At 63.9% G+C, this 54,752-nt stretch carries 58 protein-coding genes and 1 tRNA gene (1 of these 59 running past the window's edge); 30 read left to right on the top strand and 29 right to left on the bottom strand.

Annotated elements, in window-relative coordinates; all coding sequences use genetic code 11:
• Positions 1 to 150, top strand: partial view of a succinate--CoA ligase subunit alpha gene (gene sucD / locus ACTIGC_RS12105; RefSeq protein ID WP_439634657.1) — the final stretch only. It extends 759 nt beyond the left edge of the window; only the last 150 of its 909 coding nucleotides appear in the window; the start codon falls outside the window, past its left edge; it ends in the stop codon at positions 148 to 150.
• 12 nt (positions 151 to 162) lie between these two features.
• Here sucD and ACTIGC_RS12100 read toward each other — a convergent pair whose 3' ends face one another.
• A complete protein-coding gene (locus ACTIGC_RS12100; protein WP_439634656.1) occupies positions 163 to 1,389 on the bottom strand; it encodes a hypothetical protein in 1,227 nt (408 codons plus the stop codon).
• 327 nt (positions 1,390 to 1,716) lie between these two features.
• Between ACTIGC_RS12100 and ACTIGC_RS12095 the strand changes: the two genes are divergently transcribed.
• Both ACTIGC_RS12095 and odhB read left to right on the top strand, forming a co-directional pair.
• The gene (locus tag ACTIGC_RS12095) at positions 1,717 to 4,701 is read left to right on the top strand and encodes a 2-oxoglutarate dehydrogenase E1 component (RefSeq protein ID WP_439634655.1); all 2,985 of its coding nucleotides are present in this window, start codon (positions 1,717 to 1,719) and stop codon (positions 4,699 to 4,701) included.
• Positions 4,702 to 4,733: 32 nt separating this feature from the next.
• Positions 4,734 to 6,251 carry a 2-oxoglutarate dehydrogenase complex dihydrolipoyllysine-residue succinyltransferase gene (gene odhB / locus ACTIGC_RS12090; RefSeq protein ID WP_439634654.1) on the top strand — a complete coding sequence of 506 codons (1,518 nt, stop codon included), beginning with the start codon at positions 4,734 to 4,736 and terminating at the stop codon, positions 6,249 to 6,251.
• Here odhB and ACTIGC_RS12085 read toward each other — a convergent pair.
• Entirely contained in the window at positions 6,248 to 6,748 is a 501-nt protein-coding gene (locus ACTIGC_RS12085; protein ID WP_439634653.1) for a hypothetical protein, read from the bottom strand. The two genes, odhB and ACTIGC_RS12085, sit on opposite strands and share 4 nt — an antisense overlap.
• Before the next feature lie 215 nt (positions 6,749 to 6,963).
• Between ACTIGC_RS12085 and lpdA the strand changes: the two genes are divergently transcribed.
• The 3 genes from lpdA to ACTIGC_RS12070 are packed head-to-tail and all read left to right on the top strand — an operon-like array spanning position 6,964 to position 9,684.
• On the top strand, positions 6,964 to 8,367 hold the full coding sequence (lpdA, locus tag ACTIGC_RS12080; RefSeq protein ID WP_439634652.1) for a dihydrolipoyl dehydrogenase: 1,404 nt from the start codon (positions 6,964 to 6,966) through the stop codon (positions 8,365 to 8,367).
• A gap of 37 nt (positions 8,368 to 8,404) precedes the next feature.
• Complete coding sequence (locus ACTIGC_RS12075) at positions 8,405 to 8,974, top strand: GNAT family N-acetyltransferase (RefSeq protein ID WP_439634651.1); 570 nt, start codon at positions 8,405 to 8,407, stop codon at positions 8,972 to 8,974.
• The gene (locus tag ACTIGC_RS12070; RefSeq protein ID WP_439634650.1) at positions 8,971 to 9,684 is read left to right on the top strand and encodes an NAD-dependent deacylase; all 714 of its coding nucleotides are present in this window, start codon (positions 8,971 to 8,973) and stop codon (positions 9,682 to 9,684) included. Before ACTIGC_RS12075 ends, ACTIGC_RS12070 begins: the two co-directional genes overlap by 4 nt.
• Positions 9,685 to 9,925: 241 nt before the next feature.
• Here ACTIGC_RS12070 and ACTIGC_RS12065 read toward each other — a convergent pair whose 3' ends face one another.
• The gene (locus tag ACTIGC_RS12065; protein WP_439634649.1) at positions 9,926 to 10,333 is read right to left on the bottom strand and encodes a metallopeptidase family protein; all 408 of its coding nucleotides are present in this window, start codon (positions 10,331 to 10,333) and stop codon (positions 9,926 to 9,928) included.
• 88 nt (positions 10,334 to 10,421) lie between these two features.
• Here ACTIGC_RS12065 and mmcB point away from each other — a divergent pair, with 88 nt between their 5' ends.
• Positions 10,422 to 10,883 (top strand): DNA repair putative endonuclease MmcB, encoded by a 462-nt coding sequence (gene mmcB, locus ACTIGC_RS12060; RefSeq protein WP_439634648.1) that lies wholly within the window; start codon positions 10,422 to 10,424, stop codon positions 10,881 to 10,883.
• Here the strand turns inward: mmcB and ACTIGC_RS12055 are convergent.
• Both ACTIGC_RS12055 and ACTIGC_RS12050 read right to left on the bottom strand, forming a co-directional pair.
• Positions 10,880 to 11,428 (bottom strand): ActR/PrrA/RegA family redox response regulator transcription factor, encoded by a 549-nt coding sequence (locus ACTIGC_RS12055; RefSeq protein ID WP_439634647.1) that lies wholly within the window; start codon positions 11,426 to 11,428, stop codon positions 10,880 to 10,882. The two genes, mmcB and ACTIGC_RS12055, sit on opposite strands and share 4 nt — an antisense overlap.
• 103 nt (positions 11,429 to 11,531) lie before the next feature.
• Complete coding sequence (locus ACTIGC_RS12050; RefSeq protein ID WP_439634646.1) at positions 11,532 to 12,845, bottom strand: ActS/PrrB/RegB family redox-sensitive histidine kinase; 1,314 nt, start codon at positions 12,843 to 12,845, stop codon at positions 11,532 to 11,534.
• Between the two features lie 103 nt (positions 12,846 to 12,948).
• Between ACTIGC_RS12050 and ACTIGC_RS12045 the strand changes: the two genes are divergently transcribed.
• Both ACTIGC_RS12045 and ACTIGC_RS12040 read left to right on the top strand, forming a co-directional pair.
• Positions 12,949 to 13,593 (top strand): SCO family protein, encoded by a 645-nt coding sequence (locus tag ACTIGC_RS12045; protein WP_439634645.1) that lies wholly within the window; start codon positions 12,949 to 12,951, stop codon positions 13,591 to 13,593.
• Between the two features lie 58 nt (positions 13,594 to 13,651).
• Positions 13,652 to 14,929, top strand: coding sequence for a polyhydroxyalkanoate depolymerase (locus ACTIGC_RS12040; protein WP_439634644.1), 1,278 nt, complete (start codon positions 13,652 to 13,654; stop codon positions 14,927 to 14,929).
• A 7-nt stretch (positions 14,930 to 14,936) separates the two neighbouring features.
• Here ACTIGC_RS12040 and ACTIGC_RS12035 read toward each other — a convergent pair whose 3' ends face one another.
• Complete coding sequence (locus tag ACTIGC_RS12035) at positions 14,937 to 15,440, bottom strand: invasion associated locus B family protein (RefSeq protein ID WP_439634643.1); 504 nt, start codon at positions 15,438 to 15,440, stop codon at positions 14,937 to 14,939.
• Positions 15,441 to 15,586: 146 nt separating this feature from the next.
• Here ACTIGC_RS12035 and ACTIGC_RS12030 point away from each other — a divergent pair, with 146 nt between their 5' ends.
• The 3 genes from ACTIGC_RS12030 (at position 15,587) to ACTIGC_RS12020 (ending at position 18,475) form a co-directional block, all read left to right on the top strand.
• Positions 15,587 to 16,168, top strand: a complete 582-nt coding sequence (locus ACTIGC_RS12030) for a sigma-70 family RNA polymerase sigma factor (protein ID WP_439634642.1) — start codon at positions 15,587 to 15,589, stop codon at positions 16,166 to 16,168.
• A 97-nt stretch (positions 16,169 to 16,265) separates the two neighbouring features.
• Positions 16,266 to 16,970, top strand: a complete 705-nt coding sequence (locus tag ACTIGC_RS12025) for a ChrR family anti-sigma-E factor (RefSeq protein ID WP_439634641.1) — start codon at positions 16,266 to 16,268, stop codon at positions 16,968 to 16,970.
• A 236-nt stretch (positions 16,971 to 17,206) separates the two neighbouring features.
• A complete protein-coding gene (locus tag ACTIGC_RS12020) occupies positions 17,207 to 18,475 on the top strand; it encodes an FAD-dependent monooxygenase (RefSeq protein ID WP_439634640.1) in 1,269 nt (422 codons plus the stop codon).
• 107 nt (positions 18,476 to 18,582) lie between these two features.
• On the opposite strand, the gene ACTIGC_RS12015 is transcribed toward ACTIGC_RS12020, so the two are convergent.
• The 7 genes from ACTIGC_RS12015 to ACTIGC_RS11985 all read right to left on the bottom strand — a co-directional run bounded on the left by ACTIGC_RS12015 (position 18,583) and on the right by ACTIGC_RS11985 (position 24,149).
• Entirely contained in the window at positions 18,583 to 18,840 is a 258-nt protein-coding gene (locus ACTIGC_RS12015; protein WP_439634639.1) for a DUF1150 family protein, read from the bottom strand.
• Positions 18,841 to 18,987: 147 nt separating this feature from the next.
• Positions 18,988 to 20,820, bottom strand: coding sequence for an LVIVD repeat-containing protein (locus ACTIGC_RS12010; RefSeq protein WP_439634638.1), 1,833 nt, complete (start codon positions 20,818 to 20,820; stop codon positions 18,988 to 18,990).
• A 38-nt stretch (positions 20,821 to 20,858) separates the two neighbouring features.
• Positions 20,859 to 21,581: a DUF305 domain-containing protein gene (locus tag ACTIGC_RS12005; RefSeq protein ID WP_439634637.1), complete on the bottom strand. Its 723-nt coding sequence runs from the start codon at positions 21,579 to 21,581 to the stop codon at positions 20,859 to 20,861.
• Between the two features lie 109 nt (positions 21,582 to 21,690).
• Positions 21,691 to 22,188 (bottom strand): hypothetical protein, encoded by a 498-nt coding sequence (locus ACTIGC_RS12000; protein WP_439634636.1) that lies wholly within the window; start codon positions 22,186 to 22,188, stop codon positions 21,691 to 21,693.
• 121 nt (positions 22,189 to 22,309) lie between these two features.
• Positions 22,310 to 23,317 (bottom strand): SDR family oxidoreductase, encoded by a 1,008-nt coding sequence (locus ACTIGC_RS11995; RefSeq protein ID WP_439634635.1) that lies wholly within the window; start codon positions 23,315 to 23,317, stop codon positions 22,310 to 22,312.
• Between the two features lie 127 nt (positions 23,318 to 23,444).
• A tRNA-Ala gene (locus tag ACTIGC_RS11990) sits at positions 23,445 to 23,520 on the bottom strand.
• 119 nt (positions 23,521 to 23,639) lie between these two features.
• Positions 23,640 to 24,149 (bottom strand): TIGR02300 family protein, encoded by a 510-nt coding sequence (locus ACTIGC_RS11985; RefSeq protein ID WP_439634634.1) that lies wholly within the window; start codon positions 24,147 to 24,149, stop codon positions 23,640 to 23,642.
• A gap of 100 nt (positions 24,150 to 24,249) precedes the next feature.
• Between ACTIGC_RS11985 and aroA the strand changes: the two genes are divergently transcribed.
• From aroA to ACTIGC_RS11945, 8 genes are all read left to right on the top strand, one after another.
• Entirely contained in the window at positions 24,250 to 25,617 is a 1,368-nt protein-coding gene (aroA, locus tag ACTIGC_RS11980) for a 3-phosphoshikimate 1-carboxyvinyltransferase (RefSeq protein ID WP_439634633.1), read from the top strand.
• An 86-nt stretch (positions 25,618 to 25,703) separates the two neighbouring features.
• A complete protein-coding gene (trpB, locus tag ACTIGC_RS11975) occupies positions 25,704 to 26,915 on the top strand; it encodes a tryptophan synthase subunit beta (protein WP_439634632.1) in 1,212 nt (403 codons plus the stop codon).
• Positions 26,916 to 26,955: 40 nt separating this feature from the next.
• The gene (locus tag ACTIGC_RS11970) at positions 26,956 to 27,243 is read left to right on the top strand and encodes a BrnT family toxin (RefSeq protein WP_439634631.1); all 288 of its coding nucleotides are present in this window, start codon (positions 26,956 to 26,958) and stop codon (positions 27,241 to 27,243) included.
• Positions 27,215 to 27,520, top strand: coding sequence for a BrnA antitoxin family protein (locus tag ACTIGC_RS11965; RefSeq protein WP_439634630.1), 306 nt, complete (start codon positions 27,215 to 27,217; stop codon positions 27,518 to 27,520). The genes ACTIGC_RS11970 and ACTIGC_RS11965 overlap by 29 nt, the downstream gene beginning before the upstream one ends.
• Positions 27,521 to 27,619: 99 nt before the next feature.
• Positions 27,620 to 28,411 (top strand): tryptophan synthase subunit alpha, encoded by a 792-nt coding sequence (gene trpA, locus ACTIGC_RS11960; protein ID WP_439634629.1) that lies wholly within the window; start codon positions 27,620 to 27,622, stop codon positions 28,409 to 28,411.
• Positions 28,412 to 28,441: 30 nt separating this feature from the next.
• Positions 28,442 to 29,320 carry an acetyl-CoA carboxylase, carboxyltransferase subunit beta gene (gene accD / locus ACTIGC_RS11955; RefSeq protein WP_439634628.1) on the top strand — a complete coding sequence of 293 codons (879 nt, stop codon included), beginning with the start codon at positions 28,442 to 28,444 and terminating at the stop codon, positions 29,318 to 29,320.
• 4 nt (positions 29,321 to 29,324) lie between these two features.
• Positions 29,325 to 30,632, top strand: a complete 1,308-nt coding sequence (locus ACTIGC_RS11950; RefSeq protein ID WP_439634627.1) for a bifunctional folylpolyglutamate synthase/dihydrofolate synthase — start codon at positions 29,325 to 29,327, stop codon at positions 30,630 to 30,632.
• 88 nt (positions 30,633 to 30,720) lie between these two features.
• A complete protein-coding gene (locus tag ACTIGC_RS11945) occupies positions 30,721 to 31,023 on the top strand; it encodes a DUF2061 domain-containing protein (protein WP_439634626.1) in 303 nt (100 codons plus the stop codon).
• Here ACTIGC_RS11945 and ACTIGC_RS11940 read toward each other — a convergent pair.
• Complete coding sequence (locus ACTIGC_RS11940) at positions 30,996 to 31,487, bottom strand: thermonuclease family protein (protein ID WP_439634625.1); 492 nt, start codon at positions 31,485 to 31,487, stop codon at positions 30,996 to 30,998. The two genes, ACTIGC_RS11945 and ACTIGC_RS11940, sit on opposite strands and share 28 nt — an antisense overlap.
• Before the next feature lie 588 nt (positions 31,488 to 32,075).
• Positions 32,076 to 32,270, bottom strand: coding sequence for a DUF1674 domain-containing protein (locus ACTIGC_RS11935; protein ID WP_439634624.1), 195 nt, complete (start codon positions 32,268 to 32,270; stop codon positions 32,076 to 32,078).
• Between the two features lie 78 nt (positions 32,271 to 32,348).
• Between ACTIGC_RS11935 and htpX the strand changes: the two genes are divergently transcribed.
• A complete protein-coding gene (gene htpX, locus ACTIGC_RS11930) occupies positions 32,349 to 33,302 on the top strand; it encodes a zinc metalloprotease HtpX (RefSeq protein ID WP_439634623.1) in 954 nt (317 codons plus the stop codon).
• Positions 33,303 to 33,468: 166 nt separating this feature from the next.
• On the opposite strand, the gene ACTIGC_RS11925 is transcribed toward htpX, so the two are convergent.
• Positions 33,469 to 34,068 carry a hypothetical protein gene (locus ACTIGC_RS11925; RefSeq protein WP_439634622.1) on the bottom strand — a complete coding sequence of 200 codons (600 nt, stop codon included), beginning with the start codon at positions 34,066 to 34,068 and terminating at the stop codon, positions 33,469 to 33,471.
• A gap of 209 nt (positions 34,069 to 34,277) precedes the next feature.
• Between ACTIGC_RS11925 and ACTIGC_RS11920 the strand changes: the two genes are divergently transcribed.
• On the top strand, positions 34,278 to 34,664 hold the full coding sequence (locus ACTIGC_RS11920; RefSeq protein ID WP_439634621.1) for a hypothetical protein: 387 nt from the start codon (positions 34,278 to 34,280) through the stop codon (positions 34,662 to 34,664).
• Positions 34,661 to 36,121 (top strand): methyl-accepting chemotaxis protein, encoded by a 1,461-nt coding sequence (locus ACTIGC_RS11915; protein ID WP_439634620.1) that lies wholly within the window; start codon positions 34,661 to 34,663, stop codon positions 36,119 to 36,121. Before ACTIGC_RS11920 ends, ACTIGC_RS11915 begins: the two co-directional genes overlap by 4 nt.
• Here ACTIGC_RS11915 and ACTIGC_RS11910 read toward each other — a convergent pair.
• From ACTIGC_RS11910 to ACTIGC_RS11890, 5 genes are all read right to left on the bottom strand, one after another.
• The gene (locus ACTIGC_RS11910) at positions 36,118 to 36,609 is read right to left on the bottom strand and encodes a hypothetical protein (RefSeq protein WP_439634619.1); all 492 of its coding nucleotides are present in this window, start codon (positions 36,607 to 36,609) and stop codon (positions 36,118 to 36,120) included. The genes ACTIGC_RS11915 and ACTIGC_RS11910 overlap by 4 nt on opposite strands.
• Before the next feature lie 89 nt (positions 36,610 to 36,698).
• Positions 36,699 to 37,880, bottom strand: coding sequence for an SO2930 family diheme c-type cytochrome (locus ACTIGC_RS11905; RefSeq protein WP_439634618.1), 1,182 nt, complete (start codon positions 37,878 to 37,880; stop codon positions 36,699 to 36,701).
• A 9-nt stretch (positions 37,881 to 37,889) separates the two neighbouring features.
• Positions 37,890 to 39,131 carry a parallel beta-helix domain-containing protein gene (locus ACTIGC_RS11900; RefSeq protein ID WP_439634617.1) on the bottom strand — a complete coding sequence of 414 codons (1,242 nt, stop codon included), beginning with the start codon at positions 39,129 to 39,131 and terminating at the stop codon, positions 37,890 to 37,892.
• Positions 39,132 to 39,247: 116 nt separating this feature from the next.
• Complete coding sequence (locus tag ACTIGC_RS11895; protein WP_439634616.1) at positions 39,248 to 39,484, bottom strand: hypothetical protein; 237 nt, start codon at positions 39,482 to 39,484, stop codon at positions 39,248 to 39,250.
• Between the two features lie 35 nt (positions 39,485 to 39,519).
• The gene (locus ACTIGC_RS11890) at positions 39,520 to 39,738 is read right to left on the bottom strand and encodes a hypothetical protein (RefSeq protein WP_127569055.1); all 219 of its coding nucleotides are present in this window, start codon (positions 39,736 to 39,738) and stop codon (positions 39,520 to 39,522) included.
• Between the two features lie 147 nt (positions 39,739 to 39,885).
• On the opposite strand from ACTIGC_RS11890, the gene ACTIGC_RS11885 reads away from it, so the two are divergent.
• From ACTIGC_RS11885 to ACTIGC_RS11865, 5 genes are all read left to right on the top strand, one after another.
• Positions 39,886 to 41,889 (top strand): transglycosylase domain-containing protein, encoded by a 2,004-nt coding sequence (locus ACTIGC_RS11885; RefSeq protein WP_439634615.1) that lies wholly within the window; start codon positions 39,886 to 39,888, stop codon positions 41,887 to 41,889.
• A 105-nt stretch (positions 41,890 to 41,994) separates the two neighbouring features.
• Positions 41,995 to 43,506 (top strand): hypothetical protein, encoded by a 1,512-nt coding sequence (locus tag ACTIGC_RS11880; RefSeq protein WP_439634614.1) that lies wholly within the window; start codon positions 41,995 to 41,997, stop codon positions 43,504 to 43,506.
• Between the two features lie 9 nt (positions 43,507 to 43,515).
• Positions 43,516 to 44,319: a PfkB family carbohydrate kinase gene (locus ACTIGC_RS11875; RefSeq protein ID WP_439634613.1), complete on the top strand. Its 804-nt coding sequence runs from the start codon at positions 43,516 to 43,518 to the stop codon at positions 44,317 to 44,319.
• A complete protein-coding gene (locus ACTIGC_RS11870; protein WP_439634612.1) occupies positions 44,316 to 45,023 on the top strand; it encodes a DUF429 domain-containing protein in 708 nt (235 codons plus the stop codon). The genes ACTIGC_RS11875 and ACTIGC_RS11870 overlap by 4 nt, the downstream gene beginning before the upstream one ends.
• Positions 45,024 to 45,065: 42 nt before the next feature.
• Complete coding sequence (locus ACTIGC_RS11865; RefSeq protein WP_439634611.1) at positions 45,066 to 46,223, top strand: serine hydrolase domain-containing protein; 1,158 nt, start codon at positions 45,066 to 45,068, stop codon at positions 46,221 to 46,223.
• A gap of 94 nt (positions 46,224 to 46,317) precedes the next feature.
• On the opposite strand, the gene ACTIGC_RS11860 is transcribed toward ACTIGC_RS11865, so the two are convergent.
• Positions 46,318 to 46,857: an NUDIX domain-containing protein gene (locus tag ACTIGC_RS11860; RefSeq protein ID WP_439634610.1), complete on the bottom strand. Its 540-nt coding sequence runs from the start codon at positions 46,855 to 46,857 to the stop codon at positions 46,318 to 46,320.
• Positions 46,858 to 46,987: 130 nt separating this feature from the next.
• On the opposite strand from ACTIGC_RS11860, the gene ACTIGC_RS11855 reads away from it, so the two are divergent.
• Positions 46,988 to 47,512: a MarR family winged helix-turn-helix transcriptional regulator gene (locus tag ACTIGC_RS11855; protein WP_439634609.1), complete on the top strand. Its 525-nt coding sequence runs from the start codon at positions 46,988 to 46,990 to the stop codon at positions 47,510 to 47,512.
• 21 nt (positions 47,513 to 47,533) lie between these two features.
• On the opposite strand, the gene ACTIGC_RS11850 is transcribed toward ACTIGC_RS11855, so the two are convergent.
• The 7 genes from ACTIGC_RS11850 to ACTIGC_RS11820 form a co-directional block, all read right to left on the bottom strand.
• On the bottom strand, positions 47,534 to 48,076 hold the full coding sequence (locus tag ACTIGC_RS11850; RefSeq protein ID WP_439634608.1) for a DsbE family thiol:disulfide interchange protein: 543 nt from the start codon (positions 48,074 to 48,076) through the stop codon (positions 47,534 to 47,536).
• Entirely contained in the window at positions 48,073 to 48,228 is a 156-nt protein-coding gene (gene ccmD / locus ACTIGC_RS11845; RefSeq protein WP_439634607.1) for a heme exporter protein CcmD, read from the bottom strand. Before ccmD ends, ACTIGC_RS11850 begins: the two co-directional genes overlap by 4 nt.
• On the bottom strand, positions 48,228 to 48,959 hold the full coding sequence (locus ACTIGC_RS11840; RefSeq protein ID WP_439634606.1) for a heme ABC transporter permease: 732 nt from the start codon (positions 48,957 to 48,959) through the stop codon (positions 48,228 to 48,230). Before ACTIGC_RS11840 ends, ccmD begins: the two co-directional genes overlap by 1 nt.
• 342 nt (positions 48,960 to 49,301) lie before the next feature.
• Entirely contained in the window at positions 49,302 to 49,970 is a 669-nt protein-coding gene (locus ACTIGC_RS11835) for a heme exporter protein CcmB (RefSeq protein ID WP_439634605.1), read from the bottom strand.
• Positions 49,967 to 50,554, bottom strand: coding sequence for a heme ABC exporter ATP-binding protein CcmA (gene ccmA, locus ACTIGC_RS11830; RefSeq protein ID WP_439634604.1), 588 nt, complete (start codon positions 50,552 to 50,554; stop codon positions 49,967 to 49,969). The genes ACTIGC_RS11835 and ccmA overlap by 4 nt, the downstream gene beginning before the upstream one ends.
• 54 nt (positions 50,555 to 50,608) lie before the next feature.
• On the bottom strand, positions 50,609 to 50,989 hold the full coding sequence (locus ACTIGC_RS11825) for a hypothetical protein (protein ID WP_439634603.1): 381 nt from the start codon (positions 50,987 to 50,989) through the stop codon (positions 50,609 to 50,611).
• Between the two features lie 3 nt (positions 50,990 to 50,992).
• Positions 50,993 to 51,481 (bottom strand): hypothetical protein, encoded by a 489-nt coding sequence (locus tag ACTIGC_RS11820; protein ID WP_439634602.1) that lies wholly within the window; start codon positions 51,479 to 51,481, stop codon positions 50,993 to 50,995.
• A 312-nt stretch (positions 51,482 to 51,793) separates the two neighbouring features.
• Between ACTIGC_RS11820 and acnA the strand changes: the two genes are divergently transcribed.
• Positions 51,794 to 54,472: an aconitate hydratase AcnA gene (acnA, locus tag ACTIGC_RS11815; protein ID WP_439634601.1), complete on the top strand. Its 2,679-nt coding sequence runs from the start codon at positions 51,794 to 51,796 to the stop codon at positions 54,470 to 54,472.
• The last annotated feature ends 280 nt before the right edge of the window (positions 54,473 to 54,752 follow it).

The following is a 54,752-nucleotide window of genomic DNA, read 5'->3' as shown; positions in this document are numbered from 1 at the left end:
GGCCGGACCATGGGCCATGCCGGCGCAATTGTCGCTGGCGGCAAGGGCGATGCGGAGAGCAAGATCGAGGCGATGAAATCGGCCGGGATCGTCGTCTCCGACAGCCCGGCGCGCCTCGGCAAGACGCTGGTCGAAGCGCTTAAAGGTTAGACCGTTATCATTTCAGAACGGGAAGCCGGCACATGGCTCGGCTTCCCGTTCGGCTGCGCGCGGCAGTTTGAGCGCCATACGGTAGGGCGCGGTCAGGATGGGCGTTTCCGGTGCCACCGCGAGGCCACCGAGATAGGCCGGCTTCATCGCATGCGCGATGGCCAGTTGCTGCGGCGTGTCACACTTCTCCATGGCCAGCATACGCCCCGCGCGGCACAGCCGCTCATTCACCCGCTCCAGAACCGCGCGCCGCCGCTCGAACTGGGCAGGCAGCGGGGCAGACATGGCCATGATATCAACCACTGCGTCATCGAACCGATCCAGCCTCACCCCGGCTTGGTCGGCCTGAACCATGACGCGCCGGGTCAGCACGCGGGCAAAGCGCGTAACCTCGGTGATGAGACCGGCAGGCGCGTCCATCGGCATATTCGCTATGCGCAGCATCAGCCGGGCGCGGATGGCCTCGCCGAGTACCTCGAAAGACTTCATGTAAGGCAGGCGGAACTTGACGGTCGCGAGGGTGTCGAAATGGACCGGCACAGCAACAATGCCGGGCACAGGACAGGCTGCCAGCGCGCAGGCCGTCTTCTCCAGGACAGCCCGGTCGAATGCGAGGCGCAGCGCCCCGCCACCCTCTGCCGGACAAAGAAGGTGATCGCGGACAACCGGCCCGGTAGCGTCCATGCGCCCCACGGCCCGGACCCTGTGGAGGGCAACAAAGCCGGTAGCACTTGCCCAGAACGGTTCAAAGCTGAGCGAGAACGGGGAAAACGTCAAAGGACCGGGCACTGGCTGATCAGCCACGGCTCCGTCTTCGCACGGCCCCTTGCCAGATGTTTCGTCGCCAGACTCCGGCGCTTCCTTGCCAAACAGGTCTGCCACGGCAAGGTTCACCGTTTGGGCCTCCAGCCCAAGCTCCTTCAGGTAATCGGTGCCCAGAAAGAAGGCTTTCAGCTCAAGTTCGAGCCGGGCGGTAAAAGACTCTGCTGTTTCGACGCGGTCAGGCCCCGGCAGGATCACAAAGCCGTTTTTGGCCCGCAAAAGCGCATCGCCAGGTCCGATACGGCTTGAGATAAACTGTTCGCACGTATCGAAAATGCGCGAGCGCACCTTGGGCCAGCGCTCCTGATAACGGGTCTTGAACAGGTCAAGATTGATCAGCTGGAGCTGGGTGGTCTCCAGATGGCTCGCCCCTTTGAGCGAGTCCCGGTATTGGGCGAGCATTGAAAGAATACTCATGACGGTTCACTGGTGGGCCGCTAACTGCCTTCCACTTTAACGCCCGGCCCACGCAATCCGCCGGGACAAATCAATGACACGATGAATTACTGGTTAAAGTTCGCTTTGCCTAAGACCGGGCGGGGAGTAGCTGTCCGCTGACCGCAGTGAATTTGCGTTATCCGGCTTCTCTGCACCCAATTAGCACGCCCGTTCGTGCGGGTTACCGTTCGGGGAGCCGTTTTACACCCATTTGGGCTTCTCTTTTGCGCCAGAGAAGCATAAGTGTCGATTATTCAACCCGGCGCCAATTCTGGCGCTCACGATAACCTGCCCTGAAGGGCCAAGATGACCGACCCTCGCTCCTCCTCGAACCAGACCTTCCTCGACACCTCCTTCCTGTTCGGCACCAACGCCATCTATCTAGAAGACATGGCGGCGCGCTACGCGAACGATCCGGCTTCCGTGCCGGCCTCGTGGCGCAAGTTCTTCGATGCCGTCGGCGACGAAGCCGCCAACGCGAAACGCGCCGCAAAAGGGCCGGGTTGGAAACGCGAAGGCTGGCCGCGCAAGGCCAATGGCGAGATGGTCCAGGCGCTCGGCGATATCGAGAGCGTGGTGCCCAGCCTGCCCGAGAAAGTGGCAGCGCGCATGGGCGAGGCGGCCTCGCCAGCTGATGTGCATTCCGCCGTCAAGGACAGCATTTCCGCGATCATGCTGATCCGCGCCTATCGCATGCGCGGTCATCTGGCAGCTGATCTCGACCCGCTAAAGCTCGGCGACCGCGAGCCGCAGCCCGAGCTGGACCCGGAAAGCTACGGATTTGGCGCGGACGATCTCGACCGCGAGATATTCATCAACGGCTATCTGGGCCTTGAAACCGCAACCGTGCGGCAGATCCTCGACATCCTCAAGCGCACCTATTGCGGCACGCTTGGCATCGAGTTCATGCACATCTCCAACCCGGAAGAGAAAGCCTGGCTGCAGGAGCGCATTGAAGGGCCGGACAAGGAGATTGCGTTCTCGAAAAACGGCAAGAAGGCGATCCTGCGCAAGCTGGTGGAGACCGAGGCCTTCGAGCGCTTCCTGCACAAGCGCTATCCCGGCACCAAGCGTTTCGGCATTGATGGCGGCGAAGCGATGGTCCCGGCGCTTGAACAGATCATCAAGCGCGGCGGCGCCATGGGGGTAAGCGACATCATTGTCGGCATGCCGCACCGCGGACGCCTGAACGTGCTGGCCGCCGTGATGGGCAAGCCCTACCACGTGATCTTCCACGAATTCCAGGGCGGCTCCACGATCGGTGAGGACGAGTTTTCCTCCGGCGACGTGAAATACCATCTGGGTTCATCGTCCACGCGCGAGTTCGATGGCAACACGGTCAATCTGTCGCTGACGGCCAACCCCTCCCACCTGGAAGCCGTCGATCCGGTCGTGCTGGGCAAGGCGCGCGCCAAGATGACCAAATACCAGGTGCAGACCGGAGAGCCCTCCGCTCACAAGGTGCTGCCGCTTCTTCTGCATGGCGATGCGGCCTTTGCCGGCCAGGGCATCGTGGCTGAATGTTTCGGGCTGTCGGGCCTGCGCGGCCACCGCACGGGCGGCGCGGTCCATTTCATCGTCAACAATCAGATCGGCTTCACCACCGATCCGCGCGACAGCCGCTCCTCACCCTATCCGTCCGACGTGGCGCTGATGGTGCAGGCGCCGATCTTCCACGCCAATGGCGATGATCCTGAAGCGGTCGTATTTGCCGCCAAGGTGGCAACCGAATACCGCCAGACATTCGGCAAGGATGTCGTCATCGACATGTTCTGCTACCGGCGCTTCGGCCACAACGAGGGCGACGATCCCTCCTTTACCCAGCCGGTCATGTACAAGGCGATCAGTGGCCACCCGACAACGCGCGAGCTCTATACCAGCCGCCTGGTTGAAGAAGGTGTCGTCACGCCCGACGAGGTGGATGGCTGGGTCAACGAGCTGGAAGCCTTCCTCGACGACGAGTTCGAGCTCGGCAAATCCTACAAGACCAACAAGGCAGACTGGCTGGACGGTGTCTGGTCGGGTCTCGGTCTGCCGGACGAGGATGACCGGCGCGGCCAGACCGCCGTGGACATCGACGCCCTGAAAGCGGTCGGGGAGGCGATGACGCGCATTCCCGAAAACTATAACATCCACAAAACCCTCAACCGCGTCATCAATGGCCGGCGCGAGGCGATTGACAAGGGCGAAAGCCTGGACTGGGCGACGGCCGAGCATCTGGCCTTCGGCACGCTTCTGACCGAAGGCTTCCCCGTGCGGCTTTCAGGCCAGGATTGCGGGCGCGGCACCTTCTCCCAGCGTCACTCCCATCTGATCGATCAGGAAACCCAGGAGCGCCACACCTTCCTCAATCATTTGAGCGAGGACCAGGCGCGCTATGAAGTGATCGATTCCATGCTGTCGGAAGAGGCCGTGCTCGGCTTTGAGTATGGCTACTCGCTCTCCGCGCCGAACACGCTCGTCATGTGGGAAGCCCAGTTTGGCGACTTCACCAATGGCGCACAGGTCATCATCGACCAGTTCATTTCGTCCTCGGAGCGCAAATGGCTGCGCATGTCCGGCCTCGTCATGCTGCTCCCCCATGGCTATGAGGGGCAGGGTCCGGAGCACTCCTCCGCCCGCCTCGAACGCTTCCTGCAGCAATGCGCCGAAGACAATATGCAGGTCGCCAACTGCTCCACCCCGGCGAACTATTTCCATATCCTGCGCCGGCAGATCCACCGCGGCTTCAGAAAGCCGCTGGTCATCATGACCCCCAAATCGCTGCTGCGGCACAAGCGCTGCGTGTCCGATCTCTCCGAGTTTGGCCCCGGCTCCTCCTTCCACCGCGTGCTGTGGGATGATGGTGATACCAGCGTACGCACCGATCGCGGCGAGTTCGCGCAGCTACGCGCCGAGCCTGTCGCCGCCGACAAGGATATTCGCCGCGTCGTGCTGTGCTCGGGCAAGGTCTATTACGATCTGCTTGAAGCGCGCGAGAACAAGGGGTTGAACGATGTCTACCTCTTGCGCGTCGAGCAGTTCTACCCCTTCCCGGCCAAGTCCATCATCGACGAGCTGAAACGCTTCCCCGATGCCGACATTGTCTGGTGCCAGGAAGAGCCCAAGAACATGGGCGCCTGGACCTTTGTGGAACCCTATCTGGAGTTCTGCCTTGAAAAGGTAGGCGGCAAGTCGAAACGCCCGCGCTATGTCGGCCGCTCTGCCTCTGCCTCCACCGCTACCGGACTGCTATCGCGCCACCAGGCCCAGCAGCAGGCCCTGGTGGATGAAGCCCTCGCCAAAGACTGACCCCTCTCACACCCGATCTGGATGACCGTATCATGAGCGCAATTACCGTCCCCACACTTGGCGAATCCGTATCCGAAGCAACGGTTGGAAGCTGGCTGGTCTCGGAAGGGCAGTCCGTGAAGAAGGACGATGTCCTGGTCGAGCTGGAAACCGACAAGGTGTCGGTAGAGGTTCGCGCGGAAGAAGACGGCGTCATCACCGCCATCAAGGCCAAGGAGGGCGAGACGGTGGGGATCGGCGCCACGCTCGCCGAGTTCGAGGCGGGCGCGTCTGGCGGGAAATCTGCCGAGCCAAAAAAGGCTGACAAGAAGGACGAAGCACCGAAGTCCGAAGCCCCCAAGGCAGAAAGCAAGGGCGGATCGCTGACCGACGCGAAGGTGCCGGTCATGGGCGAGAGCGTTGCTGAAGGCACCGTTGGCAACTGGCTGGTGAAAGTCGGCGATAGCGTCAGCATCGACCAGCCGCTCATGGAAATCGAGACCGACAAGGTGGCTGTCGAAGTGCCCTCGCCGGTGGCCGGCGTGCTGGAAGAGGCCCTCGTCAAGGAAGGCGATAGCGTGGAGCCAGGCCAGGTCGTGGCAAAAATCCGCGAAGGCGCCTCTGGCGGCGCCGCGAAGTCTGAAAGCAAGTCCGAAGCCCCGAAAGCCGAGAGCAAATCCTCAGACGATGTGAAGGCAATGCCGTCTGCCCAGCGCGTGGCGTCCGAGAACAAGGTTGATCTGTCCAAAGTCGAAGGCACAGGCCGCGATGGCCGCGTGACCAAGGGCGATGCGCTCAAAGCCGTGGAACAGGGCGCACGCGCGCCTGAGCCTGCCGCCGTGTCGCAAGCCTCGGCTCCGCGCGAAACCGGCGAGCGCGAAGAGCGCGTGAAAATGACCCGCCTGCGCCAGACCATCGCGCGCCGCCTGAAGGAAGCGCAGAACTCTGCCGCCATGCTGACCACGTATAACGAGGCGGACATGAGCGCGATCATGGCGCTGCGCAAGGAAATCCAGGACGATTTCGTGGCCAAACACGGCATCAAGCTCGGCTTTATGAGCTTCTTCGTGAAGGCGTGTGTGGCCGCCCTGCAGGACATCCCGGCGGTCAATGCCGAGATCGACGGCACCGACATCATCTACAAGAATTACTACGATATCGGCGTGGCGGTTGGCACCGATCGCGGTCTTGTCGTGCCGGTGGTGCGCGATTGCGACCAGAAATCCCTCGCCGGCATCGAGAAGGGCATCATGGACCTTGGCAAGCGCGCCCGCGACGGCCAGCTCGGCCTTGAGGACATGCAAGGCGCGACCTTCACCATCTCCAATGGCGGCGTCTATGGCTCGCTGATGAGCTCGCCCATCCTCAATGCGCCCCAGTCCGGCATTCTGGGCATGCACAAGATCCAGGACCGCCCCGTGGCCGTGAACGGCCAGGTCGTGATCCGCCCGATGATGTATCTGGCGCTCTCCTATGACCACCGCATCGTGGACGGCAAGGAAGCCGTCACCTTCCTGGTGCGCGTCAAGGAAAGCCTTGAGAAGCCGGAACGCCTGCTGCTGGATATCTAGCGAAGCGGGGGCACCAGCCCCAGCGCCCGCCATACGAACGCTATGGACAGCCCTGTCACCATCAGGGCTGTCACCATGGCGTCTCCGCTGAAGCGCAGGATGAGGGCCGCAAGGCCGATACCCGCAGCCGTACTGATGACGCCCCTTATGGCATGGCCTTGCGAGCGTGTGGCATTGGCGATGAAGAGGGCGGTGACGACCGCAAGGCCGATCAGCGCACCTGCCGGCAGGTCAGCGCCATTGGCCCCCAGCACCACCATGAGATCGAGGCCGTATAGGCCCGCCAGCCCGGCGCCCAGTGCCACCAGTGTCCAGCGGATAGCGGCCATCGCCCACAGGGCGGCGCGGTGGCGCGGACGGTTGTGATCGGAGACAAAAAGCCGCCCCGACAGCCGGGCATTGGCCGTGCCGCGCTTGCGGTCTTCAGGGTGGTGAAGCACCTCGAACAGGGCCGCAGCCAGAAGGCCGGACACCAGCGATACCAGAAACGTTTCCAAGACTGCTGTCCCTTTGCCCGTTACGAGCCCCCGTTGCGGATCAAAAGCCAGACCGGCGCGCGGATCAAGCCCTGATGCTGGAGCGCAAGGCATGCGAGGCGGCATGACAGGCATGCAGGCAGTTGCGATTGACGCGCCGCGCTGCTTGGCTAGGTTGCGGTTAAACGCGCCCGGACCCCCTCTCCCTTCCTGTTTGCCGGGCCGGAGGACATCTCATGGCTGACACGTATGACGTTGTAATCATTGGTGGCGGGCCGGGCGGCTATAACTGCGCGATCCGCGCCGGGCAGCTCGGCCTGAAGACCGCCATTATCGAGATGCGCAAGACGCTGGGCGGCACCTGCCTGAATGTCGGCTGCATTCCGTCCAAGGCGCTGCTGCACGCCTCCGAGCTTTACGAGATGGCCAATACCGAGTTTGCCGGCATGGGTATCGGCACCGGCAAGGTCACGCTCAATCTGGACAAGATGATGGGCCAGAAGGCCGATGCGGTGGAGGGCCTCACCAAGGGCGTCGCCGGCCTGATGAAGAAGAACAAGGTCGAGCATTTCCACGGCAAGGGCCGCATCGCCGGTAAGGGCAAGGTGGTTGCCGCGTTGGAAGACGGCTCTGAGAAGACGCTGGAGACGAAAAACATCGTCATCGCCACCGGCTCCGAAGTAACCCCGCTGCCGGGCGTGGAAATCGATGAAAAGCAGATCGTCTCGTCCACCGGCGCGCTGGAGCTGGAAAGTGTTCCGGGCAAGCTGGTGCTCATTGGCGCGGGCGTGATTGGGCTGGAGCTAGGCTCGGTCTGGCGGCGTCTCGGCTCGGAAGTGACCGTGGTGGAATATCTCGACCGGGTGCTGCCGACCATGGATGGCGAGATTTCCAAGCAGGCCAAGCGCCTGTTTGAAAAGCAGGGCATGATCTTCAAGCTGTCGCGCAAGGTCACCAGCGTGGAGAAAGACGGCAAGGCCCTGAAAGTGAAGACCGAAGCGGCCAAGGGCGGCGAGGAAGAGGTGCTGGACGCCGATGTCGTGCTGGTCTGCATCGGCCGGCGTCCCTACACGGACGGTCTGGGACTGGAAACCGTCGGCATCGAGGCCGACAAGCGCGGCTTCATCCCCAATGATCACTTCAAAACCACGGCAGATGGCGTCTGGGTGATCGGCGACACCACCCACGGCCCGATGCTGGCCCACAAGGCTGAGGATGACGGCACGGCCTGCGCCGAGCTGATCGCGGGCAAGGCGGGCCACGTCAACTATCTGGCCACGCCCAGCGTCGTCTATACGCGCCCGGAAATCGCCAGCGTCGGCTATACCGAAGAGCAGCTCAAGGAGATGGGCCGCGAATACAAGGTGGGTAAATTCCCCTTCATGGCAAATAGCCGCGCGCGCACCAATCACGATACGGACGGTTTTGTGAAAATCCTGGCCGACGCCAAGACCGATGAAATCCTCGGCGGCCACATCATGGGTCCGCATGCAGGCGAGATGATCGGCGAGATCGCACTGGCAATGGAGTTCCGCGCAGCCTCAGAAGACATTGCCCGCACCAGCCACGCCCACCCCACATTGTCGGAAGCCATCCGGCAGGCAGCCATGGGGGTGGAAGGCTGGACCATGCAGATGTAGTCTGACCGGCATCCGCAATTTCCCGGCAGGCGGCAGCATGACAGCGCATGAAACGGTTTCAGCAGGCCCGATGTGGGCGACCTCCCGGCTGCGCCTCGTGGCGCTGGACGCGGGCCTGGCACGCTTGCAGCTGGATGATCGCCGCGAATTCTTCCGGGCACTGAATGTTTCGCCGGAGGCCACCTGGCCGCCCGAGCTGAACAATACCGAGAGCATGACGCAGATACGCGACCGTCTGACCGAAAACCCCGGCCAGACCGGCTGGCATGGCTGGGTTTTCATCATGCGCTGGGCGGATGATGCGCCAGGGCGGCTGGTTGGCAATGGCGGGTTTTACGGCCCTCCGGACAGCGAGGGTCTCGTCGAGATCGGCTATTCCATGCTGCCAAGCTTTCGCGAGCAGGGTCTGGCAACAGAGGCCGTTGAAGGACTCTCGGGCTGGGCGTTCAGCCAGCCAGGCGTCACCCGCATACGCGCCCATACCCGAGTGTCCGCTACCGCCTCGCGCCGCGTTCTGGAGAAGAGCGGATTTATACTGGCCGGTGAAGTGAACGCCCCTGAAGCGGGCCAGCTCGCCGTTTACACCCTCCAGCGCCCGGCCGGATGAGCGCGCGCCAGATCCGCAACATTGTCATCCTGACCGGGGCGGGCATCAGCGCCGAATCCGGTCTCGGCACGTTTCGCGACAAGGGCGGCATCTGGGAAAAGTTTGACTGGCAGAAGCTGGCAACGCCGGAAGCCTTCGCCGCTGACCCTGAGAGCGTCCACGCCTTCTATAATGCACGCCGGGAAAACCTCCTCGCCGCCCAGCCAAACGATGCCCACCGGGCTCTGGCCGCGCTGGAGCTGCTCTGGCAGGCAGAGGAGCGCGGGCAATTCCTGCTGGTCACCCAGAATATTGATGATCTGCATGCGCGCGGCGGCTCGAACGAAGTCCTGCACATGCATGGCGAGCTGCTGAAAAGCCGCTGCAACATTTGCGGCCATCTGTTCGAGCATGAGCACGCCATTACGCCCGACACGCCCTGCCCGTCCTGTGGAGGGTCCGGCGGTCTGCGCCCGCATGTCGTCTGGTTCGGGGAAATGCCGCTGGGGCTCGATACGATCTATGAGGCGCTTGGGGCGTGTGATCTTTTTGTGGCCATCGGCACGTCCGGCACGGTCTATCCGGCGGCCGGTTTCGTGACCGAAGCCAAGGCCGCCGGCGCCTGGACGGTGGAACTGTCGCTGGAGCCGGGCGAGGTGAGCACGCTCTTTGACGAGCGCCATTACGGGCCAGCGACGAAAATCGTGCCCGAATGGGCGGGGCGGGTTTGATCGCCCAAAGCCGTCATTCCAGAAAGCCCGTCGAGGGTTGATCAGAACCAAAGCGGTGAAGTCGCGGGAAAACAATCTGGGTCTCCCGTCGGGGCGGGAGACCCCGGTGGAAAGGCCATCAATCAATCTTGCAGGACTAATCGAAAAGCCAACGTCTCCGGGTCCCCCCGCCCCGACGGGGGACCCAGAAAAGGGTTGCCAGCCAGTCTCTACACCCCGCCTCGAAGGACGAGGGAAAAGCCTACTCCACACTGTCCTCAATGGCATGCATGTCATCGTCCGACAGGCCGAAATGATGGCCGATCTCATGGACGAGCACATGGGTAATGAGATCGTCCAGAGCGACATCCCCGCGCTCGCACCATTCCAGCAGAATGGGCAGGCGGTAGAGGAAGACATGGTCCGGCATGCCCGGATCCATGACCGATTTCTCCGTCAGATCGACACCGTGATAGAGCCCGGTCAGCTCGTACGGGTTTTCCATCTCCAGCGCTATGAGCGTTTCCTCGTCGGCAAAATCGGCAATCTGGATCACCACATTGCCGCAGAGCTGGCGAAACGGCTCCGGCAGGGACGCAAAGGCCGCCTCGGCCATGTCGAGGAAGTCGGCTTCGGATGGGGCGAGCTGGTCTTTGAAAATCGATGTCATGCCTTTTCCTAGCCCGGCAGAGCGCGCCAGCCTAGATGCAGGATGAGCCGGGCTTGCAAACGGAACAAAGTTTGAACATTATTGCCCCATGAAGCCTGAACCCCTCTCCATCGCCTCCCTTACCAATCCGGCCATTGACGATGCGCAGGGCCTGATGCGCGGCGCGGCACGCGTACTGGCAAGCTTTGGCCTGGCCGCGATACCGGAATTTTCCCTGCCCTGCGGGCGCCGGGCAGACCTGATGGCACTGGGACCGAAGGGCGAGCTGGTCATTGTCGAGGTGAAATCCGGCGCGGCAGACTTTCGCGCCGATGGCAAATGGCCCGAATATTTCGACTGGTGCGACCGCTATTTCTTTGCCGTGTCGGAACGCTTCCCGCGTGCCCTGCTGCCCGAACATACCGGCCTTATCATCGCGGACGGGTTTGGCGGCGCGATTGTGCGTGAAAGCCCGGTCAATCCGCTGGCCCCCGCCCGGCGCAAATCCATCACCTTGCGCTTTGCCCGCACGGCGGCCGAGCGCGCCTTGCGGCTGGACCGCCTGCCCTAGCGCGGAGCGCGCTTGGCGAGGATGCGCTGCAGCGTGCGCCGGTGCATGTTCAGCCGGCGGGCCGTTTCCGACACGTTGTGATCACACAGCTCGAACACGCGCTGGATATGCTCCCAGCGCACCCGGTCCGCGCTCATCGGGTTCTCCGGCGGCTCCGGCTTGGTGCCAGGTGCTGCCAGCAGGGCTTTGACCACATCATCGGCGTCGGCGGGCTTGGAAAGATAGTCGATCGCGCCCGATTTCACCGCCGCCACAGCCGTGGCGATATTGCCATAGCCCGTCAGCATGACGGCGCGGCAGTCCGGGCGGTGCCTGTGCAGGGCGCGCACCACGTCCAGCCCGTCGCCATCCTCCAGCCGCAGATCGACCACCGCAAAAGCAGGCGGGTTGTCGCGCGCCACCTCCAGCGCCTCGGCCACGCTGCCTACCGCCGTCACCTCGAATCCGCGCTGGCTCATCGCCCGGTCGAGCCGGTTACGGAAAGGCGCATCATCATCCAGGATGAGAAGCGTGCGGTCGGCAGGCAGGTCGAGCATTTCTGTCATGGTGAGGCCCGGTTCCTTTCAGGTTCAGGCGGGTCAGCAACAATCTGTCCCCTGATCTAGGACAGGCAGGCGGCCAGGGAAAGACCTGTGCCGCTTTGGCCGGTCAGGCCGGCAGCTCCAGCCCCTTGCGCGGAAGGGTCATGACCACTTGTGCGCCGCTGCGCCCGGCCCGGTTTTCAAACCGGACAACACCGCCCAGCCGCTCGATCAGCGTGGTGGCAATGAACACGCCCAGCCCCAGCCCGCCGGGCCCCGGCTCGTGGCGGCGCGTGGTGATATACGGCTCGCCCAGCTTGGAGAGAATGTCAGCGGGAAAGCCCGGCCCGTCATCGCTCACCGTGATGGTAAAGCGGTCCGCGCTCGCGCTTGCGGTCAGGTACACCTCGGCGCGGGCGAAATCGACAGCGTTCTCGACAAAATTGCCCAGCGCATAGATGAGCTCAGGCCTGCGGCGCACAAGCGGCGCACCATCTTCGCCCTCCATATCAATCAGAATCGCCGCGCCGAGCCCCTTCAGTGGCGCTGAAGCCTCCTCCAGCACATCGCCCAGCGCCATGCGGTCATGCATCTGGTCGGTATCGCTGGGGGTCTGGGACAGGCGCCTGAGAATATCGCGGCAGCGCTCTGCCTGCGACACCAGAAGAGCGGCGTCCTCCTGCAACTCCGGGTCTTTCAGCGCGCGGGCCATCTCTTTGGCCGTCAACTGGATGGTGGCGAGCGGCGTGCCCAGCTCGTGGGCCGCTGCCGCCGACAGGGCGCCAAGGGCCGACAGGCGCTGTTCGCGTGCCAGCACGCTCTGTGTCGCCGCCAGCGCCGCACCCATGCGCCTTGCCTCGCTTCCGACCCGCCAGGCATAAACCGCCGTGAAGGCGATGGTGATGACCAGCGCCAGCCACAGGCCCGCCTGATAAAGGGGCGGCAGGTTTATCTCCCCGGCCCAGTCACTCCACGGCAGGGCCATGTGCCAGACACTCATCGCCAGCGACCCGGCAATGGTCAGCGCGGCCAGCGTCATCCACCAGCGCACCGGCAGGGCCGCCACGCCAATCAGCACGGGCGCGGCCACGACAAAGGCGAACGGGTTGGATGTGCCCCCCGTCAGCGCCACCAGCACAATCACCTGCATCACGTCAAAGGCGAGCTGGGCAAAGCTCTCGCGCTCGGTGGCAAAGCGCTGGACCGGCTGGGTCCACGCGATCACAAGGTTGAGAGCGGCGCTGGCTCCGATTGCGGCCAGGCACAAGGCCAGCGGCAGGTCGAAGCCGAGGATGAAGTGTACGCCGAAAACGGTGATGGTCTGGCCGGTAACCGCCAGCCATCTCAATACGATAAGGGTGCGCAGCCGGACCCGCCCGAAGAGCGGAGTCAGGGAGGGATCGGCGCTGCTTTCGTCGGCATCAGTGTGGAAAAGGGCCAAGTCTGGTCTCCAAGCTTGTGCTGCGACGCAGCGTAGCGCCTCGACAGGACGGTAATTTGCGCCCTATCTATTCGGTCAGAAGCATACCGAGGAGCGGGCATCCGTGAACTGGTCAAACCGTCCTGCCTGGCTTTTTCCCGTCATCGCCAGCGCCGTCTGTGTAGTTATTGCTGTTGCCGCGCTTGTCTATGCCAGCGGACAGCGCCCGAACGCCGCCCCCGGCGTGCGTGAAAGCGGACAGGCCCTGATTGGCGGCGATTTCGAACTGGTGGCCCATACCGGCGAAACGGTGACGAACGCCGATTTCGAAGGCCGGCCCATGCTGATCTATTTCGGCTTCACCTATTGCCCCGATGTGTGCCCGATGTCGCTGCAGCTGATGGCGCAGGCGCTCGAAGAGCTGGACGAAGCGCAGCGCGCCCAGTTCCAGCCTCTCCTCATCAGCCTCGATCCTGAGCGCGACACACCCGAGGCACTGGCACAATATGTCGAGACGCCGGTCTTTCCCGAAGGCCTGATCGGCCTGACGGGCTCGGCAGAGCAGATCCAGACAGCCGCACGCGCCTACCGCGTCTACTATGCCCGCTCCGAAGCGGATGCCTCCATGGCCGAGTATCTGATCGACCATTCCTCGCTTATCTATCTGATGGACCGGCAGGGCCGTTTTGTGGAGGTTTTCCCCCACGCCACGCCGCCCGAACGCATTGCGCAATCCCTGCAACGATTTTTACAGGAAGAAGGCGCATGATCGCCGTCCTGAAATCCTGCGGGCATTAAGGCCCGATAGGCCGGAGGCCTGATTTTCAATGCTTTACACCTTCATGGAAATGACCCGTGCCGCCATGCTGCCCTGGCGCACTGCGGCCAATGTGGCCCGCTCCTCGCTGCGCTCGCCGCTAAACCCGATGGGCGACACGCTGGCCGGGCGCACCGCTGCTGCTGCCGCGGACGTGTTTGAAAGCCTGACGCGCTATTACGGCAAGCCGGAATGGGGCATCGAGCAAACCGAAGTCAACGGCGCGCCGGTTGGCATCGAAGTGGAAACCGTCTGGCGCAAGCCGTTCTGCAATCTGGTGCATTTCGCCCGCGACCGGGCCGCGCGCGCCGCCGCGCGCAAGGTCAAAGAGTCCGCGCTCAACGATCCCAAGCTTCTGCTGGTCGCGCCCATGTCCGGCCATTACGCCACGCTGCTGCGCGGCACGGTAGAGGCCTTCCTGCCCACCCATGAAGTGTACATCACCGACTGGGCCGATGCGCGCATGGTGCCAGTGATGGAAGGCCGGTTCGGGCTGGGCGATTACGCCGAATACGTCCGCGAGATGATTACAGTCATCGGCCCCGGTGCTCACGTGGCGGCCGTCTGCCAGCCTGGCCCGCCGGTGCTGGCGGCCCTGTCACTGATGGCGCAGGACAAGGATCCGGCGCGTCCCGCCACGATGACCTTCATGGGTTCGCCCATTGATGCGCGCAAAAGCCCCACCGTGCCCAACAAGCTGGCTGAAGAACGCCCGTTTGAATGGTTCCGTGACAATCTGATCCACACCGTGCCCACCGTGTATCCGGGCGCGCTGCGCCGGGTCTATCCGGGCTTCCTGCAGCTCACCGGCTTCATCAACATGAACTATGAGCGCCATGTCGATGCCCATTACGACTATTTCGCCAATCTGGTGAAAGGCGATGGCGACAGCACCGACAAGCACCGCCAGTTCTATGACGAATATCTGTCGGTCATGGACCTGACCGAGGAATTCTACCTCGAAACCATCACCGACGTGTTCCAGGCCCACGCTTTGCCGCAAGGCAATTTCGAGGTGAAGGGCCGGCGGGTCGACCCGTCAGCCATAACCGATATCGCGCTTCTCACCGTCGAGGGCGAGAATGACGATATTTCCGGTATCGGCCAGACGCAGGCCGCCCACACGCTCTGTTCGGGCCTGCCCAAAACCCTGCGCGAGGACTATATCCAGCCCGATGTCGGCCATTATGGCGTGTTCAACGGGCGGCGCTTCCGCGAGGAGATCGTCCCGCGCATGAACGCGTTCATGGAGCGCCATAGCCGCGCGGCAAAGGGCAAGGCCGCCTGAGGCCCCTCTAGCGGCACAGCTCGCTGGCCTGGCGCAGGGCAGCCGTCACGCCTGACAGCGAGAAGGTGTAGGCCGTGTTGGTGCCGCGCGCGGACACTGCCTCGATCCGCATGGTGGCGCCGCGCCGCATGGCATCGACCAGCCGGGCCTCTTCGCGTGGCTCTTCGACAAAGCCTTCACGCTCATCGACATACATGCTCACACGGTCAGAGCCGACAGTGGCGCGCGGCGGATTGTCGGCACGCAGCTCATAGCCGGCCAGAAAGCTTGGCTGCTCGCGCGCGGCCCCGTTCGCCCAGCTGGACACGAAGAAATACACATCGCCATGATCGACCGTGCCAGGCCGCGAATCGGTGGGGCGGGTGACCGCATAGCAGATGCGTTCTGCCCCGCTTCCGCGGGTGAAGACGCGCCAGTCATTGTGCTGGCCCTGAAAATCAGGTGCCTGGGCAAAGGACGGCGCACAAAGGGCAAGGGCGCAAAAGGCGGCGGAGGCAAGGGCGAGGCGCATGGCGCGGGTTCCTGTAATGGCGGCTGGCTGCAGGCCGGTTATGTTTCTGCTCTCGTAACGGCGATTTCAAGGCGCGTAGCTCTTTAAACCGCGTTAAGGTGCATGTCTGTTTGGTGCAATCCGGGGCGCGAGAGCGATTATCCTCCTTGGCGGACTTCAAGATCAGGACTGACGTCCCGCAAGGGCGCGAGACGCTTGACGCGCTTGTGGAGGAAACCGCCCGGCAGAACCGCGCGGCGTTCGCAACCCTGTTCAATTTCTTCGCGCCACGCGTGAAATCCTATCTTTTGCGGCTGAATGCCGACGATGCGCTCGCCGAGGAAATTGCCCAGGAGGTCATGCTGACCGTCTGGCGCAAGGCTCATCAGTTTGACCGGACGCAGGCTTCGGCCTCCACCTGGATATTCCGCATAGCGCGCAACAAGCGCATCGACATAGCCCGCCGCGCGTCAAAACCGGCGCTCGACCCGGACGAGCCCTCTCTGCTGCCGGAGCCTGAAATCGCCCCTGATGAGGCCACCCATGCCAGCGCGCGCGATCTGCGCGTGCAGGCGGCGCTGAAAGGTTTGCCGGCCGAGCAGCTATCGCTTTTGCAGCTCGCCTTTTTTGACGGTCTTTCCCATAGCGAGATTGCCGAGCGGCTGGCCCTGCCGCTGGGAACCGTGAAGTCCCGGCTGCGCCTCGCATTCGACAAGTTGCGAAAACATCTCGACGCCGACGATCTCTAGCCAGGACGAACTGCAATAACCATCGGCCAACCCTTGAAGTGTTATAGGCACGATCAATATCCCCGAACTCGCATCCAGATGAGACCAGACTGACGCCATGACCCACCAGAGCCTCGGTGACGAAATTTTCTCCGCCTACGCTTCAGGCGCCCTGTCTGGCCCGATGCGCCTGCTGCTTGATACGCAAGCCGCGCTGGACCCGCAGGTCTTTGAGCTGTGCAGCGATGCCGAGCGGATTGGAGGCGTGCTTCTGACCGCGATGGCGCCTGCTCCGCTGCGCCCCGGCGCCATGGACGATCTCTTCGCCATCCTAGACACCGAAGCGGCCGCTGCCGGTGAGGCCGGTCCGTCGCAAATGGTCAATCACGATTCCGCCCGCAAGGCGGCGAAACTTGCCAGCCAGTCGCTTGATGAGCTTCTGGCCCTGCCTGAGCCGGTGCGCGATCTGGCGCTGGAAGCGGCTGGCAACTGGCAGTTTGCGGGCCCCGGCGTGCGCATCATGGAGCTGATGCGCGAGGACGGTGCCAAGGCCGAGCTGATCCGGCTGGAGCCAGGCCATGGCGTGCCGCGCCACACCCATGACTGCAAGGAATTTACCCTGGTGCTGTGTGGCGCCTTCCATGACGGGCTTGCCCGCTATGGCAAGGGCGATCTGAGCGTTGCCGACCCGGACATCGAGCACAAGCCGGTAGCAGAAGCAGGCGAGGTCTGCATTGCGCTGGCCGTCACTGATGGCCCGCTGGCTTTCACCGGCCCTCTGGGCTGGGTGCAGCGCGCGCTCGGCGGGATGACAGGATCTTAGTTCCGCAACGCATCCGCGTTGCGATGTTCCGCGAAAAGTCGCGGGCGCGCGTTCGCGCTCTTCGGACCGCGAAGCGGTCCGCAAGGCCGACCGGCCGCCGGGCACTGCCTGTCCCCGGCTCGATCGGGGATTGCCCGAAGCGACGCACGGATGTGCGGAGCATCAAGAAAAGTAATACCCACCCTGCGGCATTTGCCCCGCTTCCTTTAGCCGCCTGATCGGCTAGTCTCACCGCCATGACAGGCAAAATGCTTTTTGACGGCGATGTGGTGGTGTCCGGCGGCGGACTGGCCGGGCTGACCCTCGCGCTCGCCCTGCACCGCGCGGGCGTGAAAGTGGCGGTAATCGACGCCCTTCCCCTGGATGCTCAAGCCGATATCGCCTTTGACGGGCGCGCTTCTGCGCTCGCCTACACCTCATGGCGCATGCTGGAACAGATTGGCGTGGCCAAGCATCTCAAAGGCCAGGCCCAGCGCATCGAGGATATTCTGGTCGTGGACGGGCGTCCGCTCGACGGGCTGAAAGCCGGCGGCCCCGGCGTCGACAGCCTGCATTTCGACCGGCGCGAGATCCATCCGCGCGAAGACGGCGAACCGCTGGGATACATGGTGGAGAACCGCCATACCCGCATCGCGGCGGCCAAATGCGCCCATGAGACCGGCCTGCCGGTCTTTGCGCCGCGCCGCGCCCTCTCCATGCAGGCACATTCCGGCCACGCCGTGCTGGAGCTTGATGGCGGCGATACGGTGCGGGCAAGCCTGATCGTGGCCTGTGATGGCAAGATGTCACGTCTCCGCGAGGGGGCCGGTATCCGCTCGCTCGGACGCCGGTACGGCCAGTCGGCCATCGTGCTGACCGTAGAGCATGAACTGCCCCATGAGGGCGTGGCGTATGAATATTTCATGCCGGGCGGGCCGTTCGCCATCCTGCCCCTGACCGGCAACCGTTCCAGCCTTGTCTGGACCGAGAAGGACGCGCCCGCGCGCGCCATTGCCGCGCTTGACCCGCAAGGCTTTCAGGAAGCGCTCGAAGCGCGCTTCGGTGATTTTCTGGGCGAAGTGAAGCCGGTGAGCCAGGTCCACATCTATCCGCTGGGCCTGATGCTGGCCGAACGCTTCACAGCAGAGCGTCTGGCGCTGGCGGGCGATGCGGCGCGCACCATCCACCCCATTGCCGGGCAGGGCTTCAATCTGGGCATTCGCGACGCGGCCGCCCTGTGCGAAGTGATCGTCGATGCCCTGCGCGCCGGGCTCGATCCGGGATCGCAGGCTGCGCTGACCCGCTATGAGCGCTGGCGCAAGACGGATTCAGCCGCCCTTGCGCTCGGCACTGATGCTTTCAACCTGCTCTTTTCCAACGACAATACGGCGCTGCGTCATGCGCGCGGGCTGGGCCTGTCCCTGACCAATGCCATTCCCGTGGCGCGCCGCTTCTTCATGCGCACGGCCGGCGGGGAGACCGGCGATCTGCCGCGCCTGCTCAAGGGTGAAGCGCTCTCGCTCTGACCGCCCCTTAAAACGCAGAACGCCCCCCGGCGGGGGACCGGGAGGCGTTCCAGTGAAGCGTGCCGTCCGGGGGGAGGGACTGACTGACACGCTTTCCGTTGCGCGTGCTAATGCACGCTTACGGGAGCCGCACCATGCCAGCGCGCAGCGGCAAAAGCCGCATCGCGATCGGCAAACAGGCCGACACGGCGCCCGTCTTCATCATGTATAGCGTATAACTGCTGATCGGGTTCCAGCGTCACGCCATCAATTTCAATCGCATTGCCCGGCAGGACCTGCTCGAACACGTCTGCGGCCGCGATTTCGCGTACATAGACGGTGGCAGGCACACCCGACTCGCCTTGTTCAAACTCTTCAGGAGCCATGTTTGGGCCTCCTCTTCAATGCCCTCGGATATAGAGGTGGGGACCACATCCCGCCTCTTCAAGAGGCTGCTTGCAGGAAGCCTCCGGCGACGAAAAAGCCCCGCCAGCCAGGGCTGACGGGGCGTCTTCAATAGTCGTGCAGACGCGCTAGCCCGCGACGCGGCCCAGAAGCTCACTTAGCGCCGTCAGGCGTGCGCCATCACGGCCCTCGGTCTCAGCGGCGGCAGATGCCAGATCACGCGACAGCCGGCGCAGATTGCCCCGGTTCACGCGGCCATCAGCCCAGCGGGAGACCTCCGTGCCCGCACGCTCCAGAAGGCGTGCCTCAACGGCCTCGCCGCGCGCGAGCTGATCCAGATACGCCTGCGCCACCACCGCGCTGTCTTCCCACACGATACGGGTCTGGGTCTGCGGATTGACCTCAGCCTCGATCACCGCTTCGGCGGCGGCGAGTTCCGCTTCGGAGAGATGCTCGCCCGCCTCAAGGCGCAGCACATCAAGCCCGCGCGCGATCTCGCTGGCGTAGATGCGGCCATTATACCAGTAGGACGACCAGTAACCGGCCACGACCAGATTGTCCGGGTCCACCGGCCCGCGGTCGAAATAGGCGATCTCGAAAGGATTGCGCGGATCGGTGAAATCCATCACCGAAATACCGCCCTGATACCAGGACTGCACCATGATATCGCGGCCCGGCACCGGCACCAGAGAGCCATTGTGCGCCACGCAGTTCTCGCTGGAGCCTTGCGTGGAAGGCAGCTTGTAGAAGGTCTGCCCGCGCAGCACATTGCCTTCGATCGTGGCAATCAGATTGGCACCCCAGTTGGCCGGGTCTTCTGCGCGGCAACGCGCCGCCGTGCCGCCGCCCCACTCATCGGTGAAGACGACCACATCACCTTCATTGTTGAAGGTAGCCGAGTGCCAGTAGGCCATGTCCGGGTCAAAGAGCTCGGAAATGCGCGACGGATTGGCGGGGTCGGTGATGTCCAGCAATATGCCGTTACCGCTGCACGCGCCGCCGGCAATGCCAAGCTCCGGGTAGACCGTGATGTCGTGGCAGTGATTGGTCTGGGAGGTGCGCTGGCTGGCAATGCCGAGCTGGCCGCCCTGCCAGAGGCCTGCGATCTCGCCGGTTTCGCGGTCGGCAAAGATGCGCGGACTGTCGATCAGCTCTGCCGTTTCCGGCGCATCAAGCGGCACGCGGATAATGTCGATCGAGTAGAGCGAGGTCTCCGGGTTTTCGCCAGGCTGCCCGTCAGAGCAGAATTCCAGCTCGTCGCCGGAGCGCACAGGCTGCGTGCCGGAATTATAGACGTAGAGGATATTCTCATCGTTCGGATCGGGCAGCAGGGTGTGCGTGTGCGAACCCCGGCAGGTCTGCACGGCAGCGATCTGGCGCGGCGCGGTGATGTCGGAAATGTCAAAAATGCGGATGCCGCGGAAACGGTCCGGATTGACTTCGCCTTCAGCGGCCTCAGAGCCGCAATCAAGCCGGGCCCGGTTATGCTCCACCGACAGGAAAAGCAGATCGCCATAGACCGACACATCGCCCTGTCCGCCCGGACACACGACCGCCGTCACCAGCTCAGGCGCGTCCCCGGCCACGTTGTAGATCAGGAAGCCGTGATAATTGCCCATGATGACGTGATCGCCCTGGAAGGCAAAATCGGTATTGGCCAGAGCCAGCGGCGTGAAGGCGGGCAGGGTGGCCTCCTCACCGCGTTCTTCGGCCTCGCGCGCAGCGCGCATGGCTTCCATGAACTGGGCCGGCGCAAACAGCGCGCGCTCGTCAAAGAAGGCGTCGATGGGCGGAACACTATGCTCCAGCACCATGTTCCAGCTGGCGCTTTCCGCATCGAAAAGCCCGCCTGCCAGATGGGAGCGCTCATCCTCGCCCACCGTGTTCACCTGGGCCTGCGCCGTACCGATAGCGAGCGACAGGACGCCAAGCGCGACAGTGCATCTCAGCAAATGTTTCATCGTGAAGTTTCCCCGGTTTGCGCAAGCTTTCCTTGCGTCTAGTGATGGTGATGATGGTGGTGGCTGTGCGGCTCTGCCTCGCGCTCTTCAGCGGGCGGCAAATCGCGCAGCAGGTTCTGCATGCGCAGGATCTCGGCCATCTGGTCGGCCACGATATGACCGGTGAAGTCCGACATGATGATGTCCTCCGCGGCGCCTGGATGTTCCAGCAGCTCGTCGACCATGATGAGCGCGCCCTCATGGTGATGGATCATGCCCTCCAGGAAGAGCCGGTCGAACTCAGCCCCTTCAGCGGCGGCCAGCGCGCGCATCTGGTTGACTGACAGCATGCCGGTCATCAGCGGGACATCATCGGGATCATCAGAGGCATGATGGGCGTGATGGTGATCATGCCCGCCAGCCCCGTGATGTTCGTGCAGATCATCGGCCTCCAGCGCCTCGCCGCGCCGCATCAGCCAGTCGCGCATCAGGGCAATCTCATCATCCTGAGAGCGCGCAATGCGCCCGCCAATGGCGATGATGGACGCATTGCTGGTGCGCCCTTCAATGAGCGCGACCATGTCCACCGCCTGCTGGTGATGGACGATCATGTGCTGCATGAAGCGCGTATCGGCGGCCGTATGACGCGTCTGGCTCAGCGCGCGCGAGCGTTCTGCCGTGATCTCACGCGTCGGCTCGCCCGGTGCGCCGGGCTGCAATATGGGTGGACCATCCGCCGCAACGGCCATCGCCAGTGCCAGTAAAGTGCTGACAGCTATCAATTATATTCCCCGGGTTCTTGTGACCATTGGTCTGAACCCTAGCCGCAGACAGGCCCGGGGCAAGTCGCAAACGCGTGATCAGGTGCGTTCCCGTCCCGCAAGAAAGCGCCTAGCGCAACTCTGGCGCCGCGCGGCACACGACCCGGCCCCGCCCGTCACGTACAACCAGCGCGGCCTGGACAGGGGCGGCGCCGGGGCGGGTTACGGGTCCGTAGAGGCCCGCCGCGCTGTGGTCCGCGACCGGACGATATTGCCCGTCAAGCGTGATGCGGGTCAGCTCCTGCACACTTGATCCGCCCTGCAGAGGGCCGGACTGGTCAGACTGGAGCCCGTCACTGCGCACGCTCAAGGACCAGTGCCCCGAAATGCCGGGCGCGGCGCGGGCGATCAGCTGCCGCGTGCCACGGCCCTGCACCAGCACCAGCGAGCACGCCTCGCCGGGCCGGATGTCCGGTGCGCGCGGCGGTGGCGGATTGAACGAGGGCTGCTGGGCCATTGCCGCGCCCGGCAGCACAACTGCAAAGGCCAGAATGGCCGCACTGATGGCGGCCCTCGCGGCGCAGCGGCCCGGGCGCCGTACAGACGCGTCGTACTCAGGGCGTGACATGGCAAACCTCCCGTTCAGGGCCGGACCTTGGCCGGCTGCTGGACAGGACATTGCCACGTGCCAGCTGAACGCAGGCAGAGCGCAGCGTTTAGCGCAGGTTCAGGTTTTCGCCGTCAGCCGCTCAGCGCTCCAGCACATCCCTCACCCACGGCCCGTAGGGCGAACCGCCCAGCATGGCCAGCTGGGTCTCGCGGCTGGTCTCATTGATGCCAAGCTGGGGCCGGGCAACGGGATGCACGGCCACGCGCAAGGGCCGCGTTCCGCCGGGGCTGGCAATCAGCTGCGCAATGGCATCGGGTATATCCATCGGATCGGTGCTGCCGCCCCCGCCGCCTGCGCCCATGCCCGCGATCAGTTCAGGATAAGCTGCCAGCCGCTCTGCCGGCGTACGCTCCAGCAGGGCGCCGGTCAGGACGCTGGCACTGTTCCAGATCTGCGTGGGGTAGCCGCCCGGCTGGATGATGGTCACATCAATGCCCTGCGGCACCAGCTCATAGGCCATCGCCTCGCTCATGGCTTCCAGTGCAAACTTGACCGGAGAGTAATGCCCCAGGCCCGGCACGATCACCCGGCCGAGCTGGGAGGAAATCTGCACGATCAGACCACTGCCCGCAGCGCGCATGGCCGGCAGGACGGCCCGCGCCATGCGGTGAGGGCCAAACGTATTGGTCTCGAAAATGAGGCGCGTGGCCTCCATGTCCTGCAGCTCTATCGGACCGGCGAGCGCGATCCCGGCATTGTTTACCAGCACATCGAGCGTGCCGCCGGTCGCTTCGAGCACTTCGGCCACGCCGCGCGCCACACTGTCATCAGAGGTGACATCAATCTCCACCACTTCGATGGCGAGATTCTCAGCCTCTGCCAGAGCGGTCAGCTCATCAGCTTCGGCGCGCGGCAGATTGCGCATCGTGGCAAACACCCGCGCGCCGAGCCGCGCATAATGCTCCGCGCCAGCCCGCCCGAAGCCTGAGGATGAACCCGTTATCAGGATGGTCTTGCCCTCAAGGGATGGTTCAGAGCGCAGCGCCTTGCCGAGTGCCGCTGAACTGGCGCCGGCCGCGCTCAGCGCTGCTGCTGCCACTGCCGTACCGCCCAGCAAACCCCGGCGGCTGATACCCTGTCTGGCCATGCTCCGCTCCCTTCATTGATCGCTCTGGCAGCGAGGATAGGCAAAACGGGGGTGAAGACAAACAGATCGGGAAAAGCCGGAAAACAAAAACCCCGCCAGCGTGCCGCGGGCGGGGTCTTCGGTGTGATGGTGGAGCCAGGCGGAATCGAACCGCCGACCTCTTGAATGCCATTCAAGCGCTCTCCCAACTGAGCTATGGCCCCGGTATCTCGTCACGTGGCGGGTTGGGGCCCGCCGGATTTGGAGCGCGGAAACTAGTCAGCTTGCGCGCCCCGATCAAGTGGCAAACGCAATCGCCACCCCGGTGTCCTGCAGCACCCGCCTATGGGGTATCGTCATCATCGTCTTCGACGCCGATATCTGCGTCGAAATCGTCTTCATCATCATCAAGCAGGATGCCGTCATCCTCGTCTTCGTCGTCCAGATCGGCCTCTTCATCGGAGAACCCGTCCAGATCGTCGTCGACCGGGGCTTTCTTGCCCTTCACCGGAACGACATCGTCGTCCTCGTCCTCGTCATCACCCAGATCAATGGGCTCTTCGTCGAGTTCGGGCGCGTCATCGTCCGCATCGTCGTCATCATCATCGTCGCTGTCGGCTGCATCATCTGCCGCGTCCAGCTCTTCATCGTCCTCCAGCCCTTCTTCTTCCTTGTCGTCCTCAACCTTGGGCTTGGGCGACTTGCGGGCCGGTTTCATCACGACCTCTGCAAAGTAGGAGACCGGGTATTCCTTGCCGGTGAAAGGCGAAACAATCGGGTCTTTGCCAAGGTCATAGAATTTCTTGCCGGTTTCCGGGCAGATTCGCTTGACGCCAAGATCGGGTTTGGGCACGGGACTTGATCCTTCAGCGCTGGATTGGTCTTTGAGGCGGCGCGCCTGTTGCCACGTCTGCGCCGCGCTGTCAAAACCCGATTTTCAGCCCGTTACAAGCATGAAAGTCAAACCCATGGTTTCCAACGGTAAAGCAGCCGTCCGCCCGGCTGCATCAGGTGCGCGCACCGCACGCAAAGCCGTCCGGATCGAGGGGATCCGGGCCGCCTCGCCGGACAAGTCCATCTCGCACCGGGCGATCATGCTGGCGGGCATGGCGCAAGGCACCAGCCAGATCGAGGGACTTCTGGAAAGCGCAGACGTATTGGCGACCGCCGGTGCGGTGCGCGCGCTGGGGGCCAGTGTCGAGCGCACCGGGGATGGACATTGGCAGGTAACAGGCGCGCCGCAATGGCGCTCCCCTGAAGGCGATCTCGACCTTGGCAATTCGGGCACAGGCGTGCGCCTGCTGATGGGCGCGGCGGCACGCTTTGACCTGACCGCCCGCTTTACCGGCGATGTCTCGCTGTCCTCCCGGCCGATGGAACGCGTGCTGGCCCCCTTGCGCCTGATGGGCGTGACCACCAGCGCAGCGGACGGCGGCCGCCTGCCGGTCACGCTCAACGGCTCTGTCCGGCTGAACGCGATCACCTACACCCCGCCTGTCGCATCTGCGCAGGTGAAAAGCGCCATCCTGCTGGCAGGTCTCGGGGCGGAGGGCGAAACAGTCGTCATCGAGCCGGAGGCCACGCGCGCCCATACCGAGACACTGGCGCCCCTGTTTGGTGCAGACATGTCCATGGAGCGTGACGGTGCGGGCCTGATCGCGCGCGTGCGCGGCGGCAAGGCGCTGCATAGCGCCAATGTGCATGTACCGGGCGATCCCTCCTCTGCCGCCTTCCCGCTAGCCGCAGGGCTGGTGGCCGGCACCGGCCCCGTCAGCGTGACGGGCGTGATGACCAATCCGGCCCGCTTCGGGCTCTACGAGGTGCTGAAAACAATGGGCGCGGACATGACCATAACCCCCGCCGGCACCCGCGCGGGCGAGGCACTCGCCGACATCAGTGTGCGGCCGGGCGCTCTGAAGGGCGTCGAGGTGCCGCCAGAAATCGCGCCCTCCATGATCGATGAATACCCGATCCTCGCTGTCATCGCGGCCTTTGCACAAGGCGTGACACACATGACGGGCCTCGCCGAGCTGCGCGCCAAGGAGAGCGACCGGCTGGCCGCCTCTGCCGCGCTTCTGGCCGCCAATGGCGTGAAGGTCGAGCTGGGCGAGGACAGCCTGACGGTTCATGGGCTTGGCCCTGGCGGCGTGCCGGGCGGCGGTCTGGTCAAGACCCTGCACGATCACCGCCTCGCCATGGCGGGGCTGGTGCTGGGCCTTGGCGCAAAAGAGCCTGTGACGGTCGATGATGTGGCGATGATCGCGACCTCCTATCCGGGCTTTTTTGATGACATGGCCGCGCTTGGCGCCGACATCGCCTGAAACAGGGCCGCGCACCTGCGTGCTTCCCTCAACCGCCCTCACGCTCTAGATCAGACCTCCTACCTTCCCAGCCCGTGATTGATCTGATGACCCAGCCCAACGCCTTTTCCCAGTATCCCGATGCCAACGGCCTCTTTGGCGAGTATGGCGGGCGCTTTGTCGCCGAGACGCTGATGCCGAACGTGCTGGCGCTGGAAAAGGCCTACGCGAAATGGAAGGACGATCCGGCCTTCGTGAAGGAGCTGGAGGATTTCGCGCGCGATTTCGTCGGCCGCCCCAGCCCGCTCTATTTCGCCGAGCGCCTGACCGAAGAATTTGGCGGGGCGCAAGTGTGGTTCAAGCGCGATGAGCTCAATCATACCGGCGCGCACAAGATCAATAATTGCCTCGGCCAGGTGCTGCTCGCCCGCCTGATGGGCAAGACGCGCATCATTGCGGAGACCGGCGCAGGCCAGCATGGCGTGGCGACCGCCACCGTGGCCGCCCGCTTCGGCTTGCCGTGCGAGGTCTATATGGGTGCAACCGATGTGGAGCGGCAAAAGCCCAACGTGTTCCGCATGAAGCTCCTCGGCGCAAAGGTCCACGCCGTCACATCAGGGCGCGGCACGCTGAAAGACGCGATGAACGAGGCGCTGCGCGACTGGGTGACCAATCCGGACGACACTTTCTACGTCATCGGCACGGTGGCAGGCCCGCACCCCTATCCGATGATGGTGCGCGATTTCCAGAGCGTGATCGGGCGCGAGGCGCGCGCGCAGATGCTGGAGCGCATTGGCCGCCTGCCCGATGCGGCTGTTGCCTGTATTGGCGGCGGCTCAAACGCGATGGGGCTGTTTTACCCCTTCCTCGAAGATGAAGCTGTGCGCCTGATCGGTGTCGAGGCCGCCGGCAAGGGCGTCGATACGCCTGACCACGCCGCCAGCCTCAATGGCGGCAAGCCGGGCATACTCCACGGTAACCGCACCTATCTGTTACAGGACGAGGACGGCCAGATCGTGGAGGGACACTCCATCTCGGCCGGTCTCGACTATCCCGGCATCGGGCCGGAGCACGCCTTCCTGCATGATGTGGGGCGCGCCGAATACCGTCATGCCACCGATGCCGAGGCGCTGGACATGTTCCAGCTCTGCTCCAAGCTTGAAGGCATCATCCCGGCGCTGGAACCCGCCCACGCGCTCGCCCGCGTACGCGATCTCGCAAACGAGCTGGGCAAGGACGGCGTGATCCTGATGAATATGTGCGGCCGCGGCGACAAGGACGTGTTCTCCGTCGCGGGGGCGCTGGGGGTGGAGCTTTGATGATGATCCTTGAATGTAACGACATTTGTAGTTACATTTGATGGAGTTCGAATGGGACGAGGCGAAGAACCGCGCCAACCAGGAAAAGCACGGCATCAGCTTTGAACGTGCGGTGCGGGTGTTTGAAGGTCGCCACATCGAAATCGACGGCAAGCCCGGCCCGGATGGTGAATGGCGCAACGTCACGGTAGGGTGGCTGGACGATCTGCTGCTGATCACCGTCGTGCATACAGATCGACGGGGCGTGACACGCCTGATCTCAGCCCGGCCAGCAGGGCGCAAGGAGCGGAGAGCTTTCCATGGGACGTACGGTCCGCGTAAAACTTGAGGATCTGCCGCCTCTTACGGAAGCGGAACGCGAGGAACTGCGCCGTCTGGCCGATCTTCCCGATGAAGAGATTGACTTCTCCGACATCCCTGAGCTGACGGAAGAGGATTTCGCGCGCGGCGTCTGGCATACCGGCCATGGCAAGCAGCAGGTGACGGTGCGGCTGGACAAAGATGTGCTCGCCTATTTCAAAAAAGGCGGGCGCGGCTATCAGACCCGCATCAACGCGGCTTTGCGCGCCTTCATGGAAGCCCAGCGCAAAACCCCGGCGGAATAGGCCGCACCGCCCCCTTGCCGATCAGGCATAAAGCGTTATTCAGACCCCGGAGCGCGCGAAGGCGCGTCGGGGGTTTCATCTGGGAAACTTAAAGCAGCCATGACACGCCTTTCTGCCACGTTTGCGCGCCTGAAATCAGACGGGCAGGCCGGATTCGTCGCCTATGTGATGGCCGGTGATCCCGATGCCGCCACCACGCTGAAGGTGATGCATGGCCTCGCCGAAGCCGGAGCCGATGTGATCGAGCTGGGCGCGCCCTTCACCGATCCCATGGCCGATGGTCCGCCCATCCAGCGCGCGGCACTGCGGGCGCTGGATAGTGGCATGACATTGCGCGGCGTGCTTCAGCTCATCGCGGAGTTCCGAAAAGCCAATGCGGCGACGCCTGTCGTGATCATGGGTTATGCGAACCCCTTCCACGCCTTTGGCTATCAGGCGTTTGTCGATGCGGCGAGCGCTGCCGGAGCCGACGGCGTGATCTGCGTGGATCTGCCGCCTGAAGAAGACGCTCCGCTGCGCGAGCCGATGGAGCGCGCTGGCCTCTCCCTTATCCGCCTCGCTACCCCCACCACCGACGATGACCGCCTGCCGCAAGTGGTGAAAAATACCTCCGGCTTTGTCTATTACGTCTCCACCACCGGGGTCACAGGCGCCGGTATCGGCCAGACGGCGGTGGTTTCAGGGGCGGTGGACCGGGTGCGCAAGGCGTCCGGACTGCCGGTCGCGGTGGGCTTTGGCGTGAAGACGGCGACACGCGCTGCAGAGATTGCGAAAGTCGCCGATGCGGTGGTCGTCGGCTCGGCGATTGTGGACGCGCTGGCGGATGGCGGTGTGGCAGGCGCGGTCAAACTGGCCAAAGAACTGGCCTCCGCCACCCATAATGCGCGATAATCGCACCAACAGGCAGCCTGGGACAATCAAATGAACTGGCTTTCCAAGCTTACCCCGCCGGGTGTGACGCGCATGTTCGACAAGCGCGACACGCCGGAAAATCTCTGGATGAAATGCCCGGTCTCGGGCGAGATGGTGTTCCACAAGGACCTTGAAGCGGCCCTGCACGTCACGCCGGCTGGCCATCATGTGCGCATCGGGCCGGATGTGCGCCTGCGCTACACGTTCGACGCCACATGGGAGGAGATCGCCCTTCCTGAAGTTCCCAAGGACCCGCTGAAATTCCGCGACGACAAGCCCTATGCCTCGCGCCTGGCCGCCGCCCGCAAGAAGACGGGCCGCGAGGACGCGATGGTAATCTCGGTGGGCCGTATTCAGGGCATCGAGACGACCGTGCTGGTGCAGGACTTCTCCTTCATGGGCGGATCGCTGGGCATGGCCGCTGGCGAATCCTTCCTCAAAGCTGCCGAGACCGCAGTGGAGCGCCGCACGCCTCTGGTCGTGTTCACGGCTGCGGGCGGCGCACGCATGCAGGAGGGCTGCCTCTCCCTGATGCAGATGCCGCGCACCACGATTGGCGTTGAAATGCTGCGTGAAGCCAAGCTGCCTTACGTGGTGGTACTGACCGACCCCACGACAGGCGGCGTCACGGCCTCCTACGCCATGCTGGGCGATGTGCATCTGGCCGAGCCCGGCGCATTGATCGGCTTTGCCGGTCAGCGCGTGATCGAGCAGACGATCCGTGAGAAACTGCCCGAAGGCTTCCAGCGCGCCGAATACCTGCTGGAAAAAGGCATGGTGGACCGCGTCGTCCACCGCCGCGATCTGCCGCGCGTGCTGGGCAATGTGCTGCGCACGCTGATGAAGCGGCCCGCAGCCACCGCCAACGTGCCTGCGCCCGCCGCCTGATCCGATGAGCATAGCTGACGCGCTGGCCCGGCTTGCCAATCTGCATCCGGCCAGCATGGATCTGTCGCTGGAGCGGCTAGCGCGCCTGCTGGACACTCTGGGTAATCCGCAAGACCGCCTCCCCTCCACCATCCATATCGCCGGGACCAACGGCAAGGGCTCCAGCGCGGCCCTCCTGAAAGCCATCTGCGAAGCGGCTGGCGAACGCGTGCATGTCTACACCTCGCCGCATCTGGTGCGCTTCAATGAGCGTATTGTGCTGGCAGGCGCAGAGGTGGAAGACGCGCCTCTGCTGGCGGCGCTGGAACGCGTAGAGGGGGCCAATGGCGGTGCGCCGCTCACCTTCTTTGAGGCCACGACAGCCGCCGCCTTCCTCCTGTTCAGCGAGACGCAAGCCGACCGTCTGATCCTGGAAGTGGGCCTTGGCGGGCGGCTGGACGCGACCAATGTCATCGACAAGCCCGCCATCACCCTCATCACCCCGGTCAGCTTCGACCATCAGGCGTATCTAGGCGAAAGCCTTGAAAAGATCGCGGGCGAAAAGGCCGGTATCCTGAAACGCGGCGTGCCATGCGTGGTGGGGCCACAAGTCCCTGAGGCATTGATGGCCATCGAGCGCGCCGCCATGCGGCTGGGCGCCCCGCTGACACTGCACGAGCGCGATTACCGCGCCTATGTGGAGCATGACCGGCTGGTCTATGAGGAAGAGAACCTCGTCTGGGATTTACCGCTGCCCGGCCTTTTCGGGTCGCACCAGATCGCCAATGCAGCAGGCGCCATCGCGGTCGCCCGCAAGCTGGGCCTCAGTGAGGAAGCGGTACGCGAAGGCCTGCCAAAGGCGAGCTGGCGCGCGCGCATGCAGCGCCTCACCAGCGGACCGCTCGCCGATATAGCCAGAGCCGGTGAGGCTGAGTTGTGGCTGGATGGCGGGCATAACCCCGCTGGAGGCGAGGTGCTGGCCCAGGCCATGGGCGAGCTGGAAGCGCGCGAAGAGCGCCCGCTTGTACTGATCTGCGGCTTCTCCGCCGGGCGGGATGCATCAGCCTTCCTCAAACCCTTTGCAGGGCTCGCAGGCCTTGTCATCACCGTGTCGGGTTTTGCCGCGCGTGAAGGCGCGATGAGCGCGCAGGACGCCGCCGAAGCCGCCCGCAAGGCGGGCCACATGGTCCAGACCAGTGCGGGCCTGATCGAAGCGCTGACCGATGCCTGCCATCTGGTGGAGCGCCCGCGCGTGGTCATTTGCGGTTCGCTTTATCTTGCTGGCCACGCCTTGAGTCTGGGCGGGGACGCCCCCCTCGTCACACCGGGATGACAGAATTTCCGGCGTCAATAGAAACAATCCATTGTGCCCCGCGTTGTTAAAGCCATATCCTCATAGTGATCCTGCAAGGAACCGGGCCATGGCCGAATTTTTCAGAATGCTCCTGCACCGGCATGACCGGCTGGAGGATGGGCGCCCTTCCGCGCCCGGCTTCCTTGCCCTGTTCCGCCCCTCGCGTAACACGGCCAAGGCCGTAACCTACGCGATCATGCACCTTGTCGTGGCGATGTCTGTTGCGTTCCTTCTGACCTGGAACTGGCGCGCCGCGCTTGCTATCGGCCTGATTGAACCGGCTGTGCAGACGGTGGCCTATTACTTCCATGAGAAGGCGTGGGCGAAAGCAGAGAAGAAGCGTCAGGAACGGCTCGCCGAAGCCTCCTGAGCGCTCTCAAGCGAGGACTCCAGAGAGGGGCACCAGCCGCCGCGCGCGTTATAGGGCGTGGCAAGGCCCGCCTCCAGCAGCACAGCCCCAAGATCGCGCCCGTCAGCCAGCTCCATCGCGGCAATCACACGCCCTGCAAAACTGCCCAGCTGCACATTGCGGATGGCAACACGCCCACCCGATTGACCTTCGGGCGTCAGCAGATTTTCGACAAACGCCTTGGCCCTGTGTCCCGCCTCGCGCTCTGCCTCACATTGTACCCGGCGGATTTCCGGCGCATCCACATCGGCCAGCCGCACGCGCGTCTCCACGCTATGGCCCGGCCAGATAAAGGCACGCACCTCGATCGTATCGCCGTCGATCACGCGCAGTATCTCGGCCTCCAGCGGACCGGGAATGACTTGCTGGACCGCCGCCATGGGCGCGGCAAGAATGCTTAACAAAGTGATAATAATCCGCATCATGTCACAATAGCGGAATATATTCCTGACGCCAAGCGTAAGCCGCTATTCGAGCTGCTTCAGCCCCTTCAAGTCGTCATTCCCGCGCAGGCGGGAATCCAGCATTGCTGTCTAGGCTTTAGCCCCGCAGCTCTGGATGCCCGCCTGCGCGGGCATGACGACGACGAAGGCAAGTGGACAACAGGAGAGAACGGCCCGGTTTACGCCAGGAAAACCCGAAAGAACTCCGCTACTTATCCCACCCCTTCGACAGCGCGCTTATACTGCGTGTCCCGGTTCGAGGGATGGCTGAGGTTCGCGACGCGGCTGAAAAACGATCCGGGAGCAGGCTGAAACGGCCTGCCGCTCCAGGTGTCCGGCGCGAGGAACTGACGAGATCTTCGCAAAAGCCGGTTCACTGTGCCGCATGGCGCTTAATGGGGTTACGGCAATGGCATTCATGCCCTGCAAGCAGCGGATGGCCCTTGAAACCGGGCATGAGACTTCCGCCTTGAGAGTAAAACCCTTCCGCCCGGCATCCGGGCTATCCGCTGCGCCATCCCGCCCCTTGCCGGAAACTCCGGTGAGGCGAAAGCCGCGCGCCCAAACCATCTAAAAATCGTGGGCGATGCCGCCTTTTTCCCAGTCGCCATAGCGGGTGGGTTCAGGCCCTTTGCGCCCGCCCAGCTCTTCAGGCAAAGCCTCTTGCGCGTCAGCCGCCTTGCGGCGCGCCTCGGCCTCGGCCAGGGCGCGCTGTGCAGCAGCGCTCAAGGGACGTCTGGCATCTTGTGAAGTGTCATCGCTCATACCAGATATCTAGGCGCAGCAGGCGGCAAGTGCCAGCCTGCAACCATCCATCCCGCAGTTGAAGACAAGGGAACTCCCATGACGGCCAATACGCTGCGCACTTTCATCCTGCTCGCCGCCCTGACCGGGCTGTTCGGCGCGGTCGGCTATCTGATTGGCGGGCCGGGCGGGGCGGCAATAGCGCTGGTGATTGCAGGCGCGCTGAACGTGATGGCCTGGTGGAATTCCGACAAGATGGTGCTGCGCATGCATGGCGCGCGCGAGATTACGCCCGACGAACGCGACCCCGGCCTTCGCCGCTATGCGCAGGACACTATCGCACTGGCCGACAGGGCAGGCATGCCACGCCCGCGCGTCTATGTGATCGATACCCCTCAGCCCAACGCCTTTGCCACCGGGCGCGACCCGAACAATGCCGCCGTTGCCGCCACGACGGGGCTTCTCTCCCGTCTGACGCGCGAAGAAGTGGCCGGCGTGATGGCCCATGAGCTCGCCCATGTGAAGAACCGCGACACGCTGACCATGACAGTCACCGCGACGCTCGCCGGGGCGATCGGCTTTCTGGCGAACTTTGCGCTCTTCTTTGGGGGCGGACGTGACCGGGGCGGGCTGATCGGCGCGATTGCACTGGCGATCTTTGCGCCGATGGCGGCCGGACTTGTTCAGATGGCCATATCGCGCTCGCGCGAGTATGAGGCCGACCGGGTCGGCGCCGAGATCGCCGGCAACCCGATGTCTCTCGCCGCAGCACTGGAAAAAATCGAGCGCGGCGCTCGCACCACGCTGAACCCGTCTGCCGAGCGCAATCCGGCGACCGCGCACATGTTCATCATCAATCCGCTGAACGGCCAGGGCGCAGATAATCTGTTCTCCACCCATCCCTCAACGGCCAACCGTATCGCGCGCCTGCGCCAGATGGCCGGCGCCGGGCGTTATCCGGGTGGGCCATGGGGCGAGGAAGGACCATGGTCGCGCGGGCCGTCGCAAGCTCAGGGCGCAAACCCGGGCCGGTTTGGTGGCCCCTGGGGCTAGCGGCAAACGAAAAGAGCCGCTCGGATGAGCGGCTCTTCGGGCAGAAATAGCGGCGGGACTCGCTGCCCCTGCCCTGGTGTGCCGGACCCCCCGCCAGTCCGCCTCCGGGGATTGGGCGGGGAGGAGGCGGGTGGCGGAGGGCCAGGCCGGTGTCAGGAACTAGGCCCTATTTCCAGGGTTCGTTCTCGTCACCGTCTTCGTCGGCGTCGGATTCAAGCTCCTCGGCCTGTGCTTCATTGAGCTCTTCGGTGATCTCGTCTTCGTCCGCATCGCGGTCGTAGTCGACATCATCGCGGTCAAAGGCAGCGTCCGGGACGGTGTACCCGTCGGCAGCGCTCTCATCGCGCTCTTCGTCGCGGTACTCGTCTTTCTCGTCGTCATCGCGGAAAGACTTCTGGTACGGGTCAGCGGGAACCTCTTCCAGATCAACCGGATCGTCTTGGGCCAGCGGATCATCCTGCAGCGGATCGTCCTGAAGCGGGTCATCCTGCAGCGCGTCATCCGTCATCGGGTCAGCGAACGGGTCCGGCTGGGTATCGCCTTGGGTGGCAACGCGCCACGCGGCATACTCGTCTTCATCCAGACCGCCATCGAGATCCACGTCATAGAGCGTAAACTCGGCTTCGGTCGTTGCCGGATCAATGGCCTGAATTTCTTCAAGGCTCACGCGGCCATCACCATCGGTATCGGCGTCCTCAAACGGAACCGCGAGAGCCATGCCGGCCAGCGCGAGAGCCGAAACGCCAGAAATCAGAAACGTCTTCATGTCTGTCATTCCTCTGTTGCGCCGGTCCATCGAAGCGGGGGAAGCGGGGGCAGACCGGCCAGACATGGGATCAATGCGATGGGCATCTGAATCGTTCCCGGGCCTGATGCACAAAAAATGCAGAATGAAGCTTCAGCACCGCTGCATGGCTAACAGTTTATTAGCCGGAACAGGCGATTACGGTAGCCGTGAACTTGCGCGGAACGCGAATGGGCGGCCGCCGCGAACCGGGATATCAACACGTGATGAAGCTTGGCGGGAACAGAGCGGGATGGCAGATGGCGGTCATGCTGGCGCTGGTATGCGTCGTGCCGCCTGCTCTCACGCTGGCCCCGCCGAGAAGCGGTACCATGCTCGCCATATTTGCGCCCGGCACGCCGCCGGCCGAAATACTGATGGCGGCGTCGTCGGCAGGCGCGCTGGCTGCCGAGCCCCTGGGCGCAGGGTCCCTTCTGAGAGCTGAAATGCCCGGCCACGCAGGCGGGCAGAGCGGCGCGGCAGCGCTTCGCGCACACGGAGCCATTCTGGTTATAGCCCCGATATCAGGCTGGGCATGTCCGCCCGGCGTATTAACGTCCATGGAGAGCGGTCAGTGACCCGTATCAATGCCGTCAGAGAGCAGTCCCAGCGCGTATTGCTGATCCTTCTGGGGTCATTCGTCGGCGTCTATGGACTAAGTGCAGCCCTTGTTGCGCCTGACAAGCTGATTCCCGGCGTCATCTTTCTGGCACTGGTGGCGGCCGCCGGCTTTGCCGCATGGCGCAGCGCGCCGCAGGCTGCCTCCACACGCATCACCCTTGCTGCGGGGCTGATCGGGTTTCCCGCAGCGCTCACCTGGATGGCGTCAGGGACCGCCATGCAGCTCGACATGCACATGGCCTTCTTCGCCGTGCTGGCCATCGCCACATTGCTGTGCGACTGGCGTGCCGTGCTGGCGGCTGCCGCAGTAACGGCCTTTCATCATCTGGTGCTCAATTTCGCCCTGCCGCTGGCGGTATTCCCCGACGGTGCGAATTTTGGCCGCGTCATTCTACATGCGACTGTGGTGATTGTGCAGACCGGCGCCCTTGTCTGGCTATGCCAGCGTATCACCAGCGCGCTCGACAATGCCGGGATGGCAATCGCCGAAGCCGAAGCGGCCAACCTTCAGGCGCGCCAGCTCGCGGAAGCGGACCGGGACCGCTCGGAAGCGATAGAGGCCAGCCGCGCCGCCGTGAACCGGGTAGCGAACGGGTTCGAACAGCGCGTCGCAGATGTGCTTGGCGAGTTACGCACCGTATCCGGCGAGATGGAGGCGCTCGCGGGCACATTGCGCGCAGATGCAGGCTCGACCCGGCAGGGCGCGCGCGATGCGGCAGGAAAGTCAGTAGAGACTTCAGGCCATTTCCAGGCCGTTGCTGCAGCGGCGCAGGAGCTGGCCGCCTCGATCAGCGAGGTATCCCGCATCATGGAAAACTCCGACACCGTATCCGCCCGGGCGAGCGAGGAAGCGGCCAAGGCCGGCACCTCCATGCGCGATCTGGACAAGGCCGGACGCGAGGTTGAGACGATTGCCGGTCTGGTGGCAGACATCGCAGAACAAACCAATCTTCTGGCCCTCAACGCCACGATCGAGGCCGCGCGCGCCGGTGAGGCAGGCAAGGGGTTTGCCGTGGTCGCCAGCGAGGTGAAAGCGCTCGCCGAGCAGACCTCGAAGGCAACAGCCGACATCCGGGCACGCGTAGAGGCCATCAGTCAGGCCTCCAATGGCGCAGGCGAAGCGCTTTCGCGTATTTCGGGCATCATCGAGGAAGTACGCGCGACCTCGGCCAGCGCGCGCGGTGCATTCGGCGAGCAATCCGGCGCCACCGGAGAGATTGCTCAGCTCGCCGAGCGGGCCGCCGCCTCCACCAGCGCAATCAATGAGCGCATTGATGGTGTGAACACAGCCGCGGAGCGCACCCATCAGGCCGCCGACAGATTTGCCGGATCGTCAAAAGCGCTGAACGAGGCAGCAGAGCGGCTGGGCCGTGAGCTGGCCGGGTTCCGGGACGCCCTGCGACAGGCGTCCTAACCCACCGGGGCCGGCGTCTGGAATGTAGACGTACAGGCGTCCGTGAGGCGCCACTGCCCGTCAATCAGCCGGAAATGGCAGCGCGCATGATCGCGGGCGGGGCTGCCGAGCCTCGCCTCGGTCACACCTTCCGGATTGAGGGTCTGGAAGCGTCCGTTCGGGAAGACATAGGAAATCCGCTCGGTCGACGACACGCTCTGCTCGTATACGCAAAGCGGCGGCTGCATCAGCACGGTGCGCACTGAGTAATCGCCCATGCGCTGGCCGAAAATCTGGTGGCGCAGAGCCGGGTCCTCACCGCGCAGCCGTTCGGCGAGCGCGGCGCTTTCAGGCGGCAGGCTGTCGGCAAGTCCACCCGCATGACCGGCAACGATCTGGCCGAATGCCATGCGCTCAGCGGCGTCCGCCTCACGGCAGGTGGGCGAGGTCGTGGCGCAAGCGCTGATGGCTAGGCCGGAAATGGTTGCAGCAAGGGCGAGGCGTTTCATGAGACTGCTATGGCTCCGTTCGCGGGTGGCGCTGACAATGCCTCAGCCAGCGGCCTTCGCCAAGCGTGCCTTGGCACTGCTGCGATAATTTAGCATTCCCCCGCCATCGCATCGATCCAGGCCGCAACAAGGGCCAGACCTTCACGATGCGCCACGCTGCGGCCCAGCTCCGGCATCATGGCGTCAGGCCGCGTCGTTTCCATGCGGAAAGTGAAGATGGAGGCGTGGCTGTCGCCCGGCACGATGGAATAGAGCCGGTTGCCGGTCCCGCGCCCGGCGGCAATCGGCGGTTTGCATACGCCAAAGGCCGGACCCACCGGGTCAGACGGCTCCAGATAAAGCCCGGAGGTGCGCGCATGTCCCGTGCGCGAATGGCAGTGTGCGCAATTAATGTCGATATAGGCGCGCGCAGCGCTTTCCAGCGCCATGCCCGACAGCGTTGTCTCGCCATGCCAGACAGTGCTGCGCGGTGCAGCACGGCTTTCGGGCCCGCCAGTCAGCAGCCCCGCCTCGCGCCAGTGGTCAAGCTGGTTCTGGCTCCCGTGCGCGTAAGGGTAATCGCCATTGAGATGACGGGCGCGCGGACCGATAGGGCGCACCTGACCGTCATTGGCATTGGTGATATGGCACTGCGCGCACTGGTTCACATCGGGTATCTGGTAGGTAAGGGCAGTCGAGCGTCCGCCAGCCTCCAGCAGCGTCAGATCGACAAAGGCGCCGGCACGTGCAAGGCGCGTGGAGCGCTGATCCTCGTTCCAGGCATAGGGGATGGCCGCCCAGCCCTCCTCGCGCCGCACCAGAATGCGCGTCTCGATCACCCGTATGGCAGAAAGGTCCAGCGCCGCCCCGTCAAAATGGGCGTTGGGGTCCAGCTCCAGCGCCACCGCTTCAAATGCCCCGCCGCCACGCGGATAGTAGAAGGTCTTGGTGATGACCGTGCCGACGGGAAACGCGAACGTCTCCTCATCATGCCACGCCGCAGGCTCTGCCCCTTCGGGGAGCCAGACCGTGCGCAGCTTCAGCGCATAATCGGAGAACAGCGCGGTATTGAGTCCGTAGGGCACAACCCCTTCTGCCAGCACCAGACGCTCACCCTCGATGCGGAACTGGCCCCAGTCCTCCAGCCGCGCCGGATTGCCGCTGGCATGAAAGACCGTATCGGCCTCCCACGCCGCCAGATCCACCGGCACAGCCGCAGGCGGATCAGCGGCGTCGTTTCCGCACGCGGCCAGCAGGAAGGCCGCCGCGAGAAGGGTGAGCGTGCGCGTCATGGAACCGGCCTAGAAGGGCAGTTCCACCGCCGCGCGCGGCGGATGCGAGCAGGCATGCTCTGCCGTCACGATGCGCGGATTGCCATACCCGCCGGGGCCGTCGGCATTGAGCACTTCGGCGCCAGAGACGCACAGCCGCAGATCATCCGGCAATGACCCGTCCACCATCTTGGCCTCGTCCACATACCCGTCCCACAGCACGTCCGGAATGCGCCCCGTCGGGCCAAACAGGGCGATGCGCAGGGCCTGCAGATCCATCCCGTCAGGATTATTGCCGCCGCCCTCGAACGTATTCCCATGGATGTGGATACGCTCAGGATAGGGATCGAAATCGCTCTCTACGCCCAGCTCTGAAAACCCGGCCGAGTGGAGCGAGGAGATAATCACATTGGCCGTGCGGTTGCGTGCCACCCGGTTGTTGAAAATCTCCACATCATCGTTGGAGTTGACGAGAATGCCCGTACCCGCCGGTACATTGGCGACCGGCGTACCTGCATGGCCGAAATTGCGCGTATTATTCTCGTAGACATCATTGTCGAACACGCGCGTGCCATGGCCGGGCCGCGGCAGGTTCGGCATGTTGAAGACCAGAATCCCGCCCGTATTGTTGGTGGCCACATTGCCGTACACGTCAGCGTCCATCGAGTTTTCGATCTCGATGCCCGCCACATTGTACTCGGCGCGGTTATTGCGCACGACGATATTGTCCGACTGGCCGACATAAATGCCCGCATCCGACGCGCCAATCGCCACCGATTCCTCGATCAGCACATTCGTGGTCAGAACCGGATAGATGCCGTAGGCGCCATTATCGGTGGAGACGCCCCGGGTCCATTCGGTGCGTACCCGGCGGATAATGACATTTTCAGAGCCGGTGATTTTCAGCGCATCGCCGATGGAGTCCTCAATGGCGAGGTCTTCAATGGTGAAATTGTTGGCGCTGGTGACAAGAAGGCCTTCCGCGCCCGCGCGCTGCTCGGCAAAGGAGAGGATCGTCTCGTCCATGCCCGCACCACGGATCGTCACGCCATCCACATTGGCCAGTGAAAGCCCTCGCTCGATAACGAATACACCGGCCGGTATCTCGATCACGCTGCCGGGCGCGGCATCCAGCAGCGCCTCCATCAGCACATGCTGGTATTCACGGTCTGCGTCTGAAACATCGCGTGTCTGGCCGGTCTGCTGGCCACAGGCCTGCAGCACGATCAGCGCGGAAAAAGCCGCCAGCCCGGCGCGCCAGATAGCTGTCATGAAAATAGTCCTCCCCAGACTGTCATCGATACGCGTGTACCCGCGTTTCACTGAGCGATCAGTTTGCGAGTTTATTCCGGCAAAGGGAAGGGGGTCATTGCCAGTTTGCGTGAAACCTAGTTCCACCAGCCAAAAACCAGCCCGCGAATGCTCTCAAAGCTCCACAGGCCGGCCAGCATGCCGGCAAGCGCGATCAGAAATATCCAGATCCGGTAGCGCCGTGTCAGCCGCCAGACGCCGCGCACCGCGATGACGCTCGCGCGCCAGCCAGCGATGCGCACCGGCAGGCCGATGACCAGGCTGGTCACCAGCGCAACGGCAAATATCTGCACTTCGTAAGGAATGGCCGCCATGGCCCTGTTCCCGCAAGAAAGGCAGACGGCGCTGGCTAGTTGCGGCCGCCTGACGGGTTGATCCGGTCGTCACGCATTATGCCGCCCCCGCCACCGGGGTCAGACGGTGCGCAATAGGGCCAGCTGCCAGTATTCTGCCCGCGCTCCGGGCAGACGGTTTCACCCGGCACGTTGGCGCACGCCGCCAGCAGGGCGAGTGTCGTGCAAAAGCCCGCAAGCAGGGCTGAGCGCCGTAAGCGTGGCGTCAAGGACATGATGAGCGGGCTCCCTCTGGCTGGGCGGATGATCACCCCTGCCCGGCGGGCTGGCAAGGTTTTTTGCACGCCCTGTTACGGTTCACGGCGCCTTAACGCTGTTGGCGTTAGCTGATGGCCGCCCAGTCATCAAGGCAGTGAGAGACCGTGACCCGCACCTCCATCCGCGTTCGCGTCGGCACCGGCCCGCGCCGCCCGAAGGGCTGGCTTGTGGTGGCACGCGCACTCACCGCACTTGCAACGGTCGCGATTCTCCTGTCGGCCATGTATCTGGTGGCCCTTGCGCGCGACCTGCCCGACACCTCCTCGCTGGCCACGGCGCCGGCGGGCACCGCCATGACATTTCTCGACCGGCATGGCCGCGTCATCGCCCGGCGCGGGGACAGCGCTGGCACAACGATCAGCGCAGACAACCTGCCCGAACATCTCGTCGACGCCGTACTGGCCGTCGAGGACCGGCGCTTCTATCACCATTTCGGCATTGATCTGATCGGCACCACCCGCGCCGCGCTGGCAAATATGCGCGCCGGGCGCGTGGTGCAGGGCGGCTCGACCATTACCCAGCAGCTGGCGAAGAATTTGTTTCTGACACCCGACCGCACCTTCCGGCGCAAGGCGCAGGAAATGCTGCTCGCCTTCTGGCTGGAAACGCGTTTCACCAAGGACGAGATACTCGCCCTCTATCTGAACCGTGTCTATTTCGGCGCCGGGGCATGGGGCGCGGAAAACGCCTCCCGGCGCTATTTCGGACGCGGCCCGCACGAGCTGGATATTGGCGAGGCAGCGCTTCTGGCCGGACTCCTGAAAGCCCCCTCACGCTATTCCCCGGCGAGCGACACCACGCGCGCTGCCGTACGGGCGACAGTCGTCCTTGATCTGATGCTGGCTACCGGCCGGATCACCGAGGAGGAACGGCTCGCCGCCGCCTCTGCACCGATCCGTGTCTCGCGCGGCTCTTCCAGCCCCGGCGCGGGCTGGTTTGCCGATTTTGCCGCCAGCGAGGCGCGCACCCTGCTCGCCTTGCACGCCCCCTCCTGGGAGGGCGATGTGGTGGTGCGCACCACGCTTGATGTGGATGCCCAGCGCGCCGCCGACAGCGCCCTGACGCGCGGTCTCGCCGATCCTGACATTGCACGCGGCGCTGCCAATGGCGCCATTATCACGCTGGATGGCGCAGGCGGTGTCGCCGCCATGAGCGGCGGTACCGACTATGCCCGCTCGCCCTTCAACCGCGCCATTTCCGCCCGCCGCCAGCCAGGTTCGGCCTTCAAGCCCTTCATCTACGCCTCCGCCTTCGAGGCCGGATGGTCTCCCGCTGACCGCATGGTGGACGAGCCGGTCAGCTATGGCAGCTGGTCCCCGGCCAACTGGGAGAACCGCTATGAGGGCGAGATGACGCTGGAGCGCGCCTTTGCCCGCTCGTCCAACTCCATCGCGGTCCAGCTGGCTGAAGCTACCGGGCGCGCCTATACGCTGCGCCTCGCGCGGCGGCTTGGCATTGAGAGCCCGATGGAGAACACCCATTCGCTGTCGCTCGGCGCCTATGAGGTGACACCGCTGGAGCTGGCGCGCGCCTATGTGCCGTTCATGAATGGCGGACGGGCGGTGGAGGCCCACGCCATCACCCGGCTTGAAACCCCCTCCGGGGATGTCCTCTGGGCGCGTGATACATCGCCCGGGCCGGTCGTTCTGGCAGACCGGGTCGTGCGCGAGATGGACCAGGTCTTTGCCGCCACCGTACGCTATGGCACAGGCCGCTCGGCAGCTGTTCAGGGCCGCGAGGTGCGCGGCAAGACCGGCACCACCAACGGTTTCCGCGATGCCTGGTTTGCCGGCTGGGCCGATGGCCTTGTGACGGTAGTCTGGACCGGCAATGACGATAACCGCTCTACCGAGGCGGGGTCAGGGGGCACAGGCCCGGCGCGCATTTTCGCTGCCATGATGACGGCTGCGCCGGTCATTACCCTGCCGGAGGGCACGCCCCCGGCCCCGGCTACCGACCCGGACAGGCTGGCCCGCCTTCTCAGTGCGCTGGAGGATGAAAACCTCGTCAGCACGGCCTATGAGGAAAGCCCCCCGCCTGCGCCGCCCGCCAGCGAGCCGTCTGACGATCCCATTGCCGGATTGCTCTCGCGCCTGCCACGGGACTGAGCGGCTAGCTCTGGCGCCATTGAGGCACTAGGCTGCAGCCCCTGCCCCGTTGCCAGCCTGAAAGTCCTTGCCATGTCCGTATTGCGCCTCCTCCCTTTGCTTTGTGTGCCTGTCCTGCTGCTCGCCGCGTGCGGTGACCGGCGTGACGACAGGGAGCCCCCCGCCACGCGCGTCACGTCTGGCGACGCTGCCGAGGCAGCCCGCATACTGGGGCTGGAAGAGCCGGGCCGTGCGGACTGGGAAAGCCGCGAATTTGCCAATGGCATCTTCCGCTTCGAGGGCTTCACCCTGCTGCTGGCGCAAGTGGAGACAGAAGGCGGGGAAGACGAAGAAGACACGCTGGTTGAGAGCCGGCTTCGCGCGGAGATCATGGAGATTGCCGCGCCGCGCCTTGAAGAAGATGTGGTGCGCTTTGACCGGCTGACGCTGGAGAATGCCGTGCTGACAGACCTGGAAGGCGGCGAAACCCGCTTTGAGCGCCTTGTCATCGACCGGCCCGGCCCGGCCCTGTCGCGCTCCATTGCGGCCTCCTTCACCGGCGACACGGAGAATCTGCCTGATCTGACCGGGACCCTCGCCGCCTACAGCTTCCGGGAAATGTCCCTGGCAGGCCTGTCTGTGTCCCTGCCGGAGGGAGACGGCACACTGCAGGCCGCAAATGTCAGCCTGCGCGGTCTGGGCGAGACCGGGCTGGAACTGGCGCGCGTTGAAAGCATCAGCTTTGATGGTCCCGCCACGCGCTTTGAGATTGAAAGCGTTGAAATGGAGGAAATTGGCGCGCGCTTCCTCGCCTCCCTGTTTGATGACGAGGCCGCGACCCTTCTCCAGACCGCCATTTCCGGCAATCCGGCCGATTACTATCGCAGCCTCGACATGACGGGCCTGTCGGGCGTGGCCAGCGGCGTGGTCTATGAGATGGACAGCTTCAGCGCTGAAGTAACCCCCGAAGGCGAACGCCTGCGTACGCTGGCAAGCATGCCGGCTTTACGTCTCTCTGCCGAGCGTGGCAGCGATCCGGGCGCGCATATCCGTAATATGCTGGGCTTTCTCGGCTATGAGGAGGTGGTGCTGCGTTTCGAGACCGATACGATCTACGATCCGGCAACCGACACGCTTCAGACCCAGAACAATAACCGCTTTGTCTGGGAGGACGGGCTGACGCTCTCGGCGCAGCAGCAGATTTCCGGCGTACAGGCCTATGGCGATGCTGTCGCCGCTGCCCGCGATAGCGAGGTCTCCGACCCTGAAGCACTGGCCGCGCTGGAACGCCTCCTGCGCCTGCACCAGCTCGAAATCCGTCTGGAAGACCAGTCCCTGCTGGACCGCAGCTTTTCCGCCTATGCCCTGATGAACGGCGTCACCCCGGCGCAGATGCGCGTACAGGCCTCCGCCCTCATTGGGCTGGGTCTCTCGGCCCTGCCAGCGGAGATCCCCCGGCCCTTCATCAATGCAATAGCCCGCCCTCTGTCCGACTTTGTGCGCGATGGCGGCACGCTGGTCATCAGGCTTGACCCGCCAGAGCCGGTGCCGCTGACTGCACTGGTCAGCCCGTCCGGCGAGTTCGACATTGACCGGCTCGGCCTCGCCGTCGACGTGGAACGGCCCGGACAGGACTAAGACACCCCCTTGGATCGCAGTGTCATCATCTTGAGCTCGCTGGTAGCGGGCAGCCGTGTTGGCGGCGGCGTCAGCGCGGCCGTTTTGACAGGCGCCGGGTACACACCCGAACACGTGCCGACCGTCATTTTCGGCCGCCATCCGGGCCTCGGCGCGCCCGGCGGCGGTGCCGTGCCGGATACGGTCTTTGCTGGCGCGCTTGACGGCCTGCTAGCCCATGGCGCCCACATCCGCAGCAGCGCCATACTGACCGGCTATTTTGCCAGCGCAGAGCAGGTGCGCGCGGCCGCCGCCTTCATAGAGACTGCCAAAGCGGCAAACCCCGGCATTTTCGTGCTGGTGGACCCGATCTGCGGCGACGGCGTCGCCGATGGCACGGCCGGCGGGCTCTATGTGAAGCGCGAAACGGCAGAGGCTATTGCCGCGCGGCTGGTCCCGCTGGCTGACCTCATCACGCCCAACGCGTTCGAGCTGGCCTTCCTGACCGGACAGCCAGTGACGGATACGGCCTCGGCCAGAACCGCCTCAAGCACGCTTGCAAAACCCGTCCTCGTCACCTCCGTGCCGGAGGGGACAGACCGGCTGGCGGTTCTGCTGACAGACGGCAAGGCAAGCTGTTCTGCCAGCGTGGACCGGCTGGAGGGCGTGCCGCACGGCACCGGCGATCTGCTGGCCGCGCTGGCGCTGGTGGCGCGTCTGGAAGGCGATACGGGGCAAGCGCTGTGCGAGCACGTCACGCGGGCCTGCGAACGGGTGATCCGCTCCAGCCTGGAAGCCCGCAGCCATGACCTGCTGCTCAGCGCCTTGTCATGACCCCGCGCCAAAACGTGCTCGGCCTTGATGGCTGCAAGGCAGGTTGGGTCGGGGTTCTCCTGCGCGAAGGCGCACCGGCTGAACTGCACCTGTTCGCGACACTCACCGATGCGCTGGAAATGACGGAACGCCCTGCCATCATCGCGATCGATATTCCCATCGGTTTTGAAAGCACGCCCAGCGGGCCGGGGCGCGAATGCGAGCGTCTGGTGCGCAAGCTGCTGAAAGGCCGGGCCTCCAGCGTGTTCTCCTCGCCGCTTCGCGCTGCCCTCGCCGCGACCAGTCATGCAGAGGCCATCGCCCTGAACCGCGCCGCTGGCGGGCCGGGCCTGTCGGCGCAGAGCTTTGCACTATTTAAAAAACTCCGTGAAGTGGATGCTGCCCTCACCCCTGATATGAGCGCGCGCGTCTTCGAGACCCATCCTGAAGCCGGCTTTGCCCTGCTGAACGGCGCGGCCCTCACCCACAACAAGAAGACACCGGAGGGCCGCGCTGAACGTCTGGCCCTGCTCGCGCGTCATGGCATCAGGCCGGATGTGCTCGACCCGCATCCCTATCCAAAAACCCGCTGCGCGCCCGACGATGTGCTGGACGCCGCCATGTGCGCGCTCACCGCCCGGCGCATCGCGAACGGTGAGGCGATGAGCCTGCCACCCGATCCGCCGCTGGACGCGTGCGGCCTGCCCATGCGCATTGTTCTGTGATGTGCTTGATCACGCCGCAAAGCCGCGCTACGGCCCTTCTTCATGAGCATCACGATACACGGACACGTCGCGCCCGGCTTTGAAGCCGTCGTCGACGCCATGCGCGCCAATTTCGAGGCCGGTGACGAGATCGGCGCAGCCTTCGCCCTCTACGAGAAGGGTGAGAAGCGCGTCGATATCTGGGCCGGCCATGCCGACCGCGCGCGCAGCAAGGACTGGCAGGAAGACACCCTCATCCCGGTCTTCTCCACCGGCAAGGCGATCAGCGCGATTGTGGCCGCTTACGCCGTTGATCAGGGCTGGCTCTCCTACGATACAAAGCTCGCTGAGCTCTGGCCGGAATTTGCCGCCGAGGGCAAGGATACCGTCAGTTTCGGCGATGCGCTCTCCCATCAGGCGGGCCTGCCGGGCTTCACTGAAGCCATGGAGCCTTCCGACTGGTTCAACCGCGAGCTGATCGAGGCGCGCCTTGCCGCCATGGCGCCGATGTGGCCGCTGGGAGAGGGCAGCGGCTATCACCCGATCACGTTCGGCTTTCTGGCCGACGCTGCCATCCGCCGCGCGGACCCCAAGGGCCGCACGATTGGCGGGCTGCTTCGCGAGGTCATTGCAGGCCCGCGCGGCATTGATGTCCATATCGGCCTGCCCGAAGCGGAACATGCGCGCGCGGGCGAGCACGTGCTGCCGCCCCGCCCGCCACATCTGGGCAAGATGAATGCCGAAAAGCAGGCCGCCTTCCTGAAAGCCTGGTCCTCGCCCGGCCGGCGCGGCGCCGCCGAATGGCGCACAGCTGAATTTCCCGCCGCCAATGCGCACGCCACCGCCAGAGGCCTGGCCGAGTTGATGGGCGTTTTCGCAACAGGCGGGCTTTTGCGCGGCGAACGCCTGTTAAGCGAGGCGGTCGTGAACGAGGCGATGGAAATCCGCGTGGCGGGCGAAGACCGCGTCCTGCCCTTCGACATCGCGTTCGGGGCTGGCGTGAATGTGAACCGGGATCTGGGCTGGTTCGGGCCTGAACCCCGCGCGGTCGGCCATTACGGCTTTGGCGGCTCATGCGCCTTTGCAGACCCGGTAACGGGCCTTTCCGGCGCCTATGTGATGAACCGGCAGATGGATGTGCTGGCCGGGGATCCGCGCGCGATAAAACTGATCGAGGCGGCGTATCAGGGGAAACCCGCGAAGAACTCAGGAACAAGCTGAAACCCCGGACGCGAAGCGATCCGGGGCCTCCCTCCGCCTCTCCTGCCCGAGGTCCCGGCTCACGCTGCGCTTGGCCGGGATTTCAGCTTTTGCCCTAATACGGCGTAATCCCTTTGGCCTGCGTGCGCATTTCCGGCGCGACGCCGCTCTTGCCCTGCCGGGCAAGATAATCATCCACCGCCCAGCGCACCGACGGAAACGCAAACTCGTCTTCGGGCAGATCATCGAGCGCGAAGAAGCGCACCTCCAGACTCTCCGGGCCGGGCCTGATCTCAGGCTCGACAAGCTGCGCGCGGAAGAAAATCTGCACCTGTGAAATCCGCGGGACGGAATAGACCCCGATCAGATCCTCAATGGCGATGACGGCAAACGCCTCCTCATACGCCTCGCGTTTCGCGGCCTCCTCCACGCTCTCGCCCTGCTCCATGAAGCCGGCGGGCAACGTCCAGAAGCCCGAACGCGGTTCAATCGCCCGGCGGCACATCAATATCTCTCCCGCCGCGTTGAAGACCACCGATCCAGCGACGATTTTCGGGTTCACATAATCGATGAATCCGCATGTTGAGCAGACATTGCGGGTGCGGTTATCGCCTTCCGGGACAGTGCGTTCAAACTTGACGGGCTGGTCTGGCATGATGCTGCGCGGGCCTCCTGTTGGACTGCCTGACACCGCCCCTTTTCCGTATCAGGACGGAATTGACATTGAACCGTGACATTTCGCGTGTACTCTACCCGAAGCTCAGTCATCGGATGAAGAGGGCATTATGGGTGACAAGGCAGAATTTGATCTGGCCGCCTCGCCGGGCCAGCTCCTCCACCGGGCACAGCAATTTGCCGCCGAGCGCTTCTCCGCGGCCACCGGCGGGGTGGAAATCACCCAGCGCCAGTTCGCGGTTTTAAGCGCGCTGAAAGAAGCTGACGGCCAGACCCAGACCCAGCTGGTCCAGCGCACGGGGATTGACCGCTCCACCCTGGCAGAGCTGGTTAGCCGCATGGCCACGCGCGGCCTTGTGGCACGCGAGAAAGCCCCCGGCGATGCACGCGCCAACGCGGTGAAACTCACCGATGAGGGCCGAGCCCTGCACCAGACCGCTGTCGATGGCGCGAAAGCCGCTGATGAGGCGATCCTGTCGGTGCTTGCCAAGAACAAGCGTGCCAACTTTGTTGATGCGCTGGTGCGCATTTCACGCGCGCTCGACCCGGAAGCCGATCCCAAGGCCAAGGACAAGACGGCCAAAAAGGACGGCAAGGACAAAGACAAGAAGAAAAAGAAAAAAAAGAAGAAGTAGGCCTACCCGCTACGAAGCGCGCTAGCTGCCTGCCTCCGCCTCTCTCACCGCCGCATTCCAAACCGGCGCCAGACGTCTTTCCCATATCTCCGGCGTGATCGCCCCGCGCCAGCGCGCGCGGATAACGCCCTCTCCATCAATGATGAAGGTCTCCGGCGCGCCGGTGACGCCCAGCTCCAGCGCGGCGCGGCGCTCATGATCCGCTGCCAGCGTCGTGAACGGATTACCTAGCCGGGCCAGGAAGGCGAGGCTGTTTTCCGGCCGGTCGGCATAGGTGATGCCGTGAATGGGAATGCCGCTCGCCGCCAGCTCTTCCAGCAGCGGGTGTTCCACAATGCAGGGCGCGCACCAGCTCGCCCAGAAATTCAGGAGATACGGCCCCTCGATTGTTTCCGGATCGAAATGGGCAAAGCCTGCGCCAAATTCCGTAACCGGAAGCTCCGGCAGGGCCCGGCCCGTCATCGGATCGCCCGGCGTGCCTTCACGCCCGGTCAGCGCGATGGCAAAGACAGCCAGCAGCAGGGCTATGGCACCGAGTGGTGCCCAGAAGACGATGCGGCTCATGGCTGGCCGTCCCCGGACAGTTTCTGCCATTCACGCGCCTTGGCCCGCTGAAGAAAGCTGAGCCAGATCAGGAACCCGACACCGCCAGCGGTAAGGGCATAGCAGCTCCACACCCATACCGCGTGGCCGCCCATGGAGAGAAATTCCGCCATCAGCTGCCCTCCCCTTCAATTTTGCGCCGTGCGCGCGCCTCGGCGCGTTTGGCAAGGCTCATATTGCGCACATTCATGAAGACGAGCGCGGTCATCAGCGCGGTAAACGCCAGCGCCATCACCAATAGCGGCCAGAGCTGGCTGGCATGGATGGTCGGGCCGTCCAGCCGGATGACGCTGGCGGGCTGATGCAGCGTATTCCACCAGTCCACGGAGAATTTGATGACGGGCAGATTGATGAGCCCCGCCATGGCAAGGATCGCGCCTGCACGCGCGGCAAGGCGCTCATCCTCGATGGCGGCGCGCAGCGCCATGTATCCAAGATACAGGAGGAATAGGACCAGCATGGAGGTAAGGCGCGCATCCCACTCCCACCAGGTTCCCCACATGGGCCGGCCCCAGAGCGATCCCGTCGCCAGCGTCAGGAAGGCAAACACCGCCCCGATGGGTGCCAGCGCCTGCGCAGCGAGGTCCGCAATGTTGTGGCGCCAGATGAAGTAGACAAAGCTCGCCCCGCCAAGCCCCGCATAGGCCGCCATGGAGAGCCAGGCTGATGGCACGTGCACATACATGATCCGCACCGTATCGCCCTGCTGATAGTCCGGCGGGGAGACGATCAGCGCCCAGGGCAGGCCGATGGCAAACAGGATCACCGCGCCCCAGCCGAACCACGGCACAAGGCGCGCCGCAAGACGCTCAAAACGCTCCGGATTGGCAAAGGCGCTCCACATGGGACTTCACCTAGTCTGAGGATCAATCATCTGCAAGCGGACGCAGCGCCGCACCTTTTCTTGTCCTCCCCCACATCCGTGGGGCCGGTCCTCGCTTGCCGCTCGCAAAGCTCGCTATCGCTGCGGGCGGGCGGTCGCCCTTGCGGCGCTGCGCGCCGGAGCTTCACTGTTGTCACGGGCCCGCGTCTTTCTCCCCCCGTTTACGGGGGGAGTGGTCCGAAGGACCGAGGGGGGATAATCCAAAACAAGCTCCCCCCTCCGCCTTCTTCGAAGGCACCTCCCCCGCAGGCGGGGGAGGACATCTCCTTTGTACGCTCGGCCCGCAGGATGACACGAAACACCCTACTCCAGCCGCCCTCTCAGCGCAGCCGCCATACCGAACGGGGCCAGTGCCAGCGCGGCGAGAGAAAACGCGCCTGCCAGCATCAGGTTCGCGCCTGCCAGTCCTGTGCCTTCCAGCGCGGCGCGCCCGGCACCGGCTACAAATACCAGCAGCGGCACCTGCAAAGGCGCGGCGATGAGCGCGATGAGAAGCCCGGAGCGCTTCACCCCCGCCGCCAGCGCGCCCGCAAAGCCGGAAACCAGCGCGAGACCCGGCAAGGCAAAGACAAGGCCAATGCTGAGCGCGCCCGCGCTGGATGCGTCCATGCCGTAGGCCATGGCAGCCACAAACCCGATCAGGGGCGCAGGCCAGAGCACGGCGCTGACATAGGCCGCCGCCTTGATGGCGGAGAGGGCGGTCAGGGAGAGCGGAGAGAGCGCGTAGAGCTCCAGCGTGCCATCGGAGAGATCATCGCCGAACAGGCGTTCTGCCCCCTGAAGGCTCGCCAGCAGGGCCGCAAAGGCGATAACGCCGGGGGCGGCGGCGCGCAAGATGTCCGCGTCCGGGCCTATGGCCAGCGGCACCAGTGCCAGCGCGGCCAGCATGAAAGCGGCAGGACCGGCCGGTCCGCCCCCGCCCGCAGCAGCCAGACGCCATTCGCGCACGAAGACAGCCAGAAGCGCGCTCATGCGCCCATCTCCAGCATACGCACATCGCTCCAGCCAAGATCAGCATGCGTGGCGGCAATGACCATCCCGCCCCTGGCCCGGAAATCGGCCACTAAAGCAGCGAGCAGCGCCTTGCCGTCATGGTCCAGCGGGGCCGCCGGCTCATCCATCAGCCAGAGCCGGGCTTTTGCATCCAGCGTCAGCCGCGCGATGGCAAGGCGGCGCTTCTGCCCGGCAGAGAGCTGGCCGCAGGCGCGAAACACCAGTTTTGAAAGCCCCATCGCCTCCAGCGCGGCACCGCCATCGCCAGCCCCGTGCAGGCGGGCGGCAAAGCGGATGGCCTCACGCACCGTCTCGGCAGGTTTCAGCGCATCGCCGTGCCCCAGATAGGCCAGAGGCGGGGCGGTGATGATACCCGCATCAGGCCGGACAAGGCCCGCAAGGGCGCGCAATAGCGTCGTCTTTCCGGTGCCATTGGGTCCGGTCAGCACCAGCGCCTCACCGGGTGCGAGCGTGAAGGTCAGATCACGCACCAGCACACGCCCGCCCCGCGAAAGGGAGAGGTTCTGAACACCAAGGCTTATAGTTCGATCATGAACAACCATCCTTGGGCACTACACCGGCCAAGGCGGGTCGCGCAAACCTTTCGCGCTGAAGCGCTAATTCTCTTGGGTTGGAGTAACACGGCCAGGAAAGAGGTTCACTCCGGTCCTATTGTATATGGCCCAACCGACAACCAGGAAAATAGAATCTAACAATCTCTGCGCAAGTATCAATGATGAAAATTTAGTATAGCGGATAATTTGCCGGAGTGCAGCTTCTTGATTTAAGAGAATAATTTCTGCATCTTCCGGGGCAATTCTGCTCTGTGATAGAGCAATTTGGGTTTGCATGGCGGCTTCTGAAAGAGCCCGGATATACCCACTTACAAGCGTTTTATTTTCTGTCCACCACTCTATCGCTTCTGACGATATTTCCTGTTCTATCCGCGCAAACAATTCCGCAGAATTCGCAGGCAAGAAATTTTCTAAACTTGACATGTGTTACCTCATCGCCTGGACGGCCCGGTATGCCGGATCGCAAACCAGCAACAGCGACTGCCCAGCCCCCGCATTAGCGGGAATACCCCTTTGCCTATGAGCTTCTGCCGTTCGTTTCACAGCTTGATCGCATTCCGTGACCATCTCCGACAATAAGCGGCGCGCCCGCTCGGCAGGCGTCCCCTCTCTCACTGGCAGTATTTCTGCTCGCAACGAAGCTACACTTAGTCCGCTGATGGCATCGCGATATCGCGGCGCGGCATCAGCGTAGCTTTCTGCAGCAACAAACTCTCCAAGTTCAATTGAAGCGGCTATCCCCGCTATACTTTGGTAGGCAGCGGTAGATTTTTCATCCAGAACGGCATCGTATCTCGGCGCGAAAACCGTGCAGCCGCCGAGGAACACCACCAAAAACACCGGGCCAAATCGTGATATTGACATTGTTCTGCCCTTCATAGTTTTAGTTAATTTAGCTTGTTGTCCAATGAACATCAATAAAATTTTTCAATTTGTATAAATTAGTTTATTCTACAACGGTTTATATTATTAGAAGGCGGCGCCTATACCTGTGACGCTGGCGGGACAGCCCTCATGGGCCACACATGCGATCAAATAGCGCCTTGATGCATTGCAGCGCACGGGAAGCAGGGCTAAAAGGCGCGCCAAGGATGGGATACGGGTGGGGGCGCCTCACGACATGCGCAACCAGCCGGAAACCGTCTTCTCTTAAGCCTGACGAGCCGGATCGCGGGATATCCCTCTCCCCGCACCATCGGCAGGGCAGACCCGCGACAAGGATATGACATGGCTTCTCTGGACAGCTTCAAGTGCCGCCGCGAAATGACCGTAGACGGCAAATCCTATCAGTATTTCGACCTGAAAGAGGCTGAAAAGAACGGCCTTACCGGCGCGTCGAAACTGCCCTACACGCTCAAAGTCCTGCTGGAGAACCTGCTTCGCTTTGAGGACGGCTCCACCGTTACCAAGGCCGATATCCAGGCCGTGGCCGAATGGGTGAAGACCGGCAAGTCCGACCACGAGATCCAGTACCGCCCGGCGCGCGTGCTGATGCAGGACTTCACCGGCGTTCCGGCGGTTGTGGACCTGGCTGCCATGCGCGACGCCACCAAGGCCCTTGGCGGCGACCCGAAAAGCGTGAACCCGCTGGTGCCGGTTGATCTGGTCATCGACCACTCCGTCATGGTCGATGTGTTCGGCACCGCTGACAGCTTCAAGCTCAACGTGGAGCGCGAATACGAGCGCAATGGCGAGCGCTACAAATTCCTCAAATGGGGCGCGAGCGCATTTGATAATTTCCGCGTCGTCCCGCCCGGCACCGGCATCTGCCACCAGGTGAACCTCGAATACCTCGCCCAGACCGTCTGGACGAAGGATGAAGACGGCGTCACCTACGCCTTCCCGGACACGCTGGTCGGTACTGACAGCCACACCACCATGGTCAATGGCATGGCCGTTCTCGGCTGGGGCGTGGGCGGCATCGAGGCCGAAGCGGCCATGCTCGGCCAGCCTGTCTCCATGCTGATCCCCGAAGTCATCGGCTTCAAACTGACCGGCAAGCTGCCTGAAGGCGCAACCGCCACCGATCTGGTGCTCACCGTCGTGCAGATGCTGCGCAAGAAGGGCGTGGTCGGCAAATTCGTGGAATTCTATGGCGCTGGCATCGACAATCTGTCGCTGGAAGACGCCGCCACCATCGCCAATATGGCGCCTGAATACGGCGCGACCTGCGGCTTCTTCCCCGTCGATAACGAGACAATCGAATATCTGGCCTCCACGGGCCGCGATGCCTCGCGCGTGAAGCTGGTCAAGGAATATTCGCGCGCTCAGGGCATGTTCCGCCCGGAACGCACTGACGAGCCGGTCTATACCGACACGCTGCATCTTGATCTGGCCTCTGTTGAGCCGTCGCTTGCCGGGCCGAAGCGCCCGCAGGACCGCGTGGCCCTCTCCGATGCCGCTGACGAGTTCGCGCAAGTGCTCGACAGCGAATTCAAGAAGCTGGAAGACGGTGGCCGTCAGGTGCGCGTCGAGGGCGAGCAATACTCGGTCGGCCATGGCAGCGTGGTGATCGCGGCCATCACCTCGTGCACCAACACCTCCAACCCGTCCGTCATGCTGGGCGCAGGGCTCGTTGCCCGCAATGCGGTCAAGCGCGGCCTGAAAGTCCAGCCCTGGGTGAAAACCTCGCTGGCACCGGGTTCGCAGGTCGTCACCGACTATCTGCTGCGCGCTGGTCTGCAGGATGATCTCGATGCGCTCGGCTTCAATCTCGTCGGCTATGGCTGCACGACCTGTATCGGCAATTCCGGCCCGCTGCCTGAAAAGATCTCCAAGGCGATCTCCGAAGGCGATCTGGTGGCCTGCTCGGTTCTGTCAGGCAACCGCAACTTTGAAGGCCGGGTCAATCCGGACGTGCGCGCCAACTATCTGGCAAGCCCGCCTCTGGTCGTCGCCTACGCGCTCGCCGGCACGATGAACATCAACCTCACCGAAGACCCGATCGGCTATGACGATAATAACGAGCCGGTTTATCTGAAAGACATCTGGCCGACTTCCGCCGAGATCGCCGAAGTGGTCCGCTCGGCCGTCACGCCGGACATGTTCGCCACCCGCTATGCCGACGTCTTCAAGGGCGATGAGTACTGGCAGGGCATTGAGAGCGGTTCGGGCCTCACTTACGACTGGCCGGATTCCACCTATGTCGCCAACCCGCCCTTCTTTGAAGGCATGACGACGGACATCACCCCGCCGGCGGACGTGAAGGATGCGCGCATTCTCGGCCTGTTTGGCGATTCCATCACCACCGACCACATCTCGCCGGCCGGCTCCATCAAGGCAGCAAGCCCGGCGGGCAAATGGCTGCAGACCAATGGCGTCGAACCGCTGGAGTTCAACTCCTACGGCGCGCGCCGGGGCCATCATGACGTGATGATGCGCGGCACGTTTGCCAATATCCGCATCAAGAACCAGATGGTGCCGGGCGTCGAAGGCGGTGTGACCATTCACCACCCGTCCGGCGAGCAGATGGCGATCTATGACGCGGCGATGAAATACGCCGAGGAAAGCCGTCCGCTGGTTATCTTTGGCGGCAAGGAATACGGCACCGGCTCCTCGCGTGACTGGGCAGCCAAGGGCACGCGCCTTCTGGGCGTGCGCGCGGTCATCACCGAGAGCTTTGAGCGTATCCACCGCTCCAACCTTATCGGCATGGGCGTGCTGCCGCTGGTCTTCAAGGACGGGCAGAGCTGGTCCTCGCTGGGCCTGAAAGGCGATGAGACGGTAACGCTGGAAGGCGTGTCAGCCATCACGCCGCGCGCCGATGTGAAGGCCGTCATCACCCATGCTGACGGCACCTCCAAGACGGTGACGCTGCGCGCCGCCATCGATACCGAGAACGAGCTCGACTACTTCAAAAACGGCGGCATCCTGCACTACGTCCTGCGCCAGCGCGCCGCCGCGTAGGGGGACACTCAGCCCTCGTCCTCTTTTGGCTGTCATGGTGTCTCCCCCCGTTTACGGGCGGGGTGAGAAGCGAAGCTTCGAACGCCCGCAGGGCCGAGGGGGGGGGGGTAATCGAAACAAGCTCCCCCCTCCGTCAGCTTCGCTGACACCTCCCCCGTAAACGGGGGAGGAAACCTGACAGCCGCACCTCACAAACAACAAAAAAAACCCCGGACGTTTCCGTCCGGGGTTTTTCTTTACTCAGGTCTGAAGTGCGGCCTTAGTCGGCCGCGCCCGCAGT

Source organism: Glycocaulis sp. (assembly GCF_051859565.1).
Taxonomy (GTDB): domain Bacteria; phylum Pseudomonadota; class Alphaproteobacteria; order Caulobacterales; family Maricaulaceae; genus Glycocaulis.
The sequence above is the reverse complement of the archived record's forward strand: the minus strand, read 5'-3'. Positions and strand labels throughout refer to the sequence as shown.

Coding starts and splice junctions, on each gene's coding strand:
- ACTIGC_RS11965 (WP_439634630.1), top strand. CDS start 27,215: ATGGGACGTACGGTCCGCGTAAAACTTGAGGATCTGCCGCCTCTTACG.
- mmcB (WP_439634648.1), top strand. CDS start 10,422: ATGAAGCCTGAACCCCTCTCCATCGCCTCCCTTACCAATCCGGCCATT.
- ACTIGC_RS11970 (WP_439634631.1), top strand. CDS start 26,956: ATGGAGTTCGAATGGGACGAGGCGAAGAACCGCGCCAACCAGGAAAAG.
- ACTIGC_RS11860 (WP_439634610.1), bottom strand. CDS start 46,857: ATGCCAGACCAGCCCGTCAAGTTTGAACGCACTGTCCCGGAAGGCGAT.
- ACTIGC_RS11925 (WP_439634622.1), bottom strand. CDS start 34,068: ATGAAGACGTTTCTGATTTCTGGCGTTTCGGCTCTCGCGCTGGCCGGC.
- ccmA (WP_439634604.1), bottom strand. CDS start 50,554: ATGGTTGTTCATGATCGAACTATAAGCCTTGGTGTTCAGAACCTCTCC.
- aroA (WP_439634633.1), top strand. CDS start 24,250: ATGAAAGTCAAACCCATGGTTTCCAACGGTAAAGCAGCCGTCCGCCCG.
- ACTIGC_RS11890 (WP_127569055.1), bottom strand. CDS start 39,738: ATGTCCTTGACGCCACGCTTACGGCGCTCAGCCCTGCTTGCGGGCTTT.
- htpX (WP_439634623.1), top strand. CDS start 32,349: ATGACGGCCAATACGCTGCGCACTTTCATCCTGCTCGCCGCCCTGACC.
- ACTIGC_RS11905 (WP_439634618.1), bottom strand. CDS start 37,880: ATGACGCGCACGCTCACCCTTCTCGCGGCGGCCTTCCTGCTGGCCGCG.
- ACTIGC_RS12100 (WP_439634656.1), bottom strand. CDS start 1,389: ATGAGTATTCTTTCAATGCTCGCCCAATACCGGGACTCGCTCAAAGGG.
- ACTIGC_RS11895 (WP_439634616.1), bottom strand. CDS start 39,484: ATGGCGGCCATTCCTTACGAAGTGCAGATATTTGCCGTTGCGCTGGTG.
- ACTIGC_RS11855 (WP_439634609.1), top strand. CDS start 46,988: ATGGGTGACAAGGCAGAATTTGATCTGGCCGCCTCGCCGGGCCAGCTC.
- ccmD (WP_439634607.1), bottom strand. CDS start 48,228: ATGGCGGAATTTCTCTCCATGGGCGGCCACGCGGTATGGGTGTGGAGC.
- ACTIGC_RS11865 (WP_439634611.1), top strand. CDS start 45,066: ATGAGCATCACGATACACGGACACGTCGCGCCCGGCTTTGAAGCCGTC.
- ACTIGC_RS11900 (WP_439634617.1), bottom strand. CDS start 39,131: ATGACAGCTATCTGGCGCGCCGGGCTGGCGGCTTTTTCCGCGCTGATC.
- accD (WP_439634628.1), top strand. CDS start 28,442: ATGAACTGGCTTTCCAAGCTTACCCCGCCGGGTGTGACGCGCATGTTC.
- trpB (WP_439634632.1), top strand. CDS start 25,704: ATGACCCAGCCCAACGCCTTTTCCCAGTATCCCGATGCCAACGGCCTC.
- ACTIGC_RS11825 (WP_439634603.1), bottom strand. CDS start 50,989: ATGTCAAGTTTAGAAAATTTCTTGCCTGCGAATTCTGCGGAATTGTTT.
- ACTIGC_RS12075 (WP_439634651.1), top strand. CDS start 8,405: ATGACAGCGCATGAAACGGTTTCAGCAGGCCCGATGTGGGCGACCTCC.
- ACTIGC_RS11840 (WP_439634606.1), bottom strand. CDS start 48,959: ATGTGGAGCGCCTTTGCCAATCCGGAGCGTTTTGAGCGTCTTGCGGCG.
- odhB (WP_439634654.1), top strand. CDS start 4,734: ATGAGCGCAATTACCGTCCCCACACTTGGCGAATCCGTATCCGAAGCA.
- ACTIGC_RS12065 (WP_439634649.1), bottom strand. CDS start 10,333: ATGACATCGATTTTCAAAGACCAGCTCGCCCCATCCGAAGCCGACTTC.
- ACTIGC_RS11920 (WP_439634621.1), top strand. CDS start 34,278: ATGGGCGGCCGCCGCGAACCGGGATATCAACACGTGATGAAGCTTGGC.
- ACTIGC_RS11835 (WP_439634605.1), bottom strand. CDS start 49,970: ATGAGCGCGCTTCTGGCTGTCTTCGTGCGCGAATGGCGTCTGGCTGCT.
- ACTIGC_RS12025 (WP_439634641.1), top strand. CDS start 16,266: ATGACCCACCAGAGCCTCGGTGACGAAATTTTCTCCGCCTACGCTTCA.
- ACTIGC_RS12035 (WP_439634643.1), bottom strand. CDS start 15,440: ATGCGCCTCGCCCTTGCCTCCGCCGCCTTTTGCGCCCTTGCCCTTTGT.
- ACTIGC_RS12000 (WP_439634636.1), bottom strand. CDS start 22,188: ATGTCACGCCCTGAGTACGACGCGTCTGTACGGCGCCCGGGCCGCTGC.
- ACTIGC_RS12010 (WP_439634638.1), bottom strand. CDS start 20,820: ATGAAACATTTGCTGAGATGCACTGTCGCGCTTGGCGTCCTGTCGCTC.
- ACTIGC_RS11935 (WP_439634624.1), bottom strand. CDS start 32,270: ATGAGCGATGACACTTCACAAGATGCCAGACGTCCCTTGAGCGCTGCT.
- ACTIGC_RS12095 (WP_439634655.1), top strand. CDS start 1,717: ATGACCGACCCTCGCTCCTCCTCGAACCAGACCTTCCTCGACACCTCC.
- ACTIGC_RS11820 (WP_439634602.1), bottom strand. CDS start 51,481: ATGTTCATTGGACAACAAGCTAAATTAACTAAAACTATGAAGGGCAGA.
- ACTIGC_RS12020 (WP_439634640.1), top strand. CDS start 17,207: ATGACAGGCAAAATGCTTTTTGACGGCGATGTGGTGGTGTCCGGCGGC.
- ACTIGC_RS11940 (WP_439634625.1), bottom strand. CDS start 31,487: ATGATGCGGATTATTATCACTTTGTTAAGCATTCTTGCCGCGCCCATG.
- trpA (WP_439634629.1), top strand. CDS start 27,620: ATGACACGCCTTTCTGCCACGTTTGCGCGCCTGAAATCAGACGGGCAG.
- ACTIGC_RS11870 (WP_439634612.1), top strand. CDS start 44,316: ATGACCCCGCGCCAAAACGTGCTCGGCCTTGATGGCTGCAAGGCAGGT.
- ACTIGC_RS12040 (WP_439634644.1), top strand. CDS start 13,652: ATGCTTTACACCTTCATGGAAATGACCCGTGCCGCCATGCTGCCCTGG.
- ACTIGC_RS11995 (WP_439634635.1), bottom strand. CDS start 23,317: ATGGCCAGACAGGGTATCAGCCGCCGGGGTTTGCTGGGCGGTACGGCA.
- ACTIGC_RS12015 (WP_439634639.1), bottom strand. CDS start 18,840: ATGGCTCCTGAAGAGTTTGAACAAGGCGAGTCGGGTGTGCCTGCCACC.
- lpdA (WP_439634652.1), top strand. CDS start 6,964: ATGGCTGACACGTATGACGTTGTAATCATTGGTGGCGGGCCGGGCGGC.
- ACTIGC_RS11945 (WP_439634626.1), top strand. CDS start 30,721: ATGGCCGAATTTTTCAGAATGCTCCTGCACCGGCATGACCGGCTGGAG.
- acnA (WP_439634601.1), top strand. CDS start 51,794: ATGGCTTCTCTGGACAGCTTCAAGTGCCGCCGCGAAATGACCGTAGAC.
- ACTIGC_RS11850 (WP_439634608.1), bottom strand. CDS start 48,076: ATGAGCCGCATCGTCTTCTGGGCACCACTCGGTGCCATAGCCCTGCTG.
- ACTIGC_RS11950 (WP_439634627.1), top strand. CDS start 29,325: ATGAGCATAGCTGACGCGCTGGCCCGGCTTGCCAATCTGCATCCGGCC.
- ACTIGC_RS11910 (WP_439634619.1), bottom strand. CDS start 36,609: ATGAAACGCCTCGCCCTTGCTGCAACCATTTCCGGCCTAGCCATCAGC.
- ACTIGC_RS12055 (WP_439634647.1), bottom strand. CDS start 11,428: ATGACAGAAATGCTCGACCTGCCTGCCGACCGCACGCTTCTCATCCTG.
- ACTIGC_RS12070 (WP_439634650.1), top strand. CDS start 8,971: ATGAGCGCGCGCCAGATCCGCAACATTGTCATCCTGACCGGGGCGGGC.